Raw genomic sequence first — 49,680 nt, 5'->3', positions numbered from 1 at the left:
TGGAAGCCGAAGCTTCCATTATTTTAGAGCAGATAGCTCAAAATCTTAACACTTGCGTGTTTTTGCTTTTCACTCGTTGTGCAGTTTTCAAAGAGCATTTGTTGTCTTGCGACAGCGAAATTTACTATACCACATTTCACCGCTGCATTGCAACTTCTTTTTTTACCCATCGTTCGAAGCTTGAATCATGTTCGAGCGACAGTTTCATATACTACCACGTTGTCATCCAAAACGCAACCGAAACTTTTCCTCCGGGCAAGGGTAGTTGAATACCGCGAGCTTAGAGCCATTCGTATTCGATTCGTCTCGTAAAAGACAACGAAAACTAATATAGCATACTTGCTTGTCCATCGCAAATGGAAATGTTATAAACCTTAAAAAGCGGGACGGCATACTGTACAGACACGATGCTACGAGCGCTTAGTCCGACTGACGGCCAATCTCGTTTTGTCGAGCAACGGGATTACTTTATCCTGCTGACGGCTCGCGATCGTGATGAACAAAATGTCCACAACGTTCAATTGCGCGATTCTCGATGCCATCGCTCCGCTTCTTATGCTTTGCTCGACGGAGCTCGTGAACAACCGGATATCTCCCAGCTCGGCGACGGGGGAAGAACCGAATTTGGTCAACGTAATGATGGTCGCGCCTTGCTTCTTCGCTTCGGTCAGCGTCTCGATGATTTCATCGGTTTGTCCGGAGTACGAAATGCCGAACGCGACATCGTTCTCGGTCAAAGTAACGGCTGACGTCAACTGTGCATGGAAATCGGCATACGCTTGACACCACCAATTAATCCGACTCAGCTTCTGATGGATGTCCTGGGCGATGACGGCCGATGCCCCCATTCCATACACGTCGATTTTGCGGGCTTTGGAGAGCGCCTCCGCGGCTTTCTCCACCTCTTCGATGGAAAGCACCGACATCGTGTCCTGAATCGATTGCTTGTTGTTGTTGCTCACCGCCTGGATAATTTCCTCGACGGTCGCGCCCATCTTGATCTCCTCATAGCATCCGGCAGGAATGTTGGAGCTGAGGTCCCCGGCAATGCGCAGCTTCAATTCCTGAAACCCTTTCATATTCATCGTCTTCGAAAGACGAATAATCGTCGCCTCGGAGACGCCGCTATATTCCGCGAGCTTCTGCACCGAAAGCTTGACGACATCCTTAGGGTATTCCAATATATAATCCGCAACTTTTCGTTCGGACGGTTTCAGTTGATCCAGTATGGCTCTCAGCGCCACTAACCCGCCGTTCATCTAATCACTCGTTTCTCTGGCGTCTCCCGAAGAGGATGACAGTTGGGATGGAACATTTATTTAACAGTAATAAACATTCTCACTGTCTAGCTTAACCGATGCGAACAGCGTGCGCAATATAATTTCCAGCCATATTGAACACGAGGCGGCTATAGATCCAATATAGTTGAAGGAGGCCGGCCCCTGATGAATGGCCAACCCAAGAACGAGCTGCTGCAGCGCGTACGCGACGGAGACCGCGAGGCGTTCGGCCAGCTGTATGAATCGATCGGCGATCAAGTGTACCGGACGGTTTAAGGAAGGATTCCGTGCCGACCAATGACGATTTGACACTATTGTACCGCAAAAGCTCCTCGCGGATTCACCCGCCACGGCGTATCGCCAGCCGCATTGCCGGGACGAAGGAACGTGCATGTAAAGAAGACGGGACAAGCATCGCTAGCCGCATGAAAACGTCCATCGGCCGACGCGCACAGCAACCGCGCGATTAATAACATAAAATCAAACCATTTGCACTATGAAATGAAATAACTTCAGACCCCACCGTTGCTCTGAAGCATACGACGGGGGAACATATTCGCGGAGCGTCGGACGGGATTTGAAAATCCCGTAGCACCATTAGCGCGTACGGGATTTCGTTTGGCCCATTACAGCTTAGATCGATCAAAATCTCGGCGTTCGATTAACGAGATTAAACATCGCCGTTATGCTGAAGCCTGCGAACGATTCTTCTTTTCCGGTACATCATTTTGCCGGCTTCCGCAACGTCGTTCACGGTGCTTTTGTTCAGCAGCGCCCCGAACAGCATCCCCGCGACCGGAACGAGCTGGAACAGCTTTTTCCAACCGAAATTGTCCCGATACGTCGCCACAACCTCACGCCAACCCTGAAGCTGGGAGGCGAGCTGCCGACCTTCTCCCCCGCCGTCGAATGCGGCGAGCTCCTCCAGAACGGCCCGTTTGCCAACGATATCGGACGAGCTGAACTGCAAGCATTTGACGATAAATACCCGTTCCCTCGGATCGTTCGGGTCGAATCCGTAACAGATGGCCGTCTCCTGAAGCACCTTGAGCGACAGTCCGAGCAGCGCCGGAATATCGACCGCGAGCGTAAATATCCCGCCGAATCCGGTCGTCGCGCCTTGCACGGCTGCGATTTTCTTGCGGCTCTCGGCCAGTTGATCCGCCGCCAGATCCATCACGGCCAGCGGCAGCTCGCCGGCCTGCGCGACAGTCTCGACGGGAATACCGTCATATCCCGTTTCCGCAGCAGTACGTTTCAGGGACGATAGCATCGACTTTTCCGAGACCAGGTAACGCCCGCCCGTCTGCACGTAGCCGCCCAGCTCGTCGATCGCTTGCCCGATCTTGTTCTGGATCGCCTGCGGCGTCAGCTTGTCGAGCAGCATGAACGGGATGCGCCCGAGCTTCTCCCAGAACCATAAATCTTTCTGACCGCGTTCCCATCGAGCTATGGTCTCGAGCTCCTTTTCCAGGTGCTGCTTCGTTTCTCCCTTATATCTCGGAGGCTCCCTCAAGGAGTCGGAAGCTCCTTCTTCGAAGGCAGAGGTTCCATCGGGGTGCAGCTCCATATGATCATCCACTCCTGTCCTTTAATAGTATGTTATACGGATCGGAAGCCATTCGGGTGCATCGCGTCAGTTTCTGGAATTGCGCCTACCGGTTAACCATCGTGTTCCTTCAATTGTTTCAGCCGTCCGCTCAATTGTTTATATCGCCCGTCGAGCTCTTCCTTTACGTCATGCTTGCCCGGTGCGGACAACCGCCCCAGCAGCCCGACCAGTTCCATCTCGAGCCTTAGCATTTCTTCTTCCCTTTCGACTCGCGTTGCCGGCATCGCATTCGAGTCGGGATCGGAATTCGAATCCGGCATGCGGGGGATACCTTTGCCCGAAAGCGCACTTGCGGCGGTATTCGTCACGGACGTCTTGCCGTTGTCGGCGGACTCCCGCTTTTGCTTCCGCTCGCGGAACTCCGCATAACCTCCGTATTCGAACGTCCATCGACCATTCTCGATAACAAGCAGGTGAGTGGCCAGCTCGTTTAGAAAATGCCGGTCGTGCGAGCAAAATAAAATCGTCCCGGGATATTCCTTCAACACTTGCGCCAGCTTCTCCCTCGCGAATATGTCCAAGTAGTTGGTCGGCTCGTCGAGCAGCAGCACGTTATGATCGGCCATAAACAGTTTGGCCAGCGCCGCTTTGACTTTCTCGCCTCCGCTCAGCACCGCCGCCGGCTTGAACACGTCGTCCCGCTTCATCAGCATGCGGGCCAGCACGGTCCGGATACTGGCCTCCGGATAGTCGCTCGTCTCCGCCACTTGCTCGAGCACCGTACGATCGTCGCGCAGTACGTCCAATCGCTGGTCGAAATAACCGATCTTGGCGTTTGCGGCCAATCGGACTCCCGCTCCCCTATCCATGATCGTGCGCATCAGGGTCGTCTTGCCGGAGCCGTTCGCGCCGACAATCCCGATCCTCATTTCAGGCGCCACACTGCAGGAAAATGGCAAGTACAATTGCCTCTCCCCGAACGAGCAGCCCACTTGATCGAGAAAGATCGCCTCCTTCGCGTGGATCGGCGAATGATACCGCACATCGAATACCGGCTGTTCCCGGTTTCTCGGCTTTTCCTTGACGTCCAGCTGCCCGATTCGCTTCTGAATCGACTGCACCGTCTTCTCTACCTTCGATTTGCGCCTGTTGAACTGATCTTTCCCGAGTCTGGCCTCGCTGTCCACTTTACCGGTCGGCTTCTTCTTCATGCCCCGCGCCTGTTCCGCTTTGTCGATAGCCGCCCGCTCCAGCCGCCTCCTCTCCTTGGCGTATTGGTCGTATTCGAACCATTCGCGCTCGCGCTGCAGCTCCTTCTGCCGCAAATATTCGGTGAAATTTCCGGCGTAATCGCGCAAGGAGCCGTCATCAAGCTCGAGAATACGGGTACATACCGCGTCCAGCAGAGCCCGATCGTGAGAGATGAGCACTACCGTACCTTCGTACTCACGCAGCTCCTCTTCGACCTTCGCCGCTTTGTCGGTGTCGAGATGGCTGGTCGGTTCGTCTGCGAACAATATCGCCGCGCGTTTGTGCAGAGCCTGCTCCCATTTCCACCTCGTACGCTCTCCCCCGCTCATCGTGGCGAATTCGTCGGGCACGGCGTCCCCCGCTTCATCCGGCCCGGAATCGACGGTTGCGTCCAACGGCGCGTCCATTTGCTTCACTACCGCAACGGTGCCGTGCCGCACTACCGTGCCCGCGTCCGGTTCCTCCAAGCCGGCCAATACGGAGAGCAGCGTCGTTTTGCCCGCCCCGTTCACGCCGACCAGGCCGACCCGTTCTCCTTCATATAGACGCAGCGCGCCCTCTATCCGAAACAGCAGCCTGTCGCCGATCAGACGCTCGATTTGATTCGCTTCCAGTCTTAACATACAAAAAACCTCCCCGTACCCGGAGAGGAGTTCGATCGTTTCTATTCCATGCGCCATTGGGCGCAACCAAATACACTGATACACTGCTGCCTCCGAACGATCCGAGAAACGACGCCGTTCATGCACAAGCAAACCCGCCGGGCTCTTGGCATAAAGCAACAATCGTATACGAACGAATCGTGCAGCACGCCGCAAGGGCGGCGATCGGCACCAATAAGGGACAGTACTTGGCGTATGGACAGACGTATCCTAATCTCCGGGTCAATTCGAATTTGAACATTTACGAAACATGATCAAATGAGCTGCCTTACGATTGGGATTCATGGTCCATGGCACCGGGTACCTTGCCCTTTCCTTCGTTTTAGCCGCTTGTTTTGCTTGGTCCTGCGGCTTGCTCACAGTATAATGGAGCATGATAGTCGTGTCAATGCGCGACGGAGCGGGTCCGGCCGGGGTATGACCCGATTGGCGACACCCTGCGTTGTGATATGAAAGTAAATTCAGACGGATTTGGTAAGCGTTCGAACGTAGCGGTTCCATATCGTACAGCGAAAAAAGGAATTCCTCGACGGACGCGCAACTCTTGTATCTTCTTAATCGTGCCAGAAAAAAGCTCAGTAACGTTAGAAAGGAGCCGTCACATGTCCCGCGATCCTTTGTATACCCCGCTCTGCCGTCTGCTCGGCATCCGGCTGCCGATTATTCAGGCCGGCATGGCCGGAGGACCGACGACGCCGCAGCTCGTGGCCGCCGTCTCCGAGGCGGGCGGCCTCGGCACGCTCGGCGCGGCCTATATGGAGCCGGAGGCGATCCGCGAAGCGGTTCGCGCCGTCCGGCGGCTGACGGCCAAGCCGTTCAGCGTCAATTTGTTCGTCGCGCCGATGCGCGACGATTATACGCGGCAAGCCGAGGTGCAGCCGGTGATCGACCGGCTCGGCGCGGAGCTCGGCGTGCCCGCGCGGGCCGGCACGGAGCCGTCGCCGACGCCCGATCGGCTGGAGCGGCAGTTCGCCGTGCTGCTGGAGGAGGGCGTTCCCATCATCAGCACGGCGTTCGGTCCGCTCCCCGGGCCGCTCGGGCAGGCGGCGCGCGAAGCGGGCCGGCTCGTCACGACGATGGTGACGACGGTGGAGGAGGCGCGGCTCGCCGAGGCGGCGGGCTGCGACGTCCTCATCGCCCAAGGCAGCGACGCCGGGGGCCACCGGGGCACGTTCGATGCCGAACGTTACCCGTACGGGGCCCTCGTGGGCACGTTCTCGCTCGTTCCGCAGATTGCGGACCGGGCGAACGTGCCCGTCGTCGCCGCCGGAGGAGTGATGGACGGCCGCGGCCTGGCTGCGGCGCTGCTCCTCGGGGCGCAAGGGGCCCAGCTCGGCACGCGGTTTCTGACCGCGGTCGAGTCGGGCGCCCATGCCGCCTACAAGGAGGCGCTGCTGGCGGGCTCGGAGGAGGACACCGTCGTCACCCGCTGGTTTTCCGGCCGGCCGGCGCGGGGACTCTGCAACCGTTTTATCGAAGAAGCCGAACGCAGCGGCATTCCGCCCATGCCGTTCCCGAGCCATAATACGGCTACCGGCCCGATCCGGCAAGCCGCTGCGAAGCAGAGCAACCCCGACTACATGTCGCTCTGGACCGGACAGGCGATCCGCCTGCTTACCCGGGATACCCCGGCAGCCAAGATCGTCCGGGATATCGCGGAGCAAGCCCGAACTTTGCTTGCAGGCACGGGCACGGGCGCGGACGAACGCGACCCGCATTAACGGTAAATAACCCCACAAAGCGAAGCTTTTGCCCCGATGCTTGTCCGGGTACTTTGCGGGGACCCTGAAACTTAGATGGTTCTACATGGTTTAAAAAGGCTGTCCGGCCGACGGTGATGAAAACGTCGGTCGGGCAGCCCTTTTGTTTATCCCCGCATCGCTTGCTCGAAATAGTCCCACCCGAAGCCGACCTGCTCCGGTTTGTGCGAATCGGAGCCGTACACGCATTCGACGCCGGCGGCGACGCACTCCCGAATGAACCATTCGGGTACGTACGGCTTGCCGCATGTGGCGACGCGCAAGCCGGCCGTGTTCACGTCCACGCCGACGCCCGTCCGCTTAAGCAGAGGCAGCGCCTTTTCCAGCCTATGGCGAATTTGCGCTTCGTCGACCGGAGGAAGCGCCTGCCGGAACTTCTCGATCAGGCCTATATGCCCGATCCGCTTCCTTCCGGGCAAACGGACGGCCGTTTCGATAGCCTGCTCGACATGATCGAAATATTCGTCGACTACTTTCTCCATCGATCCGTAATAATCCAACAGGTTGACCCGGAAATCGTCCGGCTTGTAGTCGATGCAGCGCAAGCCGCCCCGTCCGGGCAAGTAATGGACCGACATGACGGCATCTTCCAGCACGTCCGCCCAAGGCTCGGCGATCCGCTCGGTAAAGGCGTAATTTTCGTGCAAATAATCGAACTCGAGTCCGATAGCGATGTCCAACCGGCCTTCATACCTTTTCTTGTATTCCCGAACGTAATCGAAATAAGCCGGCATTTCCGCGAAGTCCATTGCAAGCTCCGCCATCAGCCGCTCGTCATCGATCAAACGCTCCGGCAAAGGAGGATGTTCCGTCACCGAATAACGCCCGAAGCCGAGCTCGACCGCTTGTTCCAAATACCGCTCCAATTCGTCCGGATGCCCGTGCTTGCAAAATTTCGTATGCGAATGTCCATCCCATTTGATCATCGGCCGCTTCTCCCCTTCATCCTTCGATTCGGCCGTCCGCCGTGATTCGGATCACGTCCATGCCGACACGTTCCATTGTACCAATTCGGCTGCCGGACCGGTACTGCCCCCGTTATTCCGCCTCGTAGCTATCGGGCGAAGCCCCGCCCAGAAACGGACTCGGCTCCCCCGTATAACAAAGGTGCAGCTCATGCATGGCACGCGTACAGGCGGTGTAAAACAGCTTCCGCTCGCTTTCCCTGCCGTATACGTCACCCGAAGCGTCGTATATGACGACACCGTCGAATTCGACTCCTTTGGCCAAATACGAAGGAATAACGACTGTCCCTTGCTCGAAGGAGCTGGTCTCCGTCCCGATTAGCTTGAGCGACAGCATTTCCTTAAGCGAGGCGTAAGCTTCCCGGCTCTCCTCTACGGTTTTGCAGATGACCGCTATCGAGCGATGTCCTTCCTCCCGCATCCGCCGAATCCTGTCGGCGGCATAGCCCGCCAGCATCGAACGGTCGGCGACGGCTGTAACCGTCGGTTTGCTTCCTCTCCGGTTGAACAGCTCGATGGACTCGCCGCCCCTGACCAGCCCCCGGGTAAACTCGACGATTTCGCGCGTGGAACGGTAGCTGCGGGTCAGCACGAACTTCTCCGTCTCCTCCTCGGCGAACAGCTGAGCTAGCGCCGCGAAGCCGCCGCTATCGGCCTCGGCATGCGCATAGATCGCTTGATTCAAATCGCCGAGCACGGTCATTCTGGCGCGCGGAAACAGCCGTTTGAGCACCGCGAACTGAAACGCCGAATAATCTTGGGCTTCGTCGACGAATACATGACGGACGGAGGAATTCGTCTGAAATCCTTCGAGCCGCTCCAACACGTTCATATAAGGAGCCGCGTCCTCGTTTGCCAGCTCGCGCCGCTCCAGCTTCTCCGTCGTCTGCCCGCATATATCCGCCCACAGCGGCGGCAGCGTCTGATCGTGAGCTATCGAAGCCGCGAAAGCCGGATCAGCGAACAGCTGCCTGTAAACGCCCGGCGCGTCGATAAACGCGAGCTTTTTCGCTTGAACGCGCAGCGGCTTGAATTGCTCCTGTACGACCATAAAGGCGAGCTGCTCCTGCTCTCTGGCGAAATCGTCGAACGTATCCGAGGAAAACCTTTTCTTTTGCTGAAGCTGCTCGAACGCTTGAATATAGGCATCTTTGTCAAGCAGTTCGATTTCGTCCTCGACCCACCGCTTGCGCCGCTCCAGCTTCGCCTGCAGCCTAAGCTCCTTCAGCAGCCATTCCGCAAGCGCCTGCATCCGGTTCGGAATCGATAGGGACGCATCCAGCTCGTAAAACCGCTCGCGCAACCGTTCGCCCGATACCAGCACCTCATCCCGGAACATGACATCGCGAAACTGCATCCCTTCTTTCGCCAAATAAGCCGCGTACGCATCCAATAGGCGCATGAAATCCGCAGACGCCTTGTAGCGGATACCTTCCATCCGCGCCGCATAACCCGGTTCCTTCATGGCCGTCAGCGTATACTCCATCTGCTCGAACGGATCTTCGATGCGGAACGTCCTCCCGAGCCTGTGCTCGACGTATTCCTGGAATGTCGTCTGCTCCATATTTTCTTCCCCAAGCTCGGGAAGCACGGTCGACACATAACTGTTGAACATCGGATTCGGCGAGAACAGCACGATCTGATCGGCCTTCAACGTCTCCCGGTAACGATACAGCAAGTAGGCGACGCGCTGCAGGGCCGCGGACGTCTTGCCGCTTCCCGCCGCCCCCTGCACGACGAGCAGCCTCGCCCGCTCGTTGCGGATGATCCGGTTCTGCTCCCGCTGGATGGTGGCCACGATGCTTTTCATCTGTGCGTCGGACTGTTTGCCCAGCACTTCCTGCAGCAGCTCGTCGCCGATCGTGACACCCGTGTCGAACAGGCTGCGGATGACGCCTTCGCGGATGATGAACTGCCGCTTCAGCTCCATAGTCCCTTTAATTGTCCCTCCGGGCGTCTCGTACTGTACCGATCCCGGACCGTAATCGTAGTAAAGACTCGATACGGGAGCGCGCCAGTCATACACGAGAAACTCGAAGCCGCTGTCGTCCAGCAGTGAGCTCGTTCCGATATAAATGCGCTCCGCCCCCCGCTCGCCCTCCTCCGCAAAATCGATGCGACCGAAATACGGCGTGTGCTTCAGCCGGGTCAATGCCTTCAACTGACTCATCGCATGGCGGTGGCCGCGCTCCCTTTCGGACAGCACCTCCGCCTGCTGCTTCATGCTCGCGAACGTTTCGGCTACCTCGCTATCGTCCTCCATATTGACGGTTACGTCGTCCCAAAACGTTTTGCGGATGTTGACGATATCCGATCGGAGGTCGCCAACCTGCTGCCCGAGCTTATCCATCCGTTCGCTGACGACAGCGACGATCCGATCCACCCTCTGCTGCTCTTCCGGCCAACTTTGTTCCGAGCTCATGCCACCGCTCCTTTACGTCCTGAATAGTTGCTAAAAAGGATTTGACAAACACCGGATTTTTGTGATAATATTAATTTGGGATTATCCGACTAATGTCGAATTCTATTTCTAAAGAATCATTTTTTATTTTACCATGGAGCTTTGATCGATTCAACCTCTTTGGCTTCGATATTGTTTAACCTAATATGCAAACGCAACGGAGACGCGACGCGCCTCCGTTTTTTGTTTTCCCGTCATGAAGAAGCTTCGACCGATTGGATGAACGGGTATTGTTGAATGATCGGCATGAGCTGCTCCGCCCGCATATTCCCCGAAAATTTAAGGTTCATTTCCACTTGAAGCACGGAGCCGGCGCCCCCCGTCTGCTCGACGTGATAGCCGAGTACGGAAATTCCCTTCTCTCCCAGCACGCGCAATAGCTGCTCCACGGCCGACGGCTCATTGGCGATGCGCATGGCGAGCGTTTCCGTTTTGGGCGCCGACAGCCATTTATGCTTGCCGTGCAGCAGTTTTTGCGCCACGAGAACAAGCAGCGTCACGCCGCCCCCCACTTCGTACAAGCCCGCTCCCATAGCCATCCCGATTCCCGCCGTCGTCCATATTCCGGCTGCCGTCGTCAAGCCGCGAACCGTCTGCTTTTGCATGAAAATCATGCCCGCTCCCAAAAAGCCGACACCGCTTACGACTTGGGCGGCGATACGCGAAGGGTCGAACGCCAAGCTCTCCCACCCGATCTGATCGCGAAATCCGTATTTCGAAATGACGACCATGAGCGCGGCTCCTACCGCCACGACAAAATGAGTCCGAATTCCCGCCTCCTTCATCCGATTTTTCCGCTCGTACCCGATGAGCGCCCCGCAGATGCCGGCCACGATAACTCTGAGCAAATATTCCAGCTCCAACATTCGAGTCCCACCTCTCCCATTCGGTATAGTCCAGCTTATTTCCTAGCTTCTATGTTCATGCCGCTTCCCCCCGGGGATGCGGCGGCCAAGGGTATAAGGACGACGTTCTTTCATCATAACGAATTGAAGCGGTTACATCAAACTTCCGGAAGAGACGAATCCACACTTGCAGATATGAAGCAACGTACGATTCGGCGGCTTTTTAGCGAGATTAACTTTTCTCTATTGTTAAGGAATTGTAAATTTCAGCTTTCTCTTGGCGTACATTCAGTTCGCATTCAGTTCAAATTAATAAAAGAATAATAATCGCCGCTTATACTTAGCCATGTCAACAACAAACCGCAACGATGCAGTAACGATATAGGAGCCAGTCCGACGACAAATGGAAAGCAGTGAATTCACCATTACGGCTTGCAAGGTCAGACTCATGGCCGAGAAGGAGGTTACCGAATGAGCTTGAATGCCCCGCTGAAATTTCGCAACGAGCTGAAATTTTTCATCAACCACCATCAATATGTTCTGATCCGGCAACGACTCCGGCACTTGATCGAGACGGATCGGCATGTCGGTCCGTCGGGCGAATACCACATTCGCAGCTTGTACTTCGACGACATCCAGAATACGGCGCTCCACGAGAAACTGGGCGGAATCCGGGATCGGGCCAAATATCGCATCCGGATTTACAACATGGAAGACAGCATCATTCATCTGGAGAAAAAAATTAAACGTCAGGATTACATCGCCAAAGTAAAGGAGCCTCTCACGAGGACCATGTTCGATCGGATCATGGAAGGCGATTACGAGGTGTTGAACGTTCCCGGCAAGCCGCTGCTGCTGGACATGTACGATCAGGCGAAGCATCGGTTATTGCGGCCGAAAGTCATCGTCGATTATGTGCGCGAGCCGTATGTATGCGCGAACGGCAACGTCCGCATCACGTTTGACAAAGAATTGCGGACCGGCTTGCACGCCACCGACATCTTTGACAAAGATTTGGAAACGATGCGGGCTCTCGAAAACGATTTCATGATTTTCGAAGTTAAATTCGACGACTACATTCCCGAGTATATAAAAGCCGCCGTTCAGAATGAAGGCTTGGTGCGGCAATCGGCCTCCAAATACGTCATATGCCGCAAATTTTTAAAAGAAAACAGCTGGGAGGATTATTAATATGGATACTACGACAACTACGAATTTCTCGGATATTATCAAAAACTCGGTGATGGAAAACTTCTCGTCCGACATCAGCATTTGGAAAATATTGATTACGCTCGGCATCGCTTTCTTTATCGGCTTGTTTATTTACATCCTGTATAAACGGATATTCAGCGGCGTTCTGTATTCGAAAAGCTTCAACGTTTCGTTGATCGGCATGACGATGGTTACCGCCATGGTCATCATCGCGATCAATTCCAACCTCGTGCTGTCGCTCGGCATGGTCGGCGCGCTGTCGATCGTCCGCTTCCGGACGCCGATCAAGGACCCGACCGACCTGATCTTCCTGTTCTGGTCGGCGGTCGCGGGAATCGTAGCCGGCGCGGGCTTTTTCACCCTCGCTATCGCGGGCTCGATTATCGTAGGACTCGTCCTCGTGCTCTTTATCAAAAGCATGGCCGTGGAAACGCCCTACCTGCTGGTCGTCAATTGCGACGGCGACGAAAGCGAGAAAGAAGTGCACAGCCAATTGACCAGCCTCGTCAAACGATATAACGTCAAGCAAAAAACTGTAAAACACGGCAACACCGAATTGACGATGGAGGTTCGTCTGAAAGATCGCGAAGGTGCATTCGTCAACCGGATTTCCGAGCTCTCCGGAGTGAAAAACGCCGTACTGATCAGCTATAGCGGCGACTATGCATCCTAAACGATTGGTGGTGATGAAGATGAATTCCAAGGCAGCATTACCGATACTGGCGTGCATCTGCATCGCTATGCTCCTGATCGGCTTTACGGGCAAGACGCTCTCCCGGAACGCGGAGGGCTCCCCCGGCTCGGCAAGCACCTCTTCGTCGGTCAATACGAAAAATATCGCGCAGTATGTATTTCCGAAACATAAAGTCGTCGATGTGAACATTACGATCGCGGCAGAAGAATTCCAGGATATGCTCGACAACGCCGCGGCGGAAGAGCTGAAAACGGCCTCCGTCGAATACAACGGAATCAAATTCGACAATGTGGGCATCCGGACGAAAGGGAATCTCAGCCTAAACAGCGTCGTCCGGTCCGATTCGGACCGCTACAGCTTCAAAATTTCGTTTGACGAATATTTAACGAATCAAACGTTTTACGGAATAAGCAAAATCAATTTGAACAACAACTACAGCGACGCAACCTACATGAGGGAGTTTCTTTCTTACGAGCTGGCCAAGGAAATGGGCCTTCCCACTCCGGAATATTCCTACGTCAACGTTTATGTGAACGGCGAGCTGAAAGGATTTTACTTGGCCGTGGAGCAAATAGGCGACGCCTATCTCGAACGGCATTTCGGCAATTCCAGCGGCGCTTTGTACAAGGCCGTTCAAGGAACCGGTACGGAGTTGAAGTGGCTGGGAGACGATACCGCTTCTTATCCGGGACTCGTGCAAAAGTCCAAATCGTCCAACGACGACATTTTGCTGAACATGCTGGACGAGCTGAATAACGGAACGGATTACGAGAACGTTCTGGACGTCGAGGAAATGTTGAAATTTATCGCTCTGAATGCGATTGCGGTCAATATGGACAGCTATCTCGGCTCCAACAAGCACAACTATTATTTGTATGAGAGCAACGGGATATTCTCGGTGCTGCCCTGGGACTACAACATGTCTTTCGGAGGGCTGGGCTCCTCGCAAATCCTGATTGACGAGCCTACGCAGGGAGCGCTGGCCGACCGGCCACTTGTCGCCAAGCTGCTTGCGGTGGAAAAGTACAAGGAAAAATACCATGAGATTATACGGAATATGATCGAAGGATATTTATCCTCCGCCACATTCAAAGCAAGAGTTCAAGAGCTGTCGGCCATGATCTCCTCTTATGTCGAGAAAGATCCTACGGCGTTCTACACGTACGACCAATACAAAAGCGCGGTAACGCAGCTTATATCGTCCAATTCCAGCCGTGTCCAAAACTATGCGCAGCAGCTCGACGGCACGATCGCATCATCCGGCGACGGAAGCGGTAGCGGCGGCGGAATGGGTGGTCCCGGAGGAGGGGGCGCCGGCGGATTCGGCGGAGGCCGAAACGGCGGCGGTCAGGGCCGAGGCGGAGGTATGGGCGGACAGCTGCCCGGAGGCAATGCGGGAGCGGATGTGCAAGCAATGGCCCTTCCCGCCGGTCAAAACAATGCGAATATTCAAGCCGTGGCGTTAAACGCGGAGCAGGCCCAGAACGGGCAGCAAGGGCAGATAGGTCAAGGCGGCCGAGGCCAATTTGGAGCTGGCGGTATGGGCGGCGGACCCGGAGGAATGGGCGGCGGAATGCCGGGCATGGACAACCAGACGAAAGCCGCCAACACGGCTGCAAACCGGAACGAGATGTATTTGACCGCGGGCATGCTCGTTCTGCTCTTCTTATCCTGCTTGTTTGTCACCAAGTTCAGACGCAGAAGATTATAGGCCAACCTATTCCGGGGTGATCACGACATGTACAAGGTGAGAGAAGTGGCCCGCTTGGCGGGAGTTAGCGTTCGTACGCTGCATCATTACGACAATATCGGTCTATTGAGATCGTCGGAGGTCGGGGAGAATGGCTATCGGTTGTACAGTGAGGACGATTTTATAAGACTTCAGCAAATTTTGTTCTATAAGGAACTGGATTTCCCCCTCCAGCATATGAAGAGCATCATGAACAATCCCGACTTTGACCGCAAACAGGCGCTGCTTTCCCACAAGCTGCTGCTTAAGGCGAAAAAGCGGCGCTTGGATAAATTAATCCGCTCGGTCGAAGCAACGGTCCGGGCAATGGAGGAAGGCGCAGAAATGAGCAAGCAGGAGATGTTCAAGCCATTTGACGTCAAAGCAGGGCAACAACGAAAAAAGTAAGCGTGTCTATTCCCCTCTCCCGCCAAGGCCGCATCATCTATATAAGGCAATCGTCAAACTCTTCGGATTACCGAAGAGTTTTTCTTTTTACGCAATTATCGTTTTATACTTGAATACAATTCGTTGTAGTTATATAATTCCGTTACAAAATATTAGAACGAAAGGAGTGTGCCGGCATGCCCGATCCTACTGCCGTCAGCTCGACTCTCGACGAATTGTCCGAAGGAATGATCGCCTATGAAGAGGAATTGGCCGATGAAATCGGCGAGCTCGCCAAACAGCGCGATTGGCAGGCCATTCAGGACCGTACCGAATATGCCAAACACATCCGCTCTTTCGCCCATAAAATTATGGCGCTTAAGGAAGAGTGGGACCGGCTGAACGGCTTGGATGACGCCACCGCTCCGGAGACGGCCGATGAGGTCGACCATTTGCCCGTAACCGCCCGCACACGCTGGGAAAAAATCGGGGACAAAATCCGCGTCCAAACCGAAGGCGGCCGTTCCGCTTATTCGAACGTCATCCCGGTCTGGCTGTTCAAGGATTTGGCTCTCGCCGCCCTGAATCAGATCAAAGCGAGCGGATATGTGAAAACGGCCGACGTATTGAACGTCAAGCTGGACACGATCGTCGAGAAGAGCGACTACAAGAGAGCCCCGCGCCTTCCCGTCTACGTCACGTTCAAGGTGCTGGTCAAAGAAGGCGTGTTCGAAAACCCGGACCGCAACTCGCACCGCTATACGCTTGTAGGCGGCAACGAAAATTTGCTGCGCCGCTTTCTTGGGGAACTGGGGTAAATGGAACCTCCATCATGGGGTAAAGAAAGGAGCAACTACACGCATGGCCGAAAAAACAATCCGCAAAATCGGCGATCCCGTCCTGAGGGAAATTTGCAAGCCCGTGACGGCCATAACGCCGAACATCATCAAGCTGCTCAACGATTTGGCGGAAACGATCCGTTCGGGGGAAAATCGGGCAGGACTCGCCGCTCCGCAAGTCGGCATCCCGAAACGGATTGCCGTACTCGATTATGGCACCGGACTAATCGAATTGATCAATCCCGTTGTCGTCGAGCGCTCGGGCGAACAGACCGGCTTCGAAGCTTGCTTATCGATTCCGGGCGTATACGGTACGGTGAGGCGTGCCCAGTACGTCAAGGTGAAAACCTTGAACCGTGCCGGGGAAGAAACGTTTGTCGAAGGCGTAGACCAAGTCGCGGTATGCATGCAGCATGAAATCGACCATTTGGACGGCGTGCTGTACATCGACCATGTCAAAAAGGGCCAATTGTTCAACGACCGCAACGACAAGCCGATCGACGTGCTGCAAATGATCCGGATGTCGAAGTCGCGGGACTGGTGATAGTCCGCTTTATAGGGGGAGCTTGATGCCCTCATGTTTTTAGCATCAATAGCTTCTTTTTATATACCTGTTGCGCATAGCATCGCATTTGTATTATGATCTACTCAATCAACAATGAGATCAGTGTGAAGCACACACCGCTCGCCTCCGAAGTCCGGGGGTGGTGCGGTGTTTTTATTTTTCTGGACAAAGTGAAGAAAAGGAGATGAATGAGATGTCGTTCGAACATGATTATGAGGTTTTTCTTAAGATACATCTGCACAAATATTCCGGCGAGAAGCTGCGTCGTCTGAAAGAAGGACACGGTCATGCGGAGAAACTGTTTCTTCAGCATGTATGGTGGCCGGCCATCGGTCACTTCGAGCACCTTCATCCGGAGTACGAAGTATTAGATTTTAAAGACGGCACGAGATACCTGGACTTTGCCTATATCCGTCCTCCTTTTCAAATATGCTTCGAGATAGACGGATACGGCCCCCATGCACGCGATGCAAATCGTCACCAGTTTGCCGACAATTTGATGAGGCAAAATCATTTGACGATCGATGGCTGGAAAGTGATCCGGTTCTCCTACGACGACATTCAAGACAAACCGCGCCGCTGTCAGCAAATGCTCCAGCAGCTTATGGGCCGATGGTTCGGCGACGGCCAGTCCCCGATCCAGCTAAACTGGAAGCAGAAAGAAATCGTGCGCATCGCTCTTCGCAGCAGCGTTCCGGTTACACCTGCGGAAGTTAGCAGCCGATTAGGCATAAGCGATCGGTATGCAAGAGACTTGCTGCATCAGCTCGTCGAAATGGACGTACTGCTTCCCGCATCGGGAACGCAGCGTGTCCGCTCTTACCGGCTAAATAATACCGCACAGCCGTTCTATTTGTAGAGGAAGGAAGTCGACCGACCGCTGTCATGCAGCGAAACACCGCGCGCCGGGAGCTGCGCGCGGTGCAAAGGCTCGGATATACGAATAGCGGAGCCAATTTCCGTTAATTGGCCCACAAAGTCAATTGGAGCGTGAGTAGCGGAACTGTGTTCCGCTATCGAGGATGTGATGGGCTTGGCAGCGCGCAAATTACTATCTTAACGGAACTATGTTCCTCTATTTCAGAAGAATGCCTGAAACTAACAGGAATAGAGGAATAGATTTCCGTTATCTGACCGGGATTTCGAAGGGCTGTTCGATCCTTCGAATGGCCGGCGAGACCGGGCAAGACTTGACCTTGCCCTCACATCATTCACAGCGCAAACGGCGCAAGCCTGAGAAGCTCCTGGCGCGTGCCGACCGCCATGACCGGCTCCGCGTCCGGAGTCATCCACTCCAGCACGCGGAGGACATCCTCCTCCGCAGCGGTGATGCAGCCCGCGGAGCCGGACTCGGGTCCGCTCCAGACGTGAAAAAAGATCGCACTCCCCCGTCCTCTGACGATCGGGTCCTCATTGAAGCGGATAACCGCCGCTTTGCGGTAAGGCGGGATCGCCAGCCTCTCGAACGATTTCCATCGTCCGGACGGATCCCCTTCATAGCGCACCCATGTATTGTAATCGGCGGAGTTCGGGTCGTCCACCCAGTAGTCCCGGTCATCGACTACTCGGTAAGGCCACTTCCCCGTCGGGGAAGGCTCTGCGCCAAAGCCGGTTCCCATGCGGAATCGTCCGGCCGGCGTCCTCCCGTCCCCTTCGCGCTTCAGCGGGGATAATCCTTTTCTGCCGATGGCCGCGGGAGCGCTTCCAACAAGCCGCCAGCCCGCCCCCGCTATCCCCGACTCCCACATGGTCAGCGTCGCCTGCGTCGTCACGTAGTCCTGCGCTTCCACTACCAGAAGCTGCCGGGTTCGCACGATACCGCATACTTCCATGTCCGCCGCCTCCTTTTCTTGCATTCCTAACGAAATCTTCCGGTCCGTCCATTATACGCCGCATCCGGCCCTGGAAGAAGACATTGGCGGAAAAAATGGCACCATGCGTCGCCGAGCGCACTTGCAGAACAAATTCGGGAAAGCTTTCGACAAAAAAACGTCGAAAGTACCAAAAAAGGTCATCTCGTTCCATAGGCTTAAGCGGAGCTTTTCATTACAATGAACCTATCTATGCCCATCGCATAGCGCTATAATGATTTTAGCGGAGGAACAACATGGAACTGACATTATTACCGGCAAAGGAGTCGAACCGATGAACCGTCATCTTCACGCGGATATTGTCATTATCGGAGGAGGAACCGGGGGAACAGCCGCAGCTTTGGCCGCCGCCCGCATGGGACGCTCCGTTATTATGACAGAGGAAACCGATTGGATCGGAGGACAGTTGACCAGTCAAGCCGTACCGCCGGACGAGCATCCGTGGATCGAGCAATTCGGCAGCACCCGCAGCTATCGCCAATTCCGCAACGGGGTGCGCGCTTATTACCGCGATCACTTCCCTTTGACGCCAGAAGCCCGCGCCAATGAAAGGCTGAATCCGGGAAGCGGCGGCGTCAGCCGCATTTGCCACGAGTTCCGCACCGCTCTCGCGGTTCTGAACCAGATGCTCGCCCCTTACGTGCACAGCGGACAATTGACGATATTGACCCGTCATGCGATCGAGTCCGCGGAAACCAACGGCGATCGTGTCGTATCCGCTGTCGTGTCGAACCGGGATACCGGTTCGCGGATTACGCTTACCGCGCCGTATTTCATCGACGCAACCGAGTGCGGCGACGTGCTGCCTCTCGCAGGCGTGGAGTATGTCACGGGAGCCGAATCGCAAGCGCAGACGGGCGAGCCTCATGCGCTGGAGGGCGAAGCGGACCCGCTTGACATGCAAGGCTTCACCCATTGCTTCGCCATGGACTATATGGAAGGCGAGGATCATACGATCGATCGTCCTGCCCAGTATGACTTCTGGCGCGACTACAAAGCCGACTTTTGGCCGGACAAGCTGCTGAGCTGGTCGGGCGTCCGCCCGCATACGCTGGAGACGGTGCAATATGAACTGTTCCCGGGAACGGATCGCTACTCGCTGTTTCATTACCGGCAAATCGTAGACAAGAATCACTTCACCCCGGGCACGTTTGCCAGCAACGCGACACTCGTCAACTGGCCGCAAAACGACTATTGGCTCGGCCCCGTATTCGAAGTAAGCGCGGAAGAACGCGCGAAGCATCTGGAAGGCGCCAAGCAGCTCAGTCTCTCGCTGCTGTACTGGCTGCAGACCGAAGCTCCGAGGCCGGACGGCAAGCAAGGCTATCCTGGACTTCGTCTGCGTAAAGACATCGTCGGCACCGAGGACGGCCTCGCGATGTATCCTTACATTCGCGAATCGCGCAGAATCAAAGCGGAATTTACGGTTCTCGAGCAGCATGTTGCAACAGCGTGCAGACCCGACGGCAAGGCGGAAACTTTCGAAGATTCCGTCGGCATCGGCTGCTACCGGATCGATTTGCATCCGAGCACGAGCAATCGCCACTATATCGATATTTCGTCGCTTCCGTTCCAAATCCCGCTCGGCGCACTCATCCCGGTTCGGATGAACAACCTTTTGCCGGCCTGCAAAAACTTGGGAGTCACCCATATTACGAATGGCTGCTACCGGCTCCACCCTGTCGAGTGGAATATCGGCGAATCGGCAGGTTATTTGGCCGCCTATTGCGTGGAACGCGGCATCTCGCCGCGCGCGGTGCGCAACACGAAGCCCGATCTCGAGCAATTCCAGCAGTTGCTCGTACGCGAAGGCGTGGAGCTTTCCTGGCCTGTCACCCGGCCGGTCTGATCGTTAAGCGAACGGACACTCAATAAACTTTAAGAGGTGTTTATACCGATGAGTAAAACCGTCAAAATCGCCGTCGTCGGCGCCGGATCGATATCCGAAAGCCATCTGCGCTCCTACAAGGAAAACCCGCAGGCCGAGCTCTACGCCATCTGCGACCTGAACGAAGAGCGCGCACGCGCCAAAGCCGAGAAGTACGGAATTCCGAACGTTTACACCGATTACAACGAACTGCTGAAAGACCCTAATATCGACGCGATCAGCGTATGTACGTGGAACAATGGCCACGCTCCGATCAGCATTGCCGCGCTGAACGCCGGCAAGCACGTGCTGTGCGAGAAGCCGCTGTGCAAAACGGTAGAGGAAGCGTTAGCGGTGGAAGAAGCAGTCCGCAGCAGCGGCAAAACGCTTCAGGTCGGCTTCGTGCGCCGTTACGCCTCGAACACGCGGATCGTGAAGGAATATATCGACAACGGCGAGTTCGGCGACATTTATTATGCCAAAGCGACGTGCATCCGCAGACTCGGCAATCCGGGCGGATGGTTTTCCGATATCGAACGCTCCGGTGGCGGACCGCTTATCGACTTGGGCGTTCACGTGATCGACCTGTGCTGGTATTTGATGGGACGTCCGAAAGTAAAAAGCATCAGCGGCAACACGTACCGCAAGCTCGGCAACCGTTCCAACGTGAAAAACTTGAACTACTACAAAGCGGCCGATTACAACGCCGAGCATAATGACGTAGAAGATTTGGCCAACGCGGTTATCCGCTTCGAGAACGGGGCTTCCCTGCTCGTGGACGTGAGCTTTACGCTGCATGCGAAGAAGGATGAGATTTCCGTGAAGCTGTTCGGGGAGAAGGGCGGCTTCGAGGTCGAGCCGGAGCTGTCTATCGTGACGGAGAAATACGATACGATTTTGAACGTAACTCCGCAAATCAACAACCTGTCCTTCGACTTCGTCAAAGGGTTCCAGGACGAGATCGATCATTTCATCGGCGTATGCCTTGGCGAGCGCGAAACTTTAAGCCCGGTCGAAGACGGCGTAGAAATGATGAAAATGCTCTGCGGTATTTACGAGTCTGCAGAGAAGGGCATTGAAGTGCGATTTTAAGAAAAATCGAATGAGCTCGAATTGCTGATAATAATTATCATTCTTGGCAATACTATTGGATGAAGACAGCAGAAGAGGGGAGATTGCAGCTCCCCTCTTCCCCAAATTCGTCTTACAGCTTCGGTTCAAACGTTTTGCAGTCGGTCTCCTCGGAGTTCCTCGCATGTTGGCCACGGTGGCTGACCACATAAATCGAGGACGCGTTGCATTGGTTGCCCGCTGCCCAATATTTGCAAGAGTTCACTTCGCATAGTACGTCTTTAGCCATGTCTTTCGTTCACCTCCCTCTCCTAAGGGTGGTCTACTTGGGCATGGTTTTATACGTTGGGGCGCAAAATGTTTTTATTCTGAACACGCGTCGAAATGTTGTCTAATTATTGACGTTGAAAAAAAAAGTTTGCTAAGCTTGATACGGGTCTATTTTAGACATTTTCCGTAATTCGTCAAATTGCGACAGTTCCGACCGAGAGGAGGCGGGGTTGGTCCATAAGAAGGCGTAGCGCAATAGCTAAAGCCTTATTAAATGAACCTAAAATTGTAAGCGCTATCAAACAATTGTCTATGCCGACACGACAACTGCAAGGTCGCAATTGCCAAATGAAAAATGTCCGAAATAGGCCCATCATCGGAGCGGCGAATGAACATCCTGCGCGGAATTTCCGCATAGGCGAGGACTGTTACGTATCGATCCGCCCCAAGAGGCGCATTTCGTTGCCAAAGGCAGGCAAAGCGCGCGGCGGTATCTGAAATATTTCTACGTAACAGTTCCCAAGTCGGAAGGGGGACTGGTTTGGTTGAACGGATGGAACAAGTTGGCCGGCATGGCCGCACTCGCGTCGCTCGTTATCGTTAGCGCCTGCGGCTCCGGAGAGCAAGGAAGCGGCAGCAAGGATGCGCAAAATCCCGCACCTCCAAAGGCTGCTGCCGAGCCTGTAGAGCTCGTCTTTTTCCATGCAGGCGGCGACTGGAATCAGGAAGGCTACTTTATGAAGGAGTACGGCGACGCCATCAAAGCGAAATTCCCGCACGTCACCCCCAAATTCGTATCGACGACGAGCGGTTCGCTCGAAAAGCTGGTAGCGGCCGGTCAACCGCTGGACATTATCGTCAGCTCGGTCGGTACCGCCTTCACTTCGGTTTTTCCGGCGGGCTTGCAAACCGACCTCGACCCTTACGTCAAAAAACACCAGTTCGACCTGAACCGCTTCGAGCCGACCAGCATCGATATGATGCGGCAGATGGGCGAGGGCAAGCTGTTCGGACTTCCGTTGTACACCGCACCTGCCCCGATCTATTACAATAAGGACATCTTTGATAAATTCGGGGTCGCCTATCCGAAGGACGGCCTGACCTGGGATGAGCTGTACGAGATCGCCAAGAAGCTGACCCGCAAGGAGGGCGGCCAGTTGTATCACGGGCTCGCCATCTCCCCGAGCCATTATTTGATGCGCCATCAAACCTCATTAAAGCTCGTCGATCCGTCCACCTTCAAAGTAACGCTGACGACGGACCAGACGAAATTGGCGATGGAAAACCTGCTCCGCTTCTACCAGCTTCCGGGTTATGAGCCGAACGCGACCAAATTGGGTGTGTCCGGCCAGCGCCAGCTGTTCCAGAAAGATCATACCGCCGCGATGTGGCTCCCGTTCAGCACGATGCATACCGCGGAGGAATTGGCCGGGATGAACTGGGACGTCGCCGCCGTTCCGACCTGGAAAGACATGCCGGGCGTCGGGGCGCAAGTATACCCGTACCACCTGTATCTTGCCAGCAGCGGCAAGCATAAAGACCAGTCGTTCGAAATTATCCAATATTTGCTTTCCGACGAGTTCCAGCTGGGGAAATCCAAGCAAGCGCTATTCGTCTCGCTGCTGAAAAGCGATGCGATTCGCTCCGCCTTCGGCCAAGATGCTCCGATGTATAAAGGCAAAAATATTAAAGCGATGCTGCCGGGCAAACCCGCTTCGCCTTCTCCGCAAAGCAAATATTACAGCGCCTCGACATCGCGGATGGCCACGACCGTCGTTCAGGATGTCGTGCTCAAGGCGAAGGATTTGAATACAGCCCTCCGCGAGGCGGAAGAGACGATCGTCAAGCAGATCGAGGCGGACAAGAACAAATAAGCCGGAGCGGAAACCTCCTGCAGCGACGATTTTACGTATAGCTCACGTTCGCTATGCCCCGCGACTGCGCCCGTCCACAATGCCATTCGCCGCGGGCAGTCGCCAAAAGGATGCCTACTGCGTACAAAAGGGGAGCAGTCCGCTCCCCTCACCCTTTCAACGCCCCGACCTTGACGTTCCAGGACAGCTCGAAGCTGAGCCGCTTCATGTTCTCGAATGGGCTGTCCATCGCCTCCCGGAACTGCTGCAGCAGCGAATCGTTCGCTTCGTGGATCTCGTTCTCCAGCATTCGGCCGATTTGACATAGACGATCACGCTCATCATGACGGGGAACAGCAGTACGACTATATACGAAAGCGCCAGGTGAGCAGCACGCTCTTGGAATTGATTCGAAATTTCGCTTTGGGCAAAATTAGCCCCCTTCGCGAAAAACGGTACATTCCGGTGTAATCAGTTTTACTGCTTCGGTTGGATGCGCACAACGATAAAATTGCAGGGAATCTTAAGCGTATAAAGAAAAGCCGCCCCTCGGGCGCAAACTGCGTCCGAGGAAGCGGCACCTCCGATCCGCGGGAGACGCGGAACGGAAATTGCTTATTTTTTCGTGGTAGCATACCAGTCGTTGGCCGCTTTGATCATATCGGCCCCGCCGTCCGCTTTCCATTGGGTCAGGAATTTGTCGTAGTTGTCGAGCGACTCTCCGCCAGCGATAAACTTGATGAACGTATCTTCCATGAACTTGTTGAGCTTTTGGGCATTTTTGGCGATCGCGTCGATCGGCGGCGCGAAGGCGAGCGGATCGGTAACCGTGCTGCCCTTGGCGTTCTCTTGGATTTTGGTGAAAGCGTCGGTCAGAACCGGATCCTTGCGAACGCGCGCTTGCCAGTAGATCGGGTAGTTTTTCTCGTCTACGCCCGTCAGGAAGCTGCTCGCATTGTTCAGATCGTCGTTGAATTTCGGCAAAATCGGCAAGTAGTTGCCGTTCTCGAATTTATGATGCACGCCTTCTTGCCCGATGGCCGCGCCTTTGAAAATGTCTTTGTCTAGCTTCAGATCCAAGTATTTGATAATTTCTTCTTTGTTCTCGGACCATTTCGGAACCGCGATAAACCAGCCGATGCTGCCCCCGGCCACGACTTGCATTTTGCCGCTGTCGCCCTTCATGAACGGCATCGTGGCGATTTTGGCGTTCGGGAAGTTTTTGTTGAGCGCAGTCGTGATCGTCGGCATGTTGTAGTAGCCGTTCATCATGATGGCCGCTTTGCCGCTCGTGAAGTTCTCGATCACTTTGTTGGATTGGTTGATGGACCATTCCGGATCGATCAGCTTCTCGTCATACAGCTTTTTCATGAATGCCAGGTATTGCTTCATTCCCGGGTTTTCGACCATATGGGTCAGCTTGCCGCCGGATTCGTTCCAAGTCGTCGTTACGCCGAATGTGGAAGCGACTTCGGCAAGCATCGGGCTTTTGCCGCCGGTAAGCGGTATAACGTTCTTCTTCTCGCGGATCGTTTTCAGGAACGTATAGAACTCGTCGCGGGTCGTCGGCATTTTCAGGCCAAGCTCGTCGATCCAGTCCTGACGGGTGACGAGCGCCGTATTGACGATCGTGCCGGAGCCCGTTTCGGGAATGCCGTATATTTTGCCGTCCAGCTTGGCGCCGTTCCACGACGTTTGGCTGATGACGTTTTTCATGTTCGTGCCGTATTTGTTGATCAGCTCGTCAAGCGGCTCCAGAGCTCCGGAAGAGGCCAGCTTGGCGTATTGGGTCGCATTCAGCTTCATGAAGGCGTAAGGCTCTTTGTTCGCCATGAGCAGGTTCAGCTTCTCGTCGAAGTTTTCTACCGGCAGCATGTCGTAAGTCGTCTTATAGCCCGTTTTCTCGTTCAAATATTTGGCCACGAACTCGGCGTTCGGATCGAAGCGGCTGTATTGGAGAAGCGCCTTGAATTCCGGCTTAGGCTTATTCGCTTCCGCTTGTTTGTTATCGGCGGGCGTCGTGGACCCTCCGGACGTTTTCGAATCTGTCGCGCTGCCGCATGCGGCTACCGATGCGGCCAGAGTGGCGATCGATAGTACGCTTAATGTCTTTTTGAACATAGGTTGAACCTCCCTTTAGCTGTGCAAATCATAGCCCCATTTTCCTTGGTGCGGTCATGCTCCCTCTCGCCGTAATACGTTTTCCGACCACCCCTTTCACTGTGCGCCCCAGCCCGGTTATCCTTTGACGGAACCGACGAGAACGCCCTTGACGAAATATTTTTGCAGGAACGGATAGACGAGCAGGATCGGCAATGTCGCCAAAATGATCGAGGCCGCCTGGATCGCCTGCGGCGATACGTTCATGGCCGCATCGACGTTGACTTCGCCTCCCGCCCTGAGGAATACGTCGCTCGAAGAAACGAACAGTTCCTTCAAATACAGCTGCAGCGGCTTCAGGTGGGCCGAGTTGATATAAATCAGGGAAGCGAAATAGTCGTTCCAGAACTGTACCGCGAAAAACAGTCCGATCGTAGCCAATACCGGGAGCGACAACGGCAGCATGATTCTCCACAGGATCGTCATATTGCTCGCTCCGTCCAGCTTCGCCGACTCCTCCAGCGATTCCGGCAAACTTTCGAAATAGTTTTTGATGATAAGCATGTTATATACGCTGACCATCGCCGGAATAAAGAGCACCGGCAGCTTGTCGATCAAGTGCAGCTGTTGCATGAGCAAGTAGGTCGGAATCAAGCCGCCGCTGAACAGCATCGTGAAAATGTACATCAATATAAACCATTTGCGTCCGCGCAGCCGCGGCTTCGAGAGCGGATAGGCCGCCAGCGTCGTCATAAACAGCGCGAGCAGCGTCCCGCACACCGTAACGATAAGCGAAACTTTGAAGGCGTTCAGAAACATCGAGTTTTGAACGACATATTTGTACGTCCCCAGCTGGAAGTCGACCGGCAATACCGTAACGCTGCCCGATATGACGGCGGCTTCGCTGCTTAGCGACTTGGCGATCAAGTTCAGAAACGGAAAGATCGTAGTAATGGCCAGCAAGATGAAAAACGTATAGTTGAATACGGTAAATATTTTCTCGCCTACGGATGATTGGATTCCGCGGGATTTTACTTTTCCGGTTGTCAACGCATTTTCAGCACTCATAGCAAATCCCCCTTCCCTGGTACGTCACCAGATACCCCGCTGCAGGAATTTCCGGCTCAAGGCGTTGCCCGTCATGATCAGGATGAAGCCCACTACCGAATCGAACAAGCCGACGGCCGTCGAGAAGCTGTAGTCCTGGTCTCCCAAGCCGATCCGGTATACGTAAGTGCCGATAACGTCGGAGACGTTGTAGACGCTCGGGTTGTACATGACGAGAATTTGCTCGGTTCCGGCTTCCAAAATGTTGCCGAGACGAAGAATGAACATGAGCAAAATAATCGGGACAAGACCGGGAAGCGTCACGTGCACCATTTGCTTCCATCTGTTCGCTCCGTCTATTTTGGCCGCCTCGTACAATTGCGGGTCGATGCTCGTCAAGGCCGCCAAATATACGATCGTGCTCCAGCCCGTTTCCTTCCAGCCCGCCGAAGAAATCAGCACCGAGCGGAATATTTCGCTGTCGAGGAAAAATCGGATCGGTTCTCCTCCGAGCGCGACGATGATTTTGTTGACGAGACCGCCATTCGTGGAGAGCAAGTCGATGAACAGACCGCTTACGATAACCCACGACAGAAAGTGGGGCAAATAAATGACCGTTTGGACGCCCTTCTTGAACGCCAGGTTTTTCAGCTCGTTCAGCAAAACGGCCACAATAATGGGCAGCGGAAACAAAAAGACGATTTTGTATAACGAAATAATCAACGTGTTCTGGAACACGTGCAGGAAGCTGTCATTGGCAAAAAGCTTCTCGAAATGCTTCAATCCGACCCATGGGCTTGCAGCCAAGCCGTCGAATATGTTGAAGTCCTTGAATGCGATCACAATTCCGTACATCGGCGTGTATTTGAACAGCAGCAGGAATGCGATTCCGGGAATTAGCGCCACATACAAATCCCAGTCTTTGCGAATGTCCGACCATAACGTCCGGAAGTACATATTCCGGTTTTTCGCTACGGGTGCCGATAATTCGGTCGTTGCCGGCTTCATCTTGTTGTCCCCCTTCTCGATCGATCGGTACCGGCTGTATCCGGAAGCGCGTCCCGTCGGTCATTATGTCATGCTACAAGCATAACAAACGGCATCCTTATCTGTACCGGACTACTTTTACGTGTTTTGGTACTTTCGTGACAAGGTCTGTGCGCCTAATGGCAGGGGTTGTCCGGTTCGACATGACGGTTCGGTCCGACCGCGCATCCCCTGGCTCTCCGGCAAAATGCGCTCCTCCTTTATCGTTCGCAAAAAGCCCGGAACGAACCGTCCCGGGCTTGCTGCAGCTTTATGCGTTCGACCTGGCTCGACATTCCCGCGCCTTATACGTATGGAGGGGACCATGCCTTTTTGCGCCATCCGAGATTGGTGTCGACGACCTGCAAATCGCGGTTCAACCGGACGACTACCCCGAACGGCAGCTTGCGGTCATACCAGAAACGAACCTCGCTCCAGACGACCTCATAACCGTCCAGCCGTTCGGTCCAAGACACATGGACCCGCTGGGCAAAGGCGAGAAACGCCCGAACCCCATCGGTCGCCATCGTCGCCTGAACGACTTCGTTCTTTTCCTGCTTCGCGTATTGCTGCTCGACCGTAATGTCGCCGAATACGATTTTCCCGGTATAGAAGCTGCTCTCCGTCTCCACGACAAAGCTCCATTTATACCCGATCACATCCGGCAATACGTGATAAATGCCTTCAACGCCCATAAACCGTTTTACTTGTCGCAGCAAAATGCAATGATGCCCGGCACGCAGCCCTATATATCCGAAGCTTAGGGCGTACACCCATGAAAAAACAGCAGCCGGATCGTACCCCATTGCCAGCCATAACACTAAGCCGAAAGCGTGAACGACGAACAAAAACGGTTCGAATATAGTCAATATGTCCAAATGAAGCCACTTCTTGTGAACGGGCCGCATGCACTGGACCCCATATACGTTCAACAGATCGAGGAACACATGGAGCACGGTCGCAATGAAGCTCCATAGGTACAGATGAAGCCACCCGCCCGCGGATGGATAGGCGAAGTAGAGCAGCGATGAAAGGAGGGCCGGCCAAATGAATAAAGCCGGAATCGAATGCGTAATGCCCCGGTGATAGCGAATGTAGAAGGAGAAGCCCCTCAACCGGAAGACGGAATCAAAATCGGGTGCATTCGAGCCTACTATCGTGCCGATCAAAACCGCCTGGGCCAGATCCGGATTATGCGCCACCGCCGGATCCAAATAAGCGAGGCCCGCAAGCGTCAGTCCCATTGTCAAATGACTGCCAGTATCCATGGTCATCATTCTCCTATTCTTAGGCTGTTATCGACTTTCCGTCTTTGCGGCATATTTTGTTGTTCGCTTTCATTGTAGCGATGAAGATCAACGCAAAATCCGAATGATGTTAAGAATTCGTAAGTTCATCAATTCGCAACATTCCGCTAATACTCGGTTAAACATTCGTCTCTACAATGAAAACAACCGAATTTATTGGAGGTGCTGAGATGATTGTATTTGACGTCGTTCTCCACGGACGGATTCAAGAAACATTGCGCCCTGTCAACCAGAGGCATCGGGAAATTTATTGGTTTATCGTGGATCGAATCCCGTCGCTGAAGCAGAAATACGGCCTCGACATGACGATTTGCCGCAGAGTGGTCCAAGAGTAGCAGCTTATTCCCGAAAAATCATCCGCATGGCGCGACCGAACTTGAACGATGATTGAGGAGGGATTTCATGCGCATTGCCCTGTTCTCCGATACCTATTACCCCCAAGTCAACGGTGTGGCGTTAACCCTGAACAGACTGGTTCGGCATTTGGAGCACCGCCGGGTGCCTCATCGCGTATTCGTCCCGAAAATCGCGGACGACGATTTGTTCCGCAGCAACATCCACAGCTTCTCCAGCATCCCCTTGTTCTTCTACCCGGAATGCCGCATCGCGCTGCCCAACTATTTATCGATCCGAAGCGAGCTTCGCCGGTTCCGTCCCGATCTCATCCATATGGCGTCCCCCTTCAATATGGGCGTGTGCGGTCTCCATTACGGCAGAAAATACGGGGTTCCGCACATCGCCTCCTATCATACCCACTTCGACCGGTATCTCGATTACTACCATCTGAAATTCGCGTCCCCTTTGCTGTGGCGCTATATGCGCTGGTTTCACGAGTCGTGCCTGACCACGCTCGCCCCTTCGCGGGAAACGATGGAGCAGTTGATCGGGCAAGGCATACGGAGAGTCGGCCTATGGCAGCGCGGCGTAGACTGCCATCTGTTCGATCCGGGCAAACAGACCGGCTCCGTCCGGGAAAAATACGGAATCCGCGAACGTTATATTTTTCTGTACGTCGGACGTTTCGCTCCCGAGAAGGATATCGATATATTGCTGAGCATCATGGCGGGATTGCCGGAATCGCTGCGGGACAACGTTCATTGGCTGCTCGTAGGCAGCGGACCTCTTCTCAACGATTTGCGTCTGCAAGCTCCCGCAAATGCGACGTTTACCGGTTATTTAAGCGGCGAGCCTTTGGCGGAGGCGTATGCCGCCGCCGACCTGTTCGTCTTCCCGTCCAGTACGGAGACGTTCGGCAACGTCGTGCTGGAATCGTTCGCCTCGGGTACTCCCGTGATCGGAGCACGGGCCGGCGGCGTCAAAGAGCTTGTCGGGGACGGCAAGACCGGCTGGCTGTGTCCTCCTCGCGATGGGGAAGCTTTCGTTCATACGATCGCCCGGGTCATGCAAAATCCTTCGCTTCTGGATACGGCAGGCAGCCAAGCGAGAGCCTATGCCTTATGCCAGTCGTGGGATGCGATCTTCGACGGTCTTATCGAACGGTACGGACAGCTTGCGGGATCCGGGAACAATCCCAAAGATCAGTCGCATTCCGCGTAATCATGGAGGGGGAAGAAACCTGTGAAAATAACGGTAATCGGCTCGGGGTATGTCGGCGTGGTAGCCGGGGCTTGCCTTGCTTCCTTGGGACATGAGGTGATATGCGCGGACAGCGACAGCGAAAAAATCGGACTATTGGCTTCTGGGAAATTGCCCATATTCGAAGAGGGGCTAGAGCCGCTTCTTAAGAAGGCGTTGGCCGACGGCCGCATTCGATTTACGAACGAGCTGGACTGGTCGATCGGGCAATCGGATATTTTGTATATCACCGTGGGTACTCCGTCGCGTTCCGACGGAGAGGCCGACTTGACCGCCTTATGGTCGGTCGTCAACGTCAATCGCATCGCCCATTCCGCCCGGGGCAGGAAGCTGCTCGTCGTCAAAAGCACCGTGCCGGTCGGCACATGCGACAGCGTGGAGCAACTGCTGCGGGACCATGCAGCCCGCTGCCGGATCGTCGATGTCGTCCACAATCCGGAGTTTCTTCGGCAAGGCAGCGCCGTACCGGACTTCCTGCGTCCCGACCGCATCGTTGTCGGTTGCAATACGGAAGAAGCTCGCCTCGCGATGAAGGAGCTGCACGCGGGCATCCCGGCTTCGATCCAATACTGCGACAGACGCAGCGCGGAATTGATCAAATACGCTTCGAACGCCTTTCTTGCGATGAAAATATCATTCGTCAATATGATCGCCAACCTGAGCGACAAGCTTGACATCGATGTCGACGAAGTAGCGGAAGGAATCGGCTCGGACCGCAGAATCGGCCCCCTCTTCCTGCAGAGCGGCATCGGCTACGGCGGCTCCTGCTTTCCCAAAGACATGAAAGCTTTGCAGACTTTGGGCCAGTCCGTCGGCTGCGAGCTCCCTCTGATCGATGCGGCCGAACGGGTCAACGCCGCGCAGCCTCACGTCATCCTGGATAAATTGAAATCCGCGCTCTCCACGCTTCGCGGCGCCCGCATCGCTCTATTGGGCCTCGCCTTCAAATCGATGACGGACGATATTCGCGAGGCTCCCTCGCTGGTCGTCAGCCGGCTGCTTGCGGCGGAAGGGGCGATCCTCAACGCTTACGATCCGATGGTCCGACGGTATCCGATCCGTGAAGTCGCCGTTCATGACGATATGTACTTGGCCATCCGAGCCTGCGATGCTATCGTGCTGCTGACCGAATGGGACGAATTCCGGCTTCTCGATTGGCGGAAAGTGCGGGAAACGGTTCGTGCCGGTCTGATCGTCGACGGCCGGAACATGCTGGCCTTGGACGGGATGAAGGCCGTCGCCGAGGCGTACGGCCTGACATACTTGTCTGTCGGTCGGCCGGCGGTCGTGAACGTCGCGATCGGCCCAGCCGACCCGGGAACGTTCAACCGGTTGTCGGCGCGTCTTTGACGAAACATTCTTTTGCGCAGCTGTTCTGGCGGTGCGCGTCAGTTTTCTATTGCAGCAGCAAAAATAGCGGAACGTACGTACGCTATTTCTCCGAATCTCGCTCTCGACGGAGCGATAACGGAAAAAAAATCCGTTATTCCACTGTTTCGGCCACCTTTCTGCTCAACAATCGGATATAACGGAACGCTGTTCCGCTATTTTCGGAAATATTGCGGAGATCGGGAGCATAACGGAAAACCGTTCCGCTATACTCGGAGTCACAAGCGAATAGAAGCGCTTTGCAGAAATGCATTGAAGAAGCCCTCATCGTCAGTGAGGGCTTCCAACGCAATTTATTTGCAAGCGATCCGGAACCATGCGCTAGGCGCTTCGCCCATTCGCACAGAAGGTGTCACGGTCTTACTTCGCCTGGCGTCATACCCCAATATTTGCGGAATACGCGTGTGAAATAGCTGCCGTCATGATAGCCGACCATGCTGGCCGCTTCGCTGATTTTGGCGCCGTCGAGCAGTGCCGCCTTGGCGCGCTCCATCTTGCGCTCGATCACGTAGGCGGAGAACGACTTGCCCGTTTCCTGCTTGAACAATCGGCTTAAATAGGACGAATTGACGTACAGGCGGTCGGCTACCTGATGCAGCGATATTTCCTGATCCATCTCTTCCTCGACGATTCCGAGCAGCTGCTTCACGATCTGGTGGCTGACGGACATGCGCTGCTTCTGCACGTATATCGCCGCCCGCCGGACGACCCGGATCAGCATGGCGTGGATTTGTTCCTTATGCCCGAGCGCCTGCGGATTGAGGAAATGCGCGAAATCGTCGCCGGTCAGCTCCTTGAACGGCCAGCCTTGCTTCTGCATGATCCGGATGAGCAGCGCGCCGAAAAACATGACATTTTCCTGGACGTCATCCACCGACTCCGCCGTCATGATGCCGCTCATCGCCCACAGCTGCTCGAGCGTTTCCGCCGCCTTGGCCTCGTCGCCGGTCTGCAGGGCGATTTCCAGCGTCTTCTCCAGATTCGCGTCCGCCGGCAGCACCGGCTTGTTGCCCGGCTCCTCGCGAAACGGGATCGCGATGTTCCCGCCGTATACGATCCGGTTCTGAAGCGCGCGAACCGCCTGCCGGTAAAGCTCCGGAACCTCTTCGCGGCTTCCGGTCGTACGGCAAATGCCGCCGCTCGCGGTAAGCTTCAAGCATTCCTTGACCGTGGACAGCAGCCGGGCCACATCCGTATTCACCTGGAGCATGACCGCATCCGCGTCTTTATCAAAGGCGGCCTTGAAAATAAGCGCCGTCGGCCCCCCGGGATCGGAGCATACCCAGAAGCCGGGCATCGCTTCCTTGGCGATACCGCCGAGCGCGAACTGCAGCACGGGCATATCCTGCGAAGAAAATCTCGTCTCCTGCTCCGGCACGGGGTCCATATCGACGGCGACTACCGCATACCGGGCTTCCCGCTCCAGCTCGAGCTGCACGTCCAGGCTCCGTTGCGTGATTTCCCATTCCACGAACTTGCCGTTCAGCCAGTTGACGAAAAAGTTGTTCTGCAGGTTCGGCAAATTGTGCCGCCACTTCTCCTGCAGCACATCCTGGCTGTGCTTGAGCTCAAGCTCGCGCCGTAGCTGCTCGGCCGCGTTCAGCACCGCCTCCATAATGTCCGCATCGCCGGCCGGCTTCAGCAAATATTTGTACACGCCGAACTCGAGCGCTTTTTGCGCATACGTAAAATTGTCGTGACCGCTCAGGATGATCGTCTTCGTCATCGTGCCCTGCTCTTGGACCTTCTTCGCTACGGTCAGCCCGTCGACCCCGGGGATTTGAATATCGAGCAGCAGCAGATCGGGCTTCTTGCGTTCGATCAGCTCGAGCGCATCGAGTCCGTTGTGGGCCATGCCTACAATTTCGATGCCGTGCTGCTCCCAAGGGAGATTGTTGACCAGACTGTAACACAGCCGGATTTCATCTTCCACGATGAGCAAGTTCATACGGACCCTCCCGCCTCCTTCTCGTTGTCGGTATCCGCCCGTTCGGGCGAAAGCTGAAGCATTTCCTTGCACCGGTCGAGCGGTAGACGCACCGTAACGGACGTTCCCTCTCCCTCCCGGCTATCGATTTCCATCCGCGACCGTTTGCCGTATACCATCCGGACGCGGGACGCCACGTTGCGCAGACCGTACAAATCTTTGGCGTTTTCCCAAGGCGGGAGCGACAGTCCCGGCTTGTCCGGAGCGAATACCCGCTCAAGCTCCCCGCTAATATAGCGGAGACGGTCCTGCGGCATGCCGACTCCGTTATCCGTTACCGTCATATGCACGAAGCCGTCCTCCAGACGGGCTCGGACAATCAGCTCGCCTCCGCGGTCCCGCTGCTCCAAGCCATGGAGAATGGCGTTTTCGACGAGCGGCTGCAGCAGCAGCTTCATGATCGGGATCGTCTTGCTCTCCTCCTGAATGTCGTAGGCTACCGAAAACTTGTCCAAAAATCGGAGCTGCTGCACCCGCACATAGTAGTGCAGATGCGCCACGGTCTCTTCGACCGTGAACGTATCGGTTCCTTTATTCAGACTAAGCCGGAAAAAGCGGGACAAGTTCAGCACCATCTCGCTGATTTCGTCCGCCTCGTAGTTTTTGGCGGCCCAATAAATCGAGTCCAGCGTATTGTACAGAAAGTGCGGATTGATCTGCGTCTGCAAAAACTTCAGTTCCGTGACGGCAAGCCGGAGCTGCTGCTCGTAGCCGTGCTCGATCAGCTGCTTCTGATCAAGGATCATCTGGTTGAACGATTGGGTCAAATAGCCGAACTCGTCCTGCCGGTCGTTTTCCAGCTTCACATTGAAATTGCCGCTGCCCGCCCGCTTCATCCCCTGCATCAGCTTCTGCACGGGAGACGCGATACCGCTGTATACCGCCCACGAAATCCATAGCGCCAGCAGCACGCTGATGCCGATAATGACATACGTATAGAGCTGCATCTGCTCGGACTTCGCGTATACTTCCTTGCGCGGCTGCATGAGGAGGAGGGACCATTTGTAATATTTCGAATTGACCTGCACCGTAAACATGTCTTCGTCGGCCATTCGGGCGGACAATTGCTCTGCGGTCGCATCGTCCGAGCCGGTAATGATTTTCCTGTTGTCGTTCATCAAATAAATTTGCGCATTTTCCGACGGGAGCAACGAATGAATCAAATTAAGCAGCTTCGCTTTGCTCAGCGTGACCGCGAGCAAGTTCGGCTGCCGCAGCGGATTGTTCAGATCCATCACGCGAACGAGCGAGATGCCGTCGGCTCCGATCAGATCGCCGAACGTCTTGCCTTCCGGCGTCGGCTCCTCGGACATTGTGTACACGATGCCGCTGCCGCTGAAACGGGCCATTTGCGCCAGCCAGTCCTGCTGGGCGGGATTCGTCACCCGCTTGCTGCCGTTCGTCGTCGACAAGAGCACGCCCGAGGGCGAATGATAGATCGAAACTTGCGAGATCATATGGTTAATCGAGGTTATGCTGGACAATTGCTTCAGCAGGTCCAGAAAATTGAGCACCGCCTGCGGGGAAAGCCCCGGTCCGGACTTCTCCAGCAGTCGGAGCATATTGCTGTCCGTGGCGATGACCGTGGAAATTTCCTCGACGTTCTGCAGCGTCAAATCGATATAGTCCATCGAGGAGGAGAGCGCCGTTCTCGTCCGCTCGGTCGTCTGCTCGACCAGCAAATCCTGCGATCGGAACGTCGAGAACAAACTGACCGCGACTAACGGCAGCAAAATGAACAAAAAATAAATCGTTAACCTTAGCTGGATGTTTTGATGATAAAGCCGGGTGAACCAGCGAAGCAGGCGTATCTTCAAAACCCCCGTTTCTGTTCAAAATGCCGATCGCGAACCGAACGCCCGATCACTCGACGCTTATTTGGAGGTCGAAGCATACCACTGGTTCACCTCTTTAGTGATTTCATCCAGTCCCTCCGATTTCCATCGGGCGACATTGTCCTCGAATGCGTCGAGCGGCGTGACGCCGACGATCATCTCGATAAACGAATCCTGCATCGACGTTGTCAGCTTGGACATGTATTGACCCATTGACGTCGTCGGCAGACCGGTAAATTTGTTTGAAATCAAGTTGCCCTCGATCCGCTTCAAATTATCGTACAAATGAAACTGCTCGCCGATCGAGTCCAGCCGCTGCTTATCCATCTCCGGCTCGACCACGTCGACTAGCGCGGTATAAATGCCCCGGTACAAATGCTTGTTATGCTCGGAAAAATCGGTGACCATCTTGCCGTTCTTCATCGACCATACCTGATTCTCGAACCCGAGCTTCAAATCGCGATGGCCTTCTCCGGCAATAAAATTGAGCAGCTTGACGACATTCGCCGCATTCGGGCTGCTCTCGGGAACGACGCCGTAGCCGCGAACGAGATTGGCGGCGTATACCCCTTTATATCCTTGCGGCCCTGTCGGATATTCGAGCGGAATCCATTCCGCCTTCGGATCTCGCTGCTTGTTCTGCTCGATCGGCCCCCGTGTATCGTACCATGTCGCCGAGAACAGCCCGACTTTGCCGGATACGATTTTATCGTAATATAAATTTTGAATGCGGTTCAGCGGGAAATCGGGATCAATCAAATTTTCCTCATACAGCCTGCGCAGGAAGGCGATCGCCTCTTTCGCCTGCGGCGTAGTATTCGCGTAGACAAGCCTGCCGTCCTGCTCGAGCCATTGGTTGAGCTGGATGCCGAACGCGCCGAATAGCGGAGCCGTCCGCCCCAAATTTTCCGTCACAAGCAACCCGATCGTATCGTGCTTGCCGTTGCCGTCCGGGTCCTGGGTGGCGAATGCTTTTATGACCACGTAATACTCGTCAAGCGTCTTGGGCGGCTTAAGACCGAGCCGGTCCAGCCAATCTTTCCGCACATACATCAGCTCGATGCCCTTCACTTCATTCATGCTCGGGATCGCATAAATACGGCCGTTGAACGTTACCTGGTCCCACGCCTTCTGCGGTATTTTCTCCTTCAGCGCCGGCCCGTACTTCGCGATTTCTTCGTCCAGCGGCCTCAGCTTGCCTTGGTGGACGTAGTTCGCGAGCCACACCTTGTTACCCGTGTACAGCATATCCGGCAAACTGCTGGACGTCATCATGATGTTCAGCTTCTCCTCGTAGCTTTCGATCGGAGGAAGAAATACGTTGATGTCCAGATTCGTGCTCTTCTCGATATAATCCAAGTACGGGTTTTTGTTTTCGTTCATTCCCGCTGGAAAAGTCATCCCTAAACCACTAATAACAATGGAAATTTTCTCCTTCTCGCCGTTCGGACTCCCCCCCTGCTCCCCCTTTGATGAAAAGAGCGACCAGACGATGGCGGCAATAGCAACGGCACCCGCTGCCGCTGCAACCGATGCGATGAGCCTTCTCTTTTTTATTTTCCCCATGCGCCAATTCCTTTCCTCCGAAACGAATGAGGCGGATAACCGTCCGCGAGCCCCCTGTAAACGTTCGCAAACGCTTTCAGCTTTTGCCCTTTATTTTATCACTTTGCCGGTAAAAAAGAAACTTGGGCACCCTTCCCAATCGCTTCATTAAATGTCATCGCGATGCCAAGACGAAGTGCTGCAGCCGCGACAGCCACCCTTAGATCGACGACCGCAAAACTGGTATAATGAAAAAAAGAAAACGAGGTGAACCCTGTTGGCAAAATCGAGAAGACCCGCACCTTCGGCCCCAGCCTCCTCCGACAAGCCGGCTACGCTGAAAGATTTGCTGAATCCCGCCGTCGTGGAGAAGCTGAAGGCGACCGGCGACGAGTTGAAGGCGGCCGAGGAAAAACGCAAGGAAGACATCCGCAAGCGCGAGGAAGAAGCGCGCAAAGCCGAGCAGAAGCGGCTCGATAACGATTTCGGCCATTTGCTCGAGAAGAGCGGGATGGACTGGCGCAAGTTCAAGTGAATCCGCAAATAGCGGAAATCTATTCCTCTAACTCGGATATTTCCCGATATTTCCCGAGAATAAAGGAACGGTGTTCCGTTATCGCCTCCATCTGCGCCTGAACCGCAAACAAAGAGGGCGTGTAACGGAACTCCGTTCCTTTATAATCTCATAGTCACTCCAGATCGAGCCAATAACGAACCGTAGTTCCGTTATGTCCGCTTCCTTAACCTGTCCCCTCAGCCTTGCCCGACGCTCTCGATCGTCCGTCTGATGCAATTGAAAATCCGGTCGTGTCCTTGCTGCGTAAAGTGGATGGCGTCGAAAAACCAGCCGGATATATCCGTACCGGACCGCCACTCCGCTTCGATCTCCCGCTCGGCGTCGGCCAGCGGGAGATTGCGGGATACCGTGAGCTCCCGGATCGTATCGCTGTACTGGTCGAACGTCGCGGGAAACGCTTCGTCTGCAACCGGGTTTTTCCAGCCATACGTTTGTCCCGATATCGTGGACAACGGTCCCGACGTCCAGAGCAGGCAGGCGCTGCCGATCGCCTTCGTCTCGTCCAATATCCGCTCCATGCTGGCCCGATACTCGCCGAGCGGTATCGGTCTTTTCCAATCGTTGATGCCGAAGTTCAGCAGCAGCACATCCGGCCGCAGCTCGGCGACCCTTTCGCCGAACGCATCCAGCCCTTGGATGCTGGTCCAGCCTCCCTTGCCGCGATTATGGACGACCGCATTCGGATTGATGCTCTGCAAATGCTTTCTCAACTGCAGCACCCAGGAACCGTGAATCAGCTCCGCATCCAGCCCCGCCTCTCTCGCCTCGTACCATCCATCGGCCACGCTGCCGTACGTCCAACTGTCTCCGTACGCTACGACCGTTACCGGCTCCCCGTTCATCAGCTTGCTTTTCCAATCGGCTGAGTTCATATGGCTTCGCCCCTTCCACTCCCGCTATGCAATCGGGTTCCGCTCTTATTATAGGACACAATTCGCGGGCATTCCGGAAGTTTCGTCAATTTTCACACCATCTTCTCATCTACAAACGCGCCCCGAATGCCATAAGAGTTGACGGTAAGGAATGCCGAAGCTCGCTGGCCCCAGAAGGCCGGAACCATAATTCGTAAACACAAACACCCCTCGGACTTCGGAGTAACATCTCTCCGATGACCAAGGGGTGCGCTTATTACGGGTATTCCTTATTACTTCAAGCTTGTCTTCGCCGCGCGCTCATAAGCCGTTTTGTAGGTGTCCATCACCTTTTGCAGGCCGAGCTTCTTCGCTTCGTCGACGTATTTGTCCCAATCGTTCAAGCTTTTCTCTCCCAGAATGAACTTCGTGATGCTTTCCTCGCGGTGCTTGTCGATGGCCAGTCCCGATGTGGAAATGATCTCCTGCTCCTTCTCGTTAAAGCTTGCTCTCGCCCGGAATACGTCGTCGTATTTGCGGGCTTCCGGATAAGCGGCTTGGAGCTCCGGCGAGGCGAGCGACAGGTGGGCGTCAAAGTCGATCCACGTATATACGCCGTTCGTGGCCAGACCGGTCTTTTTGCGCATATCCGATACGTCCACGAATTTGTCCTTGATGAGCTGCTTCTTGCCGTTCGTTACCGTATACGTCTCGCCTTCCTTGCCCCAGCTGGCGACGTTGCGGCCATCATCGGAGTAGTAGAAGTCGATGTATTTCATGACGCCTTTAATGTTTTTCGACTTGGAGGATACGGTCAGACCGGATTCCACGAACTGCGTATAGGCGCTCAATTGCTTGCCGCCGGGCAGACCGGCCGGAGGAGCCATGAAAGCCATATTGAAATTCGGATTGTCTTTGCGCAGAGCCAGGTTGAAGAAATCGATCCGGCTAATGTAGTCGAACGTCACGAAGGAACGGTTCGTCGACATGATGTCTTGCCATTGCTTCGTATCCATCGTCAGCCAGTCCGGCGGAATAAGCCCTTCCTTGTAAAACTTGTTCAAGTATTCGACTATTTTTTTGTAATTATCGCTGATCGGACCGTACTTCAGCTCGTTGTTCTCATAGTAGTATCCTTCATTCGTGGAAAAGTTGGCCGACAGGTTCTTCATCATGTTAAGCGAAGCGCCCGAACGGAATGCGAGCGGGTAACTGTTGGGATACAGCTCCTTCAGCTTCTTCAATACGGTGTACAGCTCGTCGTACGTTTTCGGCGCCGTCAGTCCGTGCTGCTTGAATACGTCATCCCGGACCAGCCAGATCATCCGGTTCGTCTCGCCGAAGCCTTCGTTCGGAAATTTATACATTTTGCCGTCGGCGGCAATCGCCGATTTGGATATTTCCGGATATTTATCCATCCACTTTTTGAAATTCGGCATCTCGTTCACATAGTCGAGAATGTTGACGAGGGCGCCTTGCTGGCCGAATTTGTTGGCCGTCTGGTCGCTCAGCATGAACATCATGTCGGGCATATTGCCGGATGCGATCGCGAGGTTGACCGCTTCGTCCAGCTTGCCGGACGGCACCTGCATATCGATCGTGACGCCGGTCTTCTCTTCGAGCAGCTTCCAGATGAGCCAATCTTTGTTGTACGGCCAGCTGGGATGCGACTCGGTCAGCATGGAGAACGTTTGCTTGACCGGAGCGTTGGAGGTGGACGGCGTTCCCGCGTCACCCGTCGTTTCTGTTTTGGACCCCGAGCAGCCTGCGACAATGGCGAGGGACAGCCCGACTGCCGTCGTAATCGACAACCCTTTTCTCATGTTCATCTCTCCTCTTGTTCATTATACCCCACCTGAACGGGAACAACCTTTGTATGAGTCAGCCCTTGACCGCCCCGATCATAGCTCCTTTGACGAAATGCTTCTGGAGCATCGGGTACAGCAAGAGAATGGGGACCGTGGATACGATAATGGTGGCGAATTTCAAAGACTCCTCGACGATCATATTGTCTCCGCCGACGCTAGTTACATCGCCGGAGTTGACTTGCCCGGCCAGCACGATGTTGCGGAGAATAACCTGCAGCGGGAACAAGTCCGGGTCCCGCAAGTACAGCAGCGGATAATAAAAGTTGTTCCACAAAGCTACGGCATAGAACAAGCCGATAGTGGCGAACACCGCCTTGGACAGCGGAGCTACGATGCGGAAAAAGATGCCCAGATCGGTCAGGCCGTCCATCTTGCCCGACTCCTCCACCTCCACCGGAACGCCGGAGAAGAACGTCCGCATAATGAGCAGGTTCCATGTACTGACCGCGCCGGGCAGCACCATCGCCCATATCGTATCCATAAGCCCCATCCCTTTCACGACGAGAAAGGTGGGGATCATGCCGCCGCTGAAAAACATCGTGAAGATGACCATAAGCGTAAAGCCTTTACTGAACAGCATCTCTTTCTTGGACAGCGCATAGGCGCCGAGAGAAGTGACCAGCAGCGCGATCGCGGTACCGAGCGTCACATAAATAATCGTGTTGACATAGCCGGTCGCGATGCGCGGGTCCTTCAGCACGAGCTTGTACATATCGAGGTTCCAGCCTTTCGGCCATATCGATATTTCGCCCTTCATCACATAGATGTCCTTGCTGAGCGAAACGGCCAGCATATGGAGGAACGGGTACAGCGTCGCGACGACTACGAACAGCAGGAAGATGACATTGAAGACGGTGAACAGACTGAATCGTTTTTTCATGCGGGGCTTCCCCTTCCTACCACAGGCTCGTTTCGCTTACCTTGCGGCTGATATAGTTCGTCGTAAGAATGAAGATCAGGCTGACGACGCCGGTGAACAAGTCGATTGCGGACGCGTAGCTGAAATTGCCTTCCATCAGGCCCACCCGATATACGTAGGTGCTTATAATATCGGCGGTCTCGTAAGTAGCGGGATTATAGAGCAGGAACACCTTCTCGAAGCCGATCTCGAGCACCTTCCCGACGTTCAGAATGAGCAGGATGACAATAGCCGGCGCGATGCCAGGAAGCGTGACGTGAACGAGCTTCTTCCATCGGCTCGCCCCGTCGATTTCGGCCGCTTCGTACAGCATCGGATCGATCGCGGTAAGCGCTGCCAAATAGATGATCGTTTCCCAGCCGATATGCTGCCATATTTCCGATACGACATAGATGGAGCGGAACAGCCCCGGCTTGACCATGAAGTTGATCGGCTCGAAGCCGAACCACTCGATAATATGGTTGATCGTGCCCGTGCTCGGAGACAGGAACATGACGACCATGCTGGCCACGACGACGTTCGAGATGAAATGCGGCAAATAGCTGACCGTCTGCACGAACCTCTTGAACACCTGATTTTTCAATTCGTTCAGCAGCAGCGCCAGAATGAGGGGAGCCGGAAAGCCGAACAGCAGCTTGTAGAAGCCGAGCAATATCGTATTGCGCAGCAGCTTGAAAAAGTCGGGATTTTCAAAAAACATCCGGTAATATTTCAGTCCGACCCAGCTGCTTTCCCATATGCCTTTATACAGGTTGTAGTTTTTGAACGAGATGACGATCCCGAACATCGGCAAATATTTGAATAAGACGAAGTAGATGAAGCATGGCAGAAACATGAGCAGCAAATATTTGCTTTTCCTGAATTTGTTCGCGAATCCGCGTCTGACGACGGGATTCGAATCCGCCGCCGTCGCAAGCGCGGACTGTGCGGTTCCCGATCGAGCCAAACGATCGCCCCCTTACCTATGCCTATTTTTGTATGCGTTTTCTTTCTCGCGTCGTCCCGCATCGGTTCGCGTCGACTTCGCTTGTGGGACTCATCTTACCAACCGGAACCGGCCGCGCCTATGGCCAATTCTTTAAACGGTCTACGGATGTACGGAAATCCATAGAATTGCGTATTGGTTAAAGAAGTGAATATGTGGGAAAGGCCCGGTCGGGGTTCAAACGCGGGAAGTCAAATGATATAATGAACTCCACTACTTCATCCGGAAGGGGAGCGTGCGAGTATGGGGAAACTGGAACAGCTGCGTCAAAATGCCAATTCTCTATTCTTCAAGCTGTTGACCAGCTTCATGGCGATTATCGTCCTGCTCATCTCCTTCAACTTTTTGTCGTATACGTTTTTCCGCAACAATGTGACGAACGAAATATTGCGCTATAACAAGCTTAACCTCGACAAGACGGTGAACGATTACGAGAAGCATATGACGCTCATCCGTAACGTAGCGTTCAGCCTGTACTTCAGCTCCGAGGTCGAGCTGCTGAAAATAAGCTCGCCGCGAATCCATTATGACGTAGCCAGCCAAATCCGCACCAATATCCGCAATACGATCGGCAACGACAACCTTTATTTGAACAACCTTGTCTTATACTTTCGCGAAACCGGTTTCATTATAGAAAGAGACGGGACGAGCCAAGCGGAAACGATGTTCTCGAAATATTACAAGAGTGATCTGTACGACTACGAATTTTGGAAAAATGAATTCAACCAATCTTACACATACACAGCTTACCCGTCTTCCGCCTTTGTCGATATGTCCTGGGAAAACGCCCCAGCGTCGAAAGGCCAGATGATCCCGTTCGTCATCAAGGACAATTCCAACTCCAAGCTGCTCATCATAGCGATGCTGGACGCGGGGAAAATGTTCGGCGCGTTTCACCAATCGATCAACCGGAATTTCATCGTGATGAACGAACAGGGCCAGACGATGTTTTCGTCGGTCGATACGGAGCAGACTATAACGCTGGAGGAGCTTCCGGGGCAAGAAGGCCATTTGAAAATCGGTACCGATTATTACTTTTACTCGAAAAATGCGGGCAGCGGCTTGACCTACATCAATATCGTGCCGAATGCCGGCATTTCCTCGCAAATCGTCCGTTTGAACGTCATATTGGGGTCGCTGCTCGTGGTGGCCGTCGTCATCAGCATCGGCACGTCCGTGCTGTTCAGCATCCGGATGAACAATCCGCTGAAAAAAATCGTGCAGTCGATCCAGGAGCTGAACGCGGGGCCATCGTCTTCCAGACGGAGATCGGAAATCAAGGAATTCGCCATCATCGGCGACCGGCTGAGCGACCTTCTCCGGACGAACCGGGTCATTCACGAGGATTTGCGGCAAAAAAATTCGCAGCTTAAATATTACGCCTACACGAACAAGCTGAAGATGATCCGCACCGGCGGACTGGACTGGAAAGAGCCGGACGTTTCCAACAAACCGTTCGTTCTCACCGTGTTCAACATCACGTTCCGTAGACGGTATTACGAGAATATGGAGACGGATTCGGACTTTGCGGCCTATTTCCTCAAGGAATACATCTCGACCGCCCTTGCGGATAAGTACGCGGAGTCCACCGTGTTCCAGATCGAGAAAAACCAAATTCTCGCCCTTGTTTTTCCGAAGGAGGGCGAGCCTCCGGTTATCGAGACCTTGGATCGGATGAAGGAGATTTTCGACCGCGACAAGCATTACTGCTTCTTGACCATTGCCACAAGCCCGCAATATACGGACTCGTCCCAATTCACCGAAGCTTACGAGCGCGCGCTGGCCAAGCTGAAGTTCCGGCCGCTCGGCGAGGAGACGCAAATCGTGACGGAAATGGGCGAGCCAGCCGCCTACCACGCACTGACGCTTATGGAGGAGCAAGAATTCCACGCCAACCTGCAGGCGGGCAATGGCCAGGCGGTCGTGCATCAGGTTATCCGGATCATGTCGGCGATGCACAAGAAGCAGGCCGCTGCCGGCGAGTTCGCGGACTTCTCCCGGGACCTTCTGAGCAAAGTCTTACGGACGCTGACCGCTCTCCAATTGGACGGACGCATGCGCAAAGACGACGATTCCCCGCAGGAGCTGCTCGCGGACTGCCATACGCTGGAGCAGTACGAGACGTTCTGGAGCGAATTTTTGGGCGAGGCGGCCGGCTGGATCAAGCAAAAGAAAGAAGCCCGCGATCCGATCACGAGCTTCGTCTTCGATTATTTGGACCATCATTACGGCGAGGAGCTGTCGCTGGAGATGCTGGCCGACAAGCTGAACATTACGGGAGCCTATTTGTCGACTTATTTCAAAGAAAAGACGGGAATGAATTTCAGCGATTACTTGAACGGCATGCGGGTCAACATCGCCAAAGACATGCTGCAAAACTCGAGCATGAAAATACAGGACGTAGCCGTGCGGGTCGGCTACCATAACGTGAACTCGTTCATCCGCATGTTCAAACGGTATGCCGGACTGCCGCCCGGCGAATTCCGCAAAACGTCTCAGCAGGGCGGATAAGCGGGATCGACTTGGCCTCGTACCGAAAGGGATGCATACAGCCCCGGCTTCCGGCACATCTTATCCATATGTTGACCGGACCGCCGGAAACTGCAATATGGTCGAGCGTTTGCTCCCATTCACCCTTTTTCGGAAAGGCACGGTCCCTAATGCCCGCAAACGAGTCGGAACGTTCCAAAAAACGGGATCTGATCGCGATTGCATCCGTCCCGCTAATTATGACGCTGGGAAACTCCATGTTCATTCCGGTGCTTCCGGTCATCCAGGGGAAGCTCGGCTTGACACAGCTGCAGACAAGCTTCATTATTACCGCTTATGCCATTACGGCCATTCTGCTCATTCCGCCGGCCGGGATGCTCTCGGACCGTTTCGGACGCAAAAAAGTGATGATCCCCAGCCTTATCGTGACGGCAATCGGCGGACTCGTCTGCGGTTTCGCCGCTTTGTTCTCCGCCGGAGCGGCCTATACGCTCATTCTGCTGGGCCGCCTCGTGCAAGGGATCGGGGCGGCAGGCGCATTCCCGATCGTCCTGCCGCTCGTAGGCGACTTGTTCCGGGACGAGAAGGACGTGAGCAAAGGACTCGGCCTCGTGGAAACGGCCAATACGTTCGGCAAAGTGCTGAGCCCGGTGCTGGGCTCCGCGCTGGCCGCCTGGGCCTGGTACGTTCCGTTCTTCTCTATTCCGGTTCTGTGCGCCCTCTCCATCGGCCTGCTCCTCTTGCTGCTCAAGGTACCGAAGCCGCAACAGGATGAGCCGTCGCCCGGCTTCAAGGCAATGCTGAGCCCTGTCCTTCGCGTGCTGAGGGAGAAACAGCGTTGGCTTCTGCCCGTCTTCGCCTCCGGCGGCATTTTGATGTTCGTACTGTTCGGCTTTCTGTTCCACCTTTCCTCGATGCTCGAGGACCGTTTCGGAATTCACGGGATCGCGAAAGGCTGGCTGCTGGCCATTCCGCTGCTTTTCCTGTGCTCCGCCTCCTATATGACCGGCAAACTGGTCGGCCGGAATAAGACCGTCATGAAATGGCTCTCCGCCGCCGGTCTCGCATCCGGCGCAGCGGTGATGTTGGCCGTAGCCTGGATCGTACCGTCTTCCGTATTCGGATGGCTGTCCCTGCTCTCCGTCGCAGGGGCCGGCTTCGGCATCGCCCTGCCTGTTATGGATGCGCTTCTCACCGAAGGCATCGCCAAGAAGCAGCGCGGAGCGGTAACATCCTTGTACAGCAGCATGAGATTTATCGGCGTAGCAGCCGGGCCTCCGGCTACCGCGCTGCTGGCAAAAGGCGGTCACGGGGCCGTCTTCTATTCATACGCCTCGCTATGCGCCGCCGCCATGTGCATCACGCTCATTTGGATCCGGCCCGGAAATAGCCAAGGACCGATATCCGGTCTTGGCGATCATTTGGAAATCACATTCGAGATTTCCAACAAATTGCCGTCCAAATCCCGGATGTAGACGGACATGATCGGACCGGTCGCTCCCGTTCCGGCCGGATAATATTCATGCCGACATCCTCCTTCGCTTCCTTGTCCTTTATTTTAACAAAATCATGCTTCGGCCATCGGCGAATATGGTACAATCGAGCTTAAACCAATAAGCGGAAACATCGATTAGCCGGGAGGGACCTGTCATGAGCTTGGTTGTAGACGTACGCAACGTCACATGGAAGCGCGAGGACAAAATCGTGCTGCAAAATATGAACTGGCAAGTCGATTCGGGTGAGCATTGGGCCATTCTGGGCTTGAACGGCTCGGGTAAAACGACACTGCTCAATATGATTACCGGCTATATTTGGCCGACCGAAGGCCAAGTGAGCGTGCTCGGCCACGAGTACGGCACCGTCGACCTGCGCGAGCTGCGCAAATCGATCGGCTGGGTCAGCTCTTCGCTGCAGGAACGGCTTCATATGAACGACCGGACCCAGCACGTCGTCTTGAGCGGCAAGCATGCCACGATCGGATTATACGACAAGCCCGACGATGGGGACCTGGAGCGGGCGCAGTCGCTTATGAAGCAGTTGGGCGTATCCCATCTGTACGACCGGCACTACCATTCCTGCTCGCAGGGCGAGAAGCAGAAGGTGCTGATCGCAAGGGCGCTCATGGCGTCGCCGAAGCTGCTCATTCTGGACGAGCCGTGCAACGGATTGGACGTGTTCTCTCGAGAGCAGCTGCTCTCGAGCATTCAGAACCTCGTAGCGCAGCCCGATGCGCCGAACTTGATTTACGTAACCCATCATATCGAGGAAATTATTCCGGCCTTCACGAAAGCGCTGCTAGTCCGATCCGGTCAAATATACCGCTCCGGCCCGACGCAGGAGGTGCTGACGGGTCCCTATCTGACCGATTTTTTCCAAGCCCCCGTCGAAGTGGAATGGCGGTACGACCGGGCTTGGCTACGGGTGGTTTCGTAGAAAAGACACAGCAGGGCAAGCCGGCTTGACGCACGGTTCGGTCCTGCTGCACCCTGTCTTGCCATCCAACCTTGTTATTCTTTCAATCAGACGATCGCACTGGTGACGACGGCGCCCGCATCCGTGACCGTAATCGCGTACCGGCTTCCGGACGGGGACTTCCGTAGGAAATGCCCATCCCCCATTCCCCGGTCGTCCCCGAATGCTCGTTGCGCTCGCCGATGATCGTACCGCCTTGTACGGTAACGCGGGTTCGATTCAGGACGGTAATGACGCTGTATTTCTCCGAAGAGTTTGAAATCGCTTTCAATATTGCGCCGGCGACAAGCGCAGATCGGTATAGCTTTTCGGCCGAAGCTCGATCAACGCGTCGATCCGATACTCGCCTTCCGGAATCCATACGGTTCCTCCGGACGGAACCGCATCCAGCGCCGCCTGAATAGCCGCCGTATCGTCGGTCATCCCGTTCCCGACCGCCCCGAACCACCGGACATCCAACGTCCCGTTATAGAGCAGCCGCTTGATTCGCATGCCGGATACTGAAACAAGAACGGTACCTGTATTATCGGCCGAGAGCAGATCGTCCGCGTCGGGATAAAACCATCCTTCCCGCATCGGATCGCCAATCCAATATACTTGGTCCGGACTCGGAGCCGGGTCGGCTCGAAGCTCCGCAATGGTGGTGACCGTACAGCAGCATTCTCCGCCCGCCGAGCCGCCGTACACGGCGGCATGAACGGGAAAAGCTCCGGCTCCAAATGCTTCATCGACGAAGGAGCGGCCCCATAAGGCCGCGGTTCCGGCAATTCCCATTGATGCGAGCAGTTTTCTCCGGCTCATCGTCGCCGCTTGCCGAATTTCGTTGGTTTCGGCTCCTTCATTCTCCACGCGGGTAGTCCTCTCCATACGCAAACCTCCCTAATCGTAGAACTGACAAGCATCATTGCTCGGGCTCGACACGTCTTGCCGATTGTCTGGATATCAGGCTTGCCGTCACCGCCTCCTCTACGAATGAACCCGCCTCGTCTTCATCGCGTTCGGCCGTTATAATATCCCACGCTTTTACGGCCAGCTCCCGGATCGAGGGACCGATCGTCGTAAAGGCGATCTCGTACGTTTCCATTTCCGGCGTGTCGTCGTAAACGACGATGGACATGTCTTTCGAAACGGTCACGCCCATTTGCCGCAACACCCGCATCAGCCGGAACAGGCAGTGCTGGGAATCGACGACGATGGCGGTAGGACGTTTGACGTTGGAGAGCAAATTCGCGACGTCGCTCTCGAAGGAATCGCCGTAATAATCGAGGAAATAGTCGGAGCTGTATTCGGCTCTGCATTCGGCCACTCCCTGCATGAAGCCGTACAGCTTCTCCATGTTGATCTTTCCTCCGGCATAGGCAATCCTGCGGTGCCCCAGCTCGGTCAGATGACGGACCGCTTGAACGAACGCCCCTTGCCTGTCGATGGAAAGCCAATGAGTCCCTTCCAGCTTCGGACCGCCCATCGTCAGCACCTCCCCTTGAAAGCGCTCAATTTCGGTCGTAAAGGATGCGGGCATAGTCGGATAGACGCTCCATAACAGGACATGGTCGACTGCGAATTGATTGAAAGCGCGCATCGCTTCAACCGGTTCGTCCATAATTTGCACAATCCGGTATCCCCGCTTGGCGCCTTCCTTTTGCAGCTGGATATTCAGATTGTAGAAAAACAGTCCTTCCTTCGTCGGCCAAATGAGTCCGACGAAATCGTTTTTTGCCGTACCAGCTTCCTCGCGGCCAAATTCGGCACATAGTTCATTTGTCGGGCAATCGCATGAATTTTTTCCCTCATCGCGGCACTCACGCGGGGATCGTCGCGCAATGCCCTGGAAACGGTCGAATGATTGACGCTTGCGGCTCTGGCGATATCTTTAATCGTGATCATGATGGAAATCCCCTCCAGCTTCCTGATAACAAACGTGTGCATAAAAATACAATAGTTTTTTTGTATTGATTCCACACGGATCTTTTTTGATGCCGGGCAACCGCAATCGTCGGCTTATACGCCGACACCCCGCAGGCAAACCGATCAGGGTCAGGCCATGCAATGATCGTATCGGCCGGGATTCAAATGGGGGCAGCTGTCACATCGGGCAATTCAATATCTTCAAGCGACGAACGGATAATACGATTTATCGCGAATGGTATTGTGCAAGACGATGCTTTCCACAGCCGTTTCAAAATAATTTTAAATCTCCTTGTTGCGCGGATTGTTTGCAGTTTTGCCGTTAATGGAGTGTTAAAGGCATTGCGCACACGTTTGTATTAATCAATTCATTGAATTCGGAGGAGGAAGGCACTCGGGAGCTCCGCATAGGATACACTGCCCTCTTCTTGTACTTGCTTTCTCGGGTTGACACCGTCATGCAACGCTGTTGCTCATCGGATTTCATCGGTCCGTGTTCTAAATAAGGTTGGTTTCAGCACTATCCGCGCCGTTTTCCCACTTCGTGCCGACTATAGTGCTGATTTCAACCTTATTACCTTCAGCGAGCCCGATTTCGGCCGGATCTCATCGGTCCGTGCCCTAAATAAGGTTGGTTTCAGCACTAT

42 protein-coding genes are annotated in these 49,680 nt (G+C 54.8%); 19 read left to right on the top strand and 23 right to left on the bottom strand.

All coding sequences use genetic code 11. The features are described from left to right. Positions 1-269, top strand: a 269-nt coding sequence (locus tag FE784_RS41675) for a hypothetical protein (RefSeq protein WP_218103858.1), incomplete at its 5' end; no start/stop codon positions are given. Between the two features lie 141 nt (positions 270-410). Here the strand turns inward: FE784_RS41675 and FE784_RS33610 are convergent. From FE784_RS33610 to abc-f, 3 genes are all read right to left on the bottom strand, one after another. Next, positions 411-1,259, bottom strand: coding sequence for a MurR/RpiR family transcriptional regulator (locus FE784_RS33610; RefSeq protein WP_139606625.1), 849 nt, complete (start codon positions 1,257-1,259; stop codon positions 411-413). A 691-nt stretch (positions 1,260-1,950) separates the two neighbouring features. Further along, on the bottom strand, positions 1,951-2,850 hold the full coding sequence (locus tag FE784_RS33605; RefSeq protein ID WP_139606624.1) for an EcsC family protein: 900 nt from the start codon (positions 2,848-2,850) through the stop codon (positions 1,951-1,953). 92 nt (positions 2,851-2,942) lie between these two features. Then, positions 2,943-4,706 carry a ribosomal protection-like ABC-F family protein gene (gene abc-f / locus FE784_RS33600; protein ID WP_176706698.1) on the bottom strand — a complete coding sequence of 588 codons (1,764 nt, stop codon included), beginning with the start codon at positions 4,704-4,706 and terminating at the stop codon, positions 2,943-2,945. Positions 4,707-5,194: 488 nt separating this feature from the next. Here abc-f and FE784_RS33595 point away from each other — a divergent pair, with 488 nt between their 5' ends. Then, complete coding sequence (locus FE784_RS33595; RefSeq protein WP_342779156.1) at positions 5,195-6,466, top strand: NAD(P)H-dependent flavin oxidoreductase; 1,272 nt, start codon at positions 5,195-5,197, stop codon at positions 6,464-6,466. Positions 6,467-6,612: 146 nt separating this feature from the next. Here FE784_RS33595 and hisJ read toward each other — a convergent pair whose 3' ends face one another. From hisJ to FE784_RS33580, 3 genes are all read right to left on the bottom strand, one after another. Beyond that, a complete protein-coding gene (gene hisJ, locus FE784_RS33590) occupies positions 6,613-7,431 on the bottom strand; it encodes a histidinol-phosphatase HisJ (protein ID WP_139606622.1) in 819 nt (272 codons plus the stop codon). 112 nt (positions 7,432-7,543) lie between these two features. Continuing rightward, a complete protein-coding gene (gene helD / locus FE784_RS33585; RefSeq protein ID WP_139606621.1) occupies positions 7,544-9,892 on the bottom strand; it encodes an RNA polymerase recycling motor HelD in 2,349 nt (782 codons plus the stop codon). Between the two features lie 233 nt (positions 9,893-10,125). Continuing rightward, positions 10,126-10,797, bottom strand: coding sequence for an MgtC/SapB family protein (locus tag FE784_RS33580; RefSeq protein WP_139606620.1), 672 nt, complete (start codon positions 10,795-10,797; stop codon positions 10,126-10,128). A 456-nt stretch (positions 10,798-11,253) separates the two neighbouring features. On the opposite strand from FE784_RS33580, the gene FE784_RS33575 reads away from it, so the two are divergent. From FE784_RS33575 to FE784_RS33545, 7 genes are all read left to right on the top strand, one after another. Beyond that, positions 11,254-11,967, top strand: a complete 714-nt coding sequence (locus tag FE784_RS33575; protein WP_139606630.1) for a polyphosphate polymerase domain-containing protein — start codon at positions 11,254-11,256, stop codon at positions 11,965-11,967. Position 11,968: 1 nt separating this feature from the next. Continuing rightward, a complete protein-coding gene (locus tag FE784_RS33570; RefSeq protein ID WP_139606619.1) occupies positions 11,969-12,661 on the top strand; it encodes a DUF4956 domain-containing protein in 693 nt (230 codons plus the stop codon). Positions 12,662-12,680: 19 nt separating this feature from the next. Further along, a complete protein-coding gene (locus FE784_RS33565) occupies positions 12,681-14,393 on the top strand; it encodes a CotH kinase family protein (RefSeq protein WP_139606618.1) in 1,713 nt (570 codons plus the stop codon). A gap of 27 nt (positions 14,394-14,420) precedes the next feature. After that, complete coding sequence (locus FE784_RS33560; RefSeq protein WP_139606617.1) at positions 14,421-14,819, top strand: MerR family transcriptional regulator; 399 nt, start codon at positions 14,421-14,423, stop codon at positions 14,817-14,819. A gap of 176 nt (positions 14,820-14,995) precedes the next feature. Beyond that, a complete protein-coding gene (locus FE784_RS33555; RefSeq protein ID WP_139606616.1) occupies positions 14,996-15,616 on the top strand; it encodes a hypothetical protein in 621 nt (206 codons plus the stop codon). 43 nt (positions 15,617-15,659) lie between these two features. Beyond that, positions 15,660-16,181: a peptide deformylase gene (gene def, locus FE784_RS33550; RefSeq protein ID WP_139606615.1), complete on the top strand. Its 522-nt coding sequence runs from the start codon at positions 15,660-15,662 to the stop codon at positions 16,179-16,181. 214 nt (positions 16,182-16,395) lie between these two features. Beyond that, complete coding sequence (locus tag FE784_RS33545; protein WP_139606614.1) at positions 16,396-17,061, top strand: DNA-binding response regulator; 666 nt, start codon at positions 16,396-16,398, stop codon at positions 17,059-17,061. Between the two features lie 352 nt (positions 17,062-17,413). Here FE784_RS33545 and FE784_RS33540 read toward each other — a convergent pair whose 3' ends face one another. Next, complete coding sequence (locus FE784_RS33540) at positions 17,414-18,034, bottom strand: L,D-transpeptidase family protein (RefSeq protein ID WP_176706697.1); 621 nt, start codon at positions 18,032-18,034, stop codon at positions 17,414-17,416. A 313-nt stretch (positions 18,035-18,347) separates the two neighbouring features. Here FE784_RS33540 and FE784_RS33535 point away from each other — a divergent pair, with 313 nt between their 5' ends. Both FE784_RS33535 and FE784_RS33530 read left to right on the top strand, forming a co-directional pair. Next, positions 18,348-19,922: an FAD-dependent oxidoreductase gene (locus FE784_RS33535; protein ID WP_139606612.1), complete on the top strand. Its 1,575-nt coding sequence runs from the start codon at positions 18,348-18,350 to the stop codon at positions 19,920-19,922. A gap of 48 nt (positions 19,923-19,970) precedes the next feature. Next, positions 19,971-21,032, top strand: a complete 1,062-nt coding sequence (locus FE784_RS33530; protein WP_139606611.1) for a Gfo/Idh/MocA family protein — start codon at positions 19,971-19,973, stop codon at positions 21,030-21,032. Positions 21,033-21,144: 112 nt separating this feature from the next. Here FE784_RS33530 and FE784_RS33525 read toward each other — a convergent pair whose 3' ends face one another. Next, positions 21,145-21,300, bottom strand: coding sequence for a DUF1540 domain-containing protein (locus FE784_RS33525; RefSeq protein ID WP_139606610.1), 156 nt, complete (start codon positions 21,298-21,300; stop codon positions 21,145-21,147). 526 nt (positions 21,301-21,826) lie between these two features. Between FE784_RS33525 and FE784_RS33520 the strand changes: the two genes are divergently transcribed. Beyond that, entirely contained in the window at positions 21,827-23,155 is a 1,329-nt protein-coding gene (locus FE784_RS33520; protein WP_139606609.1) for an ABC transporter substrate-binding protein, read from the top strand. A gap of 148 nt (positions 23,156-23,303) precedes the next feature. Here FE784_RS33520 and FE784_RS41270 read toward each other — a convergent pair whose 3' ends face one another. The 5 genes from FE784_RS41270 to FE784_RS33500 all read right to left on the bottom strand — a co-directional run bounded on the left by FE784_RS41270 (position 23,304) and on the right by FE784_RS33500 (position 28,575). Next, positions 23,304-23,444, bottom strand: coding sequence for a hypothetical protein (locus FE784_RS41270; RefSeq protein WP_176706696.1), 141 nt, complete (start codon positions 23,442-23,444; stop codon positions 23,304-23,306). A gap of 305 nt (positions 23,445-23,749) precedes the next feature. Further along, on the bottom strand, positions 23,750-25,255 hold the full coding sequence (locus tag FE784_RS33515; protein WP_139606608.1) for an extracellular solute-binding protein: 1,506 nt from the start codon (positions 25,253-25,255) through the stop codon (positions 23,750-23,752). A 117-nt stretch (positions 25,256-25,372) separates the two neighbouring features. Further along, positions 25,373-26,302: a carbohydrate ABC transporter permease gene (locus tag FE784_RS33510; RefSeq protein ID WP_139606607.1), complete on the bottom strand. Its 930-nt coding sequence runs from the start codon at positions 26,300-26,302 to the stop codon at positions 25,373-25,375. Between the two features lie 24 nt (positions 26,303-26,326). Next, positions 26,327-27,289, bottom strand: coding sequence for an ABC transporter permease (locus FE784_RS33505; protein WP_139606606.1), 963 nt, complete (start codon positions 27,287-27,289; stop codon positions 26,327-26,329). A 323-nt stretch (positions 27,290-27,612) separates the two neighbouring features. Continuing rightward, a complete protein-coding gene (locus FE784_RS33500; protein WP_139606605.1) occupies positions 27,613-28,575 on the bottom strand; it encodes a metal-dependent hydrolase in 963 nt (320 codons plus the stop codon). 209 nt (positions 28,576-28,784) lie between these two features. Here FE784_RS33500 and FE784_RS41265 point away from each other — a divergent pair, with 209 nt between their 5' ends. From FE784_RS41265 to FE784_RS33490, 3 genes are all read left to right on the top strand, one after another. Then, a complete protein-coding gene (locus FE784_RS41265; RefSeq protein WP_176706695.1) occupies positions 28,785-28,949 on the top strand; it encodes a hypothetical protein in 165 nt (54 codons plus the stop codon). Between the two features lie 67 nt (positions 28,950-29,016). Further along, on the top strand, positions 29,017-30,171 hold the full coding sequence (locus FE784_RS33495; RefSeq protein ID WP_139606604.1) for a glycosyltransferase family 4 protein: 1,155 nt from the start codon (positions 29,017-29,019) through the stop codon (positions 30,169-30,171). A gap of 21 nt (positions 30,172-30,192) precedes the next feature. Then, positions 30,193-31,560 (top strand): UDP-glucose dehydrogenase family protein, encoded by a 1,368-nt coding sequence (locus FE784_RS33490; protein WP_139606603.1) that lies wholly within the window; start codon positions 30,193-30,195, stop codon positions 31,558-31,560. A gap of 391 nt (positions 31,561-31,951) precedes the next feature. Here FE784_RS33490 and FE784_RS33485 read toward each other — a convergent pair whose 3' ends face one another. From FE784_RS33485 to FE784_RS33475, 3 genes are read right to left on the bottom strand one after another with little or no spacing between them, the layout of a single operon-like run. Further along, positions 31,952-33,547, bottom strand: a complete 1,596-nt coding sequence (locus FE784_RS33485; protein ID WP_139606602.1) for a response regulator transcription factor — start codon at positions 33,545-33,547, stop codon at positions 31,952-31,954. Next, positions 33,544-35,403: a cache domain-containing sensor histidine kinase gene (locus FE784_RS33480; protein ID WP_246132304.1), complete on the bottom strand. Its 1,860-nt coding sequence runs from the start codon at positions 35,401-35,403 to the stop codon at positions 33,544-33,546. Before FE784_RS33480 ends, FE784_RS33485 begins: the two co-directional genes overlap by 4 nt. 57 nt (positions 35,404-35,460) lie before the next feature. Further along, a complete protein-coding gene (locus FE784_RS33475; RefSeq protein ID WP_139606601.1) occupies positions 35,461-36,987 on the bottom strand; it encodes an extracellular solute-binding protein in 1,527 nt (508 codons plus the stop codon). Between the two features lie 256 nt (positions 36,988-37,243). On the opposite strand from FE784_RS33475, the gene FE784_RS33470 reads away from it, so the two are divergent. Continuing rightward, positions 37,244-37,501, top strand: a complete 258-nt coding sequence (locus tag FE784_RS33470) for a YqkE family protein (protein ID WP_139606600.1) — start codon at positions 37,244-37,246, stop codon at positions 37,499-37,501. Positions 37,502-37,719: 218 nt separating this feature from the next. Here the strand turns inward: FE784_RS33470 and FE784_RS33465 are convergent, their stop codons facing one another. The 4 genes from FE784_RS33465 to FE784_RS33450 form a co-directional block, all read right to left on the bottom strand. Next, positions 37,720-38,415 (bottom strand): SGNH/GDSL hydrolase family protein, encoded by a 696-nt coding sequence (locus tag FE784_RS33465; protein ID WP_139606599.1) that lies wholly within the window; start codon positions 38,413-38,415, stop codon positions 37,720-37,722. 272 nt (positions 38,416-38,687) lie between these two features. Further along, the gene (locus FE784_RS33460) at positions 38,688-40,217 is read right to left on the bottom strand and encodes an extracellular solute-binding protein (RefSeq protein ID WP_139606598.1); all 1,530 of its coding nucleotides are present in this window, start codon (positions 40,215-40,217) and stop codon (positions 38,688-38,690) included. A gap of 58 nt (positions 40,218-40,275) precedes the next feature. Continuing rightward, entirely contained in the window at positions 40,276-41,142 is an 867-nt protein-coding gene (locus FE784_RS33455; RefSeq protein ID WP_139606597.1) for a carbohydrate ABC transporter permease, read from the bottom strand. A 16-nt stretch (positions 41,143-41,158) separates the two neighbouring features. Then, on the bottom strand, positions 41,159-42,016 hold the full coding sequence (locus FE784_RS33450) for an ABC transporter permease (RefSeq protein ID WP_139606628.1): 858 nt from the start codon (positions 42,014-42,016) through the stop codon (positions 41,159-41,161). 393 nt (positions 42,017-42,409) lie between these two features. Between FE784_RS33450 and FE784_RS33445 the strand changes: the two genes are divergently transcribed. From FE784_RS33445 to FE784_RS33430, 3 genes are all read left to right on the top strand, one after another. Next, a complete protein-coding gene (locus FE784_RS33445) occupies positions 42,410-44,677 on the top strand; it encodes a helix-turn-helix domain-containing protein (protein WP_139606596.1) in 2,268 nt (755 codons plus the stop codon). A 149-nt stretch (positions 44,678-44,826) separates the two neighbouring features. Beyond that, positions 44,827-46,131: an MFS transporter gene (locus FE784_RS33440; RefSeq protein WP_139606595.1), complete on the top strand. Its 1,305-nt coding sequence runs from the start codon at positions 44,827-44,829 to the stop codon at positions 46,129-46,131. 175 nt (positions 46,132-46,306) lie between these two features. Further along, positions 46,307-47,089: an ABC transporter ATP-binding protein gene (locus tag FE784_RS33430; protein WP_139606594.1), complete on the top strand. Its 783-nt coding sequence runs from the start codon at positions 46,307-46,309 to the stop codon at positions 47,087-47,089. A 306-nt stretch (positions 47,090-47,395) separates the two neighbouring features. Here the strand turns inward: FE784_RS33430 and FE784_RS41670 are convergent, their stop codons facing one another. The 3 genes from FE784_RS41670 to FE784_RS33415 are packed head-to-tail and all read right to left on the bottom strand — an operon-like array spanning position 47,396 to position 49,012. Continuing rightward, the gene (locus FE784_RS41670; RefSeq protein WP_218103857.1) at positions 47,396-47,995 is read right to left on the bottom strand and encodes a glycosyl hydrolase family 28-related protein; all 600 of its coding nucleotides are present in this window, start codon (positions 47,993-47,995) and stop codon (positions 47,396-47,398) included. Positions 47,996-48,029: 34 nt separating this feature from the next. After that, positions 48,030-48,728, bottom strand: a complete 699-nt coding sequence (locus FE784_RS33420) for a substrate-binding domain-containing protein (RefSeq protein WP_139606593.1) — start codon at positions 48,726-48,728, stop codon at positions 48,030-48,032. 53 nt (positions 48,729-48,781) lie between these two features. Continuing rightward, positions 48,782-49,012 (bottom strand): LacI family DNA-binding transcriptional regulator, encoded by a 231-nt coding sequence (locus FE784_RS33415; protein WP_218103856.1) that lies wholly within the window; start codon positions 49,010-49,012, stop codon positions 48,782-48,784. Between the last annotated feature and the right edge of the window lie 668 nt (positions 49,013-49,680).

It is taken from the genome of Paenibacillus hemerocallicola, from assembly GCF_006265175.1.
GTDB classification, from domain to species: domain Bacteria; phylum Bacillota; class Bacilli; order Paenibacillales; family NBRC-103111; genus Paenibacillus_AB; species Paenibacillus_AB hemerocallicola.
Note: the sequence above shows the minus strand (reverse complement) of the source record. Positions and strands in the feature narration are given on the sequence as shown.

Excerpts from the sequence above, each read along its gene's own strand:
- FE784_RS33495 (WP_139606604.1), top strand. The coding sequence starts at position 29,017 with ATGCGCATTGCCCTGTTCTCCGATACCTATTACCCCCAAGTCAACGGT.
- FE784_RS33530 (WP_139606611.1), top strand. The coding sequence starts at position 19,971 with ATGAGTAAAACCGTCAAAATCGCCGTCGTCGGCGCCGGATCGATATCC.
- FE784_RS33450 (WP_139606628.1), bottom strand. The coding sequence starts at position 42,016 with ATGTTTCTGCCATGCTTCATCTACTTCGTCTTATTCAAATATTTGCCG.
- FE784_RS33485 (WP_139606602.1), bottom strand. The coding sequence starts at position 33,547 with ATGAACTTGCTCATCGTGGAAGATGAAATCCGGCTGTGTTACAGTCTG.
- FE784_RS33415 (WP_218103856.1), bottom strand. The coding sequence starts at position 49,012 with ATGATCACGATTAAAGATATCGCCAGAGCCGCAAGCGTCAATCATTCG.
- FE784_RS33475 (WP_139606601.1), bottom strand. The coding sequence starts at position 36,987 with ATGGGGAAAATAAAAAAGAGAAGGCTCATCGCATCGGTTGCAGCGGCA.
- FE784_RS33455 (WP_139606597.1), bottom strand. The coding sequence starts at position 41,142 with ATGAAAAAACGATTCAGTCTGTTCACCGTCTTCAATGTCATCTTCCTG.
- FE784_RS33515 (WP_139606608.1), bottom strand. The coding sequence starts at position 25,255 with ATGTTCAAAAAGACATTAAGCGTACTATCGATCGCCACTCTGGCCGCA.
- FE784_RS33545 (WP_139606614.1), top strand. The coding sequence starts at position 16,396 with ATGTCGTTCGAACATGATTATGAGGTTTTTCTTAAGATACATCTGCAC.
- FE784_RS33505 (WP_139606606.1), bottom strand. The coding sequence starts at position 27,289 with ATGAAGCCGGCAACGACCGAATTATCGGCACCCGTAGCGAAAAACCGG.
- FE784_RS33500 (WP_139606605.1), bottom strand. The coding sequence starts at position 28,575 with ATGGATACTGGCAGTCATTTGACAATGGGACTGACGCTTGCGGGCCTC.
- FE784_RS33555 (WP_139606616.1), top strand. The coding sequence starts at position 14,996 with ATGCCCGATCCTACTGCCGTCAGCTCGACTCTCGACGAATTGTCCGAA.
- FE784_RS33420 (WP_139606593.1), bottom strand. The coding sequence starts at position 48,728 with ATGGACGAACCGGTTGAAGCGATGCGCGCTTTCAATCAATTCGCAGTC.
- FE784_RS33610 (WP_139606625.1), bottom strand. The coding sequence starts at position 1,259 with ATGAACGGCGGGTTAGTGGCGCTGAGAGCCATACTGGATCAACTGAAA.
- FE784_RS33560 (WP_139606617.1), top strand. The coding sequence starts at position 14,421 with ATGTACAAGGTGAGAGAAGTGGCCCGCTTGGCGGGAGTTAGCGTTCGT.
- FE784_RS33535 (WP_139606612.1), top strand. The coding sequence starts at position 18,348 with ATGAACCGTCATCTTCACGCGGATATTGTCATTATCGGAGGAGGAACC.
- FE784_RS33445 (WP_139606596.1), top strand. The coding sequence starts at position 42,410 with ATGGGGAAACTGGAACAGCTGCGTCAAAATGCCAATTCTCTATTCTTC.
- FE784_RS41270 (WP_176706696.1), bottom strand. The coding sequence starts at position 23,444 with ATGCTGGAGAACGAGATCCACGAAGCGAACGATTCGCTGCTGCAGCAG.
- FE784_RS33460 (WP_139606598.1), bottom strand. The coding sequence starts at position 40,217 with ATGAGAAAAGGGTTGTCGATTACGACGGCAGTCGGGCTGTCCCTCGCC.
- FE784_RS33595 (WP_342779156.1), top strand. The coding sequence starts at position 5,195 with ATGAAAGTAAATTCAGACGGATTTGGTAAGCGTTCGAACGTAGCGGTT.
- FE784_RS33580 (WP_139606620.1), bottom strand. The coding sequence starts at position 10,797 with ATGTTGGAGCTGGAATATTTGCTCAGAGTTATCGTGGCCGGCATCTGC.
- FE784_RS33565 (WP_139606618.1), top strand. The coding sequence starts at position 12,681 with ATGAATTCCAAGGCAGCATTACCGATACTGGCGTGCATCTGCATCGCT.
- FE784_RS33430 (WP_139606594.1), top strand. The coding sequence starts at position 46,307 with ATGAGCTTGGTTGTAGACGTACGCAACGTCACATGGAAGCGCGAGGAC.
- FE784_RS41670 (WP_218103857.1), bottom strand. The coding sequence starts at position 47,995 with ATGGAGAGGACTACCCGCGTGGAGAATGAAGGAGCCGAAACCAACGAA.
- FE784_RS33440 (WP_139606595.1), top strand. The coding sequence starts at position 44,827 with ATGCCCGCAAACGAGTCGGAACGTTCCAAAAAACGGGATCTGATCGCG.
- FE784_RS33540 (WP_176706697.1), bottom strand. The coding sequence starts at position 18,034 with ATGGAAGTATGCGGTATCGTGCGAACCCGGCAGCTTCTGGTAGTGGAA.
- def (WP_139606615.1), top strand. The coding sequence starts at position 15,660 with ATGGCCGAAAAAACAATCCGCAAAATCGGCGATCCCGTCCTGAGGGAA.
- FE784_RS33465 (WP_139606599.1), bottom strand. The coding sequence starts at position 38,415 with ATGAACTCAGCCGATTGGAAAAGCAAGCTGATGAACGGGGAGCCGGTA.
- abc-f (WP_176706698.1), bottom strand. The coding sequence starts at position 4,706 with ATGTTAAGACTGGAAGCGAATCAAATCGAGCGTCTGATCGGCGACAGG.
- hisJ (WP_139606622.1), bottom strand. The coding sequence starts at position 7,431 with ATGATCAAATGGGATGGACATTCGCATACGAAATTTTGCAAGCACGGG.
- FE784_RS33525 (WP_139606610.1), bottom strand. The coding sequence starts at position 21,300 with ATGGCTAAAGACGTACTATGCGAAGTGAACTCTTGCAAATATTGGGCA.
- FE784_RS33605 (WP_139606624.1), bottom strand. The coding sequence starts at position 2,850 with ATGGAGCTGCACCCCGATGGAACCTCTGCCTTCGAAGAAGGAGCTTCC.
- FE784_RS41265 (WP_176706695.1), top strand. The coding sequence starts at position 28,785 with ATGATTGTATTTGACGTCGTTCTCCACGGACGGATTCAAGAAACATTG.
- helD (WP_139606621.1), bottom strand. The coding sequence starts at position 9,892 with ATGAGCTCGGAACAAAGTTGGCCGGAAGAGCAGCAGAGGGTGGATCGG.
- FE784_RS33510 (WP_139606607.1), bottom strand. The coding sequence starts at position 26,302 with ATGAGTGCTGAAAATGCGTTGACAACCGGAAAAGTAAAATCCCGCGGA.
- FE784_RS33570 (WP_139606619.1), top strand. The coding sequence starts at position 11,969 with ATGGATACTACGACAACTACGAATTTCTCGGATATTATCAAAAACTCG.